This window comes from Pseudobacteroides sp. (genome assembly GCF_036567765.1).
Taxonomy (GTDB): domain Bacteria; phylum Bacillota; class Clostridia; order Acetivibrionales; family DSM-2933; genus Pseudobacteroides.
The window spans coordinates 1-57,671 of record NZ_DATCTU010000004.1 but is presented as its reverse complement, the minus strand read 5'-3'; the positions used below and the strand labels follow the sequence as shown (position 1 = coordinate 57,671).

At 35.7% G+C, this 57,671-nt stretch carries 47 protein-coding genes and 1 other annotated feature (1 of these 48 running past the window's edge); of the genes, 26 read left to right on the top strand and 21 right to left on the bottom strand.

Translation table 11 applies throughout. From position 1 onward, the window contains the following. Window positions 1–24: the start of a flavodoxin family protein gene (locus tag VIO64_RS00335; protein ID WP_331914041.1), read on the bottom strand. It extends 474 nt beyond the left edge of the window; 24 of the gene's 498 nt are visible here — the first part of the coding sequence; it begins with the start codon at window positions 22–24; its stop codon lies off the left edge, out of view. 166 nt (window positions 25–190) lie between these two features. Here VIO64_RS00335 and VIO64_RS00330 point away from each other — a divergent pair, with 166 nt between their 5' ends. Together VIO64_RS00330 and VIO64_RS00325 are read left to right on the top strand one after the other, a co-directional pair. Continuing rightward, a complete protein-coding gene (locus tag VIO64_RS00330) occupies window positions 191–1,036 on the top strand; it encodes a hypothetical protein (protein WP_331914039.1) in 846 nt (281 codons plus the stop codon). A 127-nt stretch (window positions 1,037–1,163) separates the two neighbouring features. Beyond that, a complete protein-coding gene (locus tag VIO64_RS00325) occupies window positions 1,164–1,889 on the top strand; it encodes a zinc dependent phospholipase C family protein (RefSeq protein WP_331914037.1) in 726 nt (241 codons plus the stop codon). Between the two features lie 28 nt (window positions 1,890–1,917). Here VIO64_RS00325 and VIO64_RS00320 read toward each other — a convergent pair whose 3' ends face one another. Next, the gene (locus VIO64_RS00320; protein ID WP_331914035.1) at window positions 1,918–2,238 is read right to left on the bottom strand and encodes a carbohydrate-binding protein; all 321 of its coding nucleotides are present in this window, start codon (window positions 2,236–2,238) and stop codon (window positions 1,918–1,920) included. Between the two features lie 231 nt (window positions 2,239–2,469). Here VIO64_RS00320 and VIO64_RS00315 point away from each other — a divergent pair, with 231 nt between their 5' ends. The 21 genes from VIO64_RS00315 (at window position 2,470) to metG (ending at window position 29,961) form a co-directional block, all read left to right on the top strand. Further along, window positions 2,470–4,932 carry a mannose-1-phosphate guanyltransferase gene (locus VIO64_RS00315; RefSeq protein ID WP_331914033.1) on the top strand — a complete coding sequence of 821 codons (2,463 nt, stop codon included), beginning with the start codon at window positions 2,470–2,472 and terminating at the stop codon, window positions 4,930–4,932. Window positions 4,933–5,165: 233 nt separating this feature from the next. Further along, window positions 5,166–5,903, top strand: a complete 738-nt coding sequence (locus VIO64_RS00310) for a DUF881 domain-containing protein (protein WP_331914031.1) — start codon at window positions 5,166–5,168, stop codon at window positions 5,901–5,903. Then, entirely contained in the window at window positions 5,887–6,591 is a 705-nt protein-coding gene (locus tag VIO64_RS00305; protein WP_331914029.1) for a DUF881 domain-containing protein, read from the top strand. Before VIO64_RS00310 ends, VIO64_RS00305 begins: the two co-directional genes overlap by 17 nt. 120 nt (window positions 6,592–6,711) lie before the next feature. After that, on the top strand, window positions 6,712–7,668 hold the full coding sequence (gene pdaA / locus VIO64_RS00300) for a delta-lactam-biosynthetic de-N-acetylase (RefSeq protein ID WP_414705221.1): 957 nt from the start codon (window positions 6,712–6,714) through the stop codon (window positions 7,666–7,668). A gap of 41 nt (window positions 7,669–7,709) precedes the next feature. Then, a complete protein-coding gene (gene yqfC, locus VIO64_RS00295; RefSeq protein ID WP_331914027.1) occupies window positions 7,710–8,021 on the top strand; it encodes a sporulation protein YqfC in 312 nt (103 codons plus the stop codon). Window positions 8,022–8,052: 31 nt separating this feature from the next. Further along, a complete protein-coding gene (gene yqfD, locus VIO64_RS00290; RefSeq protein ID WP_331914025.1) occupies window positions 8,053–9,252 on the top strand; it encodes a sporulation protein YqfD in 1,200 nt (399 codons plus the stop codon). Continuing rightward, window positions 9,253–10,257, top strand: coding sequence for a PhoH family protein (locus VIO64_RS00285; protein WP_331914023.1), 1,005 nt, complete (start codon window positions 9,253–9,255; stop codon window positions 10,255–10,257). A gap of 33 nt (window positions 10,258–10,290) precedes the next feature. Beyond that, complete coding sequence (locus VIO64_RS00280; protein ID WP_331914021.1) at window positions 10,291–12,474, top strand: HDIG domain-containing metalloprotein; 2,184 nt, start codon at window positions 10,291–10,293, stop codon at window positions 12,472–12,474. Beyond that, complete coding sequence (ybeY, locus tag VIO64_RS00275) at window positions 12,475–12,969, top strand: rRNA maturation RNase YbeY (RefSeq protein ID WP_331914019.1); 495 nt, start codon at window positions 12,475–12,477, stop codon at window positions 12,967–12,969. It abuts the gene before it with no gap. Continuing rightward, a complete protein-coding gene (locus tag VIO64_RS00270) occupies window positions 12,959–13,342 on the top strand; it encodes a diacylglycerol kinase (protein ID WP_331914017.1) in 384 nt (127 codons plus the stop codon). The genes ybeY and VIO64_RS00270 overlap by 11 nt, the downstream gene beginning before the upstream one ends. Before the next feature lie 16 nt (window positions 13,343–13,358). Next, complete coding sequence (gene cdd, locus VIO64_RS00265; protein ID WP_331914015.1) at window positions 13,359–13,769, top strand: cytidine deaminase; 411 nt, start codon at window positions 13,359–13,361, stop codon at window positions 13,767–13,769. 32 nt (window positions 13,770–13,801) lie between these two features. Continuing rightward, on the top strand, window positions 13,802–14,701 hold the full coding sequence (gene era / locus VIO64_RS00260) for a GTPase Era (RefSeq protein WP_331914013.1): 900 nt from the start codon (window positions 13,802–13,804) through the stop codon (window positions 14,699–14,701). Between the two features lie 173 nt (window positions 14,702–14,874). Further along, window positions 14,875–15,015, top strand: a complete 141-nt coding sequence (locus VIO64_RS00255) for a YqzL family protein (RefSeq protein WP_331914011.1) — start codon at window positions 14,875–14,877, stop codon at window positions 15,013–15,015. Window positions 15,016–15,075: 60 nt separating this feature from the next. After that, entirely contained in the window at window positions 15,076–15,816 is a 741-nt protein-coding gene (recO, locus tag VIO64_RS00250) for a DNA repair protein RecO (protein WP_331914009.1), read from the top strand. Between the two features lie 306 nt (window positions 15,817–16,122). Further along, window positions 16,123–17,352, top strand: a complete 1,230-nt coding sequence (locus VIO64_RS00245; protein ID WP_331914007.1) for an ABC transporter substrate-binding protein — start codon at window positions 16,123–16,125, stop codon at window positions 17,350–17,352. 51 nt (window positions 17,353–17,403) lie between these two features. After that, window positions 17,404–19,209 (top strand): sensor histidine kinase, encoded by a 1,806-nt coding sequence (locus tag VIO64_RS00240; RefSeq protein WP_331914005.1) that lies wholly within the window; start codon window positions 17,404–17,406, stop codon window positions 19,207–19,209. A gap of 58 nt (window positions 19,210–19,267) precedes the next feature. Then, a complete protein-coding gene (locus VIO64_RS00235; RefSeq protein WP_331914003.1) occupies window positions 19,268–20,911 on the top strand; it encodes a response regulator transcription factor in 1,644 nt (547 codons plus the stop codon). A 257-nt stretch (window positions 20,912–21,168) separates the two neighbouring features. Then, window positions 21,169–23,649, top strand: a complete 2,481-nt coding sequence (locus VIO64_RS00230; protein ID WP_331914001.1) for a glycoside hydrolase family 9 protein — start codon at window positions 21,169–21,171, stop codon at window positions 23,647–23,649. A gap of 70 nt (window positions 23,650–23,719) precedes the next feature. Beyond that, window positions 23,720–25,600: a cellulase family glycosylhydrolase gene (locus tag VIO64_RS00225; protein WP_331913999.1), complete on the top strand. Its 1,881-nt coding sequence runs from the start codon at window positions 23,720–23,722 to the stop codon at window positions 25,598–25,600. A gap of 868 nt (window positions 25,601–26,468) precedes the next feature. Further along, window positions 26,469–27,842, top strand: a complete 1,374-nt coding sequence (locus tag VIO64_RS00220) for an ABC transporter substrate-binding protein (protein ID WP_331913997.1) — start codon at window positions 26,469–26,471, stop codon at window positions 27,840–27,842. 91 nt (window positions 27,843–27,933) lie between these two features. Further along, window positions 27,934–28,200: a binding site (T-box leader), on the top strand. 135 nt (window positions 28,201–28,335) lie between these two features. Further along, window positions 28,336–29,961, top strand: a complete 1,626-nt coding sequence (metG, locus tag VIO64_RS00215) for a methionine--tRNA ligase (protein ID WP_331913995.1) — start codon at window positions 28,336–28,338, stop codon at window positions 29,959–29,961. Window positions 29,962–30,032: 71 nt separating this feature from the next. On the opposite strand, the gene VIO64_RS00210 is transcribed toward metG, so the two are convergent. Next, window positions 30,033–30,887, bottom strand: a complete 855-nt coding sequence (locus VIO64_RS00210; protein ID WP_331913993.1) for a hypothetical protein — start codon at window positions 30,885–30,887, stop codon at window positions 30,033–30,035. 449 nt (window positions 30,888–31,336) lie between these two features. Next, complete coding sequence (locus VIO64_RS00205) at window positions 31,337–32,020, bottom strand: sugar-binding protein (RefSeq protein ID WP_331913991.1); 684 nt, start codon at window positions 32,018–32,020, stop codon at window positions 31,337–31,339. Between the two features lie 471 nt (window positions 32,021–32,491). Between VIO64_RS00205 and VIO64_RS00200 the strand changes: the two genes are divergently transcribed. After that, window positions 32,492–33,463: a tyrosine recombinase XerC gene (locus VIO64_RS00200; protein ID WP_331913989.1), complete on the top strand. Its 972-nt coding sequence runs from the start codon at window positions 32,492–32,494 to the stop codon at window positions 33,461–33,463. A gap of 182 nt (window positions 33,464–33,645) precedes the next feature. Here VIO64_RS00200 and VIO64_RS00195 read toward each other — a convergent pair whose 3' ends face one another. From VIO64_RS00195 to VIO64_RS00185, 3 genes are all read right to left on the bottom strand, one after another. Beyond that, window positions 33,646–35,346 carry a glycoside hydrolase family 3 protein gene (locus VIO64_RS00195; protein WP_331913987.1) on the bottom strand — a complete coding sequence of 567 codons (1,701 nt, stop codon included), beginning with the start codon at window positions 35,344–35,346 and terminating at the stop codon, window positions 33,646–33,648. A 5-nt stretch (window positions 35,347–35,351) separates the two neighbouring features. Next, window positions 35,352–37,706 carry a GH36-type glycosyl hydrolase domain-containing protein gene (locus tag VIO64_RS00190; protein WP_331913985.1) on the bottom strand — a complete coding sequence of 785 codons (2,355 nt, stop codon included), beginning with the start codon at window positions 37,704–37,706 and terminating at the stop codon, window positions 35,352–35,354. 293 nt (window positions 37,707–37,999) lie between these two features. Continuing rightward, window positions 38,000–39,598: a hypothetical protein gene (locus VIO64_RS00185; protein WP_331913983.1), complete on the bottom strand. Its 1,599-nt coding sequence runs from the start codon at window positions 39,596–39,598 to the stop codon at window positions 38,000–38,002. A 352-nt stretch (window positions 39,599–39,950) separates the two neighbouring features. Between VIO64_RS00185 and VIO64_RS00180 the strand changes: the two genes are divergently transcribed. Continuing rightward, entirely contained in the window at window positions 39,951–41,336 is a 1,386-nt protein-coding gene (locus tag VIO64_RS00180; protein WP_331913981.1) for a copper amine oxidase N-terminal domain-containing protein, read from the top strand. Between the two features lie 259 nt (window positions 41,337–41,595). Here VIO64_RS00180 and VIO64_RS00175 read toward each other — a convergent pair whose 3' ends face one another. From VIO64_RS00175 to VIO64_RS00165, 3 genes are all read right to left on the bottom strand, one after another. Next, window positions 41,596–43,830, bottom strand: a complete 2,235-nt coding sequence (locus tag VIO64_RS00175; protein WP_331913979.1) for a fibronectin type III domain-containing protein — start codon at window positions 43,828–43,830, stop codon at window positions 41,596–41,598. 39 nt (window positions 43,831–43,869) lie between these two features. After that, entirely contained in the window at window positions 43,870–44,358 is a 489-nt protein-coding gene (ybaK, locus tag VIO64_RS00170; RefSeq protein WP_331913977.1) for a Cys-tRNA(Pro) deacylase, read from the bottom strand. A gap of 77 nt (window positions 44,359–44,435) precedes the next feature. Beyond that, window positions 44,436–44,672: a hypothetical protein gene (locus tag VIO64_RS00165; RefSeq protein ID WP_331913975.1), complete on the bottom strand. Its 237-nt coding sequence runs from the start codon at window positions 44,670–44,672 to the stop codon at window positions 44,436–44,438. 324 nt (window positions 44,673–44,996) lie between these two features. Here VIO64_RS00165 and VIO64_RS00160 point away from each other — a divergent pair, with 324 nt between their 5' ends. Then, the gene (locus VIO64_RS00160) at window positions 44,997–45,305 is read left to right on the top strand and encodes a hypothetical protein (protein ID WP_331913973.1); all 309 of its coding nucleotides are present in this window, start codon (window positions 44,997–44,999) and stop codon (window positions 45,303–45,305) included. 143 nt (window positions 45,306–45,448) lie between these two features. Here VIO64_RS00160 and VIO64_RS00155 read toward each other — a convergent pair whose 3' ends face one another. The 11 genes from VIO64_RS00155 to VIO64_RS00105 form a co-directional block, all read right to left on the bottom strand. Next, window positions 45,449–45,889 carry a hypothetical protein gene (locus tag VIO64_RS00155; RefSeq protein ID WP_331913971.1) on the bottom strand — a complete coding sequence of 147 codons (441 nt, stop codon included), beginning with the start codon at window positions 45,887–45,889 and terminating at the stop codon, window positions 45,449–45,451. Next, on the bottom strand, window positions 45,876–46,091 hold the full coding sequence (locus tag VIO64_RS00150) for a helix-turn-helix transcriptional regulator (RefSeq protein ID WP_331913969.1): 216 nt from the start codon (window positions 46,089–46,091) through the stop codon (window positions 45,876–45,878). Before VIO64_RS00150 ends, VIO64_RS00155 begins: the two co-directional genes overlap by 14 nt. A gap of 267 nt (window positions 46,092–46,358) precedes the next feature. Then, complete coding sequence (locus VIO64_RS00145; protein ID WP_331913967.1) at window positions 46,359–48,512, bottom strand: hypothetical protein; 2,154 nt, start codon at window positions 48,510–48,512, stop codon at window positions 46,359–46,361. 650 nt (window positions 48,513–49,162) lie between these two features. Next, the gene (locus VIO64_RS00140) at window positions 49,163–49,804 is read right to left on the bottom strand and encodes a bifunctional 2-keto-4-hydroxyglutarate aldolase/2-keto-3-deoxy-6-phosphogluconate aldolase (protein WP_331913965.1); all 642 of its coding nucleotides are present in this window, start codon (window positions 49,802–49,804) and stop codon (window positions 49,163–49,165) included. 41 nt (window positions 49,805–49,845) lie between these two features. Further along, on the bottom strand, window positions 49,846–51,144 hold the full coding sequence (locus VIO64_RS00135) for an aldo/keto reductase (RefSeq protein WP_331913963.1): 1,299 nt from the start codon (window positions 51,142–51,144) through the stop codon (window positions 49,846–49,848). 128 nt (window positions 51,145–51,272) lie between these two features. Continuing rightward, window positions 51,273–51,578, bottom strand: coding sequence for a hypothetical protein (locus VIO64_RS00130; protein WP_331913961.1), 306 nt, complete (start codon window positions 51,576–51,578; stop codon window positions 51,273–51,275). Between the two features lie 59 nt (window positions 51,579–51,637). Further along, on the bottom strand, window positions 51,638–52,861 hold the full coding sequence (locus VIO64_RS00125) for an IS110 family transposase (RefSeq protein WP_331913959.1): 1,224 nt from the start codon (window positions 52,859–52,861) through the stop codon (window positions 51,638–51,640). Window positions 52,862–53,127: 266 nt separating this feature from the next. After that, window positions 53,128–53,472 (bottom strand): SLOG family protein, encoded by a 345-nt coding sequence (locus VIO64_RS00120; RefSeq protein WP_331913956.1) that lies wholly within the window; start codon window positions 53,470–53,472, stop codon window positions 53,128–53,130. An 18-nt stretch (window positions 53,473–53,490) separates the two neighbouring features. Then, a complete protein-coding gene (locus VIO64_RS00115; protein ID WP_331913954.1) occupies window positions 53,491–53,655 on the bottom strand; it encodes a hypothetical protein in 165 nt (54 codons plus the stop codon). Between the two features lie 6 nt (window positions 53,656–53,661). Then, window positions 53,662–53,832, bottom strand: a complete 171-nt coding sequence (locus tag VIO64_RS00110) for a SymE family type I addiction module toxin (protein ID WP_331913952.1) — start codon at window positions 53,830–53,832, stop codon at window positions 53,662–53,664. A 586-nt stretch (window positions 53,833–54,418) separates the two neighbouring features. Continuing rightward, on the bottom strand, window positions 54,419–56,932 hold the full coding sequence (locus VIO64_RS00105; RefSeq protein ID WP_331913950.1) for a hypothetical protein: 2,514 nt from the start codon (window positions 56,930–56,932) through the stop codon (window positions 54,419–54,421). Between the last annotated feature and the right edge of the window lie 739 nt (window positions 56,933–57,671).

Genomic DNA, 57,671 nt, shown 5'->3' with positions numbered 1-57,671 from the left:
TCTGTTATTGGTGCTATTTGACATTTAGATACCTCCTAATAGTTGGATGTAATGTTATGTGTTAGTGTAAAGATTAATACTAAAAATTATTATATCAAAAACACATTAGTTTTAATAGTTCATTGTATGGTAAAATAATAAGTAATACTTCTATAAAAAGTGATTAATCAAATAGAAGGAAGGTGTAATTATGAATTTTAAGATAATTATTTTAAGCATTTTGTTTATAGTTGCATTAGGATGCAGCTCAAAAACGCCCCAAACGCCAAAGATGCCCCAAACACCTCAAACACTTCAAACGCTTCAAACGCCCCAAACCAGCCCAACACCTCTAATTCCGACACTATACAGGCCTTTGGATTTTGTTGACAAAGCAAAGCTTAAAACAGATGAAGCATATGGGGATAAAACATACTTTGATCTTATGTTTGCCCCGATTGGCTGGTCAAAAGACGGTAAATTTGCCTATATTACTGGTATATACGGCGGCGGGGCAGGAAATGATGAAACAGGTTATTTCAGATGGGTGATCCAGGACATGGTGACGGACAAATATTTATGGCAGTCTGAGCGAGGGCTGGAAGAAGGATTACCAATGGAGTTGAGGGATAGCAACAAGGATACCGAAATATTTAAATGGGTTTATAGTAACTTGAGAGTTAAGTACAAAGAATATCTGGATAAATACGGTATTATAATCCATACCGACCTTAAGGTATCAAGTTTTCCATTAGAATATAACAATAATAAATACACAGCATCAATAGCAGATATTTCATATGGTGATATGTATGGTACACCGAATATAATAACAAAATATAAAGTTTTGGTTAATAGGAACGGTATCAATAAGACCTTCAGTGAATATAAAAATCAAAACGATATGTTTCTTAATGTTCAGATAGGCGGATATATAAAGAGTCCCTATGAACCGCGGGTTGCGTTGGTTTTATCCAGTGTTACGAGAGGCTGGGAGGGTGCTCCGCATCCGGTTAAAAGCAGTTTTGTTGGGTGTCATTTGGAAATTGGCTATTGAGGTTACGTCATAATTTAAACTTTAAAAAATATTTAATTCGTGTTTACTAAGCAAGTTAAATGGAAAATATAAAAAGGACAAAAATTAAAAAACAGTGGACTAAAATCATTCTTTTTGAGGTAAAGTTATGGTATTGGAAAAAATTTACGGAAAAATGTTTTATTACTTTCTTTATTCAATTAACCCATTAAAGAAGCAGATAATAAATACTCCGTGCAGCATTCATAAGTTTATAAACCTACAGTCATTGGAGATTATAAAAAATGACAAATATGTAGATGCCTTTAATTTTTTCAGCGATAACCTGGTTTCAATTAATGAAGGAGTTGTTTGGGCAGATCAGGACTTTAAGAGCTCAGGTCACTTTTATAACCCATATATTGAAAGAGGATTATATGGGAACCGCAATGCTCTTTCATTGGCTCGAGAGTATTATAATAATACTTTAGAGAATTGGAAAAAGTCCAGCATTCAGGAATCTATGTTTTATCTTGGGGCAACCATGCATATTATCCAGGACATGACCATACCCCAGCATGCAAATATAAGGCTACTTGACAATCATAGGCAGTATGAAAACTTTGTAAGAAGAAATTATAATAACTATGATGACTTTTTAGCAATGGAGGGTGGATACTACCTTGATGATATTGATGAGTTTGTAATTTTTAACTCTAGAAATGCCATCAACATATATAACAAGCTTAAGAATATAGAGGATGAAAACGAGAGATTTTATAAGCTTACCAGGTATATACTTCCAATGGCTCAACGGACATCAGCAGGCTGCCTTATGAGGTTTTACAAAGACACAATGATCGGTGAAGAAAATAAATCAGGGCCAAAAGGATAATAGATGTCCTTAGGCCCTGATTTATATGTTACTGGCTTACATCAAAGCTATAATTCCTGCCTGAGTTATTGTCCCAATTGTTTGCACTGTCCTTAAAGCAAAGGTTCATCGTGTCTCCGTATTCCACAGGTAAAGAGGCTTCAAAACCTGTTAGAGACTTGTTCATCTTGAAAAATGCTGATTTTAGCCAATCGCTCCCATAACCTATATGAACATAAACATCGTTAGCACCGCTTTTTGAGAGAATACCATCATATTGCACTTTTACCTTTTCTCCAGAAGTTGGAACAGCTGGACTTACACTAATACCATTTTGCAGGTACTCATTATTTTTTGAAGTTCTAGGCATATTAATATCCTCCTTTATTTAGTCATACAGTTCGGCATCTATTTTATTATTCTCAAGCAGAATTAAAAAAATTCAATTGTTAAAATAATGCACATGGTAATTATGTGGGAATACTTTTTATATTTTTGAGCATAATAAAAAAGCTTCGCTCCACAAAAATATTAAAGAAAAAATTTATTAATAATATTTTTTAAGGCTTAACATATAATAACGAGAGGAAAGGATGATTAAATGAAAGCTGTTATAATGGCGGGGGGTGAAGGCACAAGATTAAGACCGCTAACATGTAATCGGCCAAAACCCATGGTTCCGATTATAAATAAGCCTGTGATGGAACATATTATTGAATTGTTAAGAAAATACAATTTAACTGATATTGCTGTAACTCTACAATACATGCCTGAACTGATTAAGGAATATTTTGGGGACGGTAGCGAATTTGGTGTTAATATAAGATACTATGTGGAACAGACACCTCTTGGCACTGCTGGAAGTGTGAAAAACGCGGAAGATTTTTTAGATGATGTATTTGTAGTAATAAGCGGAGATGCTTTGACGGATATTGATCTTAAAAAGGCGATTGATTTTCACTTCAGTAAGGGCTCCATTGCGACTATAGTATTAAAGAAAGTTGATGTTCCATTGGAGTACGGTGTTGTTGTTACTGATGAAGAATCAAGAATTTCAAGGTTCCTTGAAAAGCCAAGCTGGGGAGAAGTTTTTAGTGATACTGTAAATACAGGAATATATATTTTTTCCCCGGAAATACTTGGATACTTTAACAAAAATGAAATGTTTGATTTCAGCAAGGATCTGTTCCCCATTCTTTTAAAGGAGAAAAGGCCTTTATATGGGTTTGTTACAGATGACTACTGGTGTGACATCGGGGATTTAAAAGCTTATAGCCGTGTGCACATGGATATCCTTGAGAAAAAAGTTAAGGTGAATATACCGGGTAAAGAGGTTGAGCCTGGGATATGGTTGGATGAAGGGTGCGAAATTGAAGACGGTGCAAGGCTTGAAGCTCCATGCGTAATCGGCAGAAATACCAAGATAAAGAAAACAGCAAATATAGGAAGCTTTTCAATAATAGGTGACCACAATATAATAGATGAAAGAAGCGGAATTAAACGCAGCATTTTATGGAAAAACAATTTGGTAGAAAAGAATGTCCAGGTTAGAGGTAGCGTTATATGCAACAAGGTTCATTTAAGAAGCAACTCTTCAACCTTTGAGAACTCTGTAATAGGTGATGACACCATAATAATGAACAACGCACTTATAAAGCCTAATATTAAAATTTGGCCTAATAAGCTTATAGAGGAAGGTGCAGAAGTCAATTCAAACCTGGTATGGGGCTCAAAGTTCACTCGCTCCATATTCGGAAACAGAGGAGTCGCAGGCGAAATAAATGTTGATATTACTCCGGAATATGCTTCGAAGCTTGGTGCTGCTTATGGTGCTACTTTCAAGGGAAAGGCAAAAATAGGTGTTAGCTGTGATGACTCAACACCTGCACAGATGCTTAAGGTTTCATTCATTTCGGGACTTTTGTCTGCAGGTATTGAGGTATATGATTTTGGAAAAATGCTTTTGCCAATAACACGATCCGCAATAAGATTTTATAAAAACGATGGCGGTATTCATATAAGTACCTCTACAGAAGACGTAGCCAGGCTGTTTGTAGATTTTCTCGATAGGAATGGAAGCAATGTGGACAGGGGTACTGAGAGAAAAATTGAGAATGCATTTGTAAGGGAAGACTTCAGAAGGTGTGAGGGCGATTGTATAAAAGAAATAAAACAAATCCCCGATTACAGCAAGTTCTACCTTAGGAATATAATAAATAATGTTGTATCCAATAAAATGAAGTACAAGATTGCACTAAATTCAAGATCAAGCTTTATTTTATCCACGATGAATGAGCTGCTTACTGGACTAGGCTGTGAAGTTGAAGTTGTAAATGTGAAGCTTATGAACATAAAAACCATGAGCCAAAGCATGACATCAAATGATGTTAAATACTTTACAAGCCACATAAAAATGGGGAAATTTGACCTTGGAGTTTCAATCGAGGATACTTCAGAGAAAATGATGCTTGTAGACAACAAGGGCAGGATTATAACTGAAGATATGTTTATAGCCCTTATATCTCTCATATTCTTCAAGAATGTTCAGGGAGGCACTGTGGTTGTTCCTATCTCGGCAAGCCAGGTTGTAGACAGGATTGCAGATGAATGCAACGGCAAGGTTGTAAGGTCCAAAACATCAACTCAGGACATAATGGAGAAGATACTTGGCAATGAACTGAAGGAGGAGATGTTGGATCAGTTTACCATGCATTTTGATGCAATGGCAGGATTGGTCAAAATATTGGATTTCATGCAAAGAAATGATTACAAACTTTCAGATCTTGTAGACATGATTCCAAACTTCTATATTGATAAAAAAGAAGTTGAGTGCCCATGGGAAGCCAAGGGAAAGGTTATAAGGCATATTATGCAGGAGAACAGCGGAGACAGTATAGAGACCTTGGAGGGAGTAAAGATCTTCAAGGAGGGCGGATGGGTCTTAGTTCTTCCAGATGCTGAAAAGCCTGTATGCAATGTTATAAGCGAGAGCTATTCAGCCGAGTTTGCTGAGGAACTGACAAGCATATATATAAATAAAATCCGTGAAATAAGTCGTGGTTAGTTATGTAAGTTTCATTAAATCATATGAAATCATTAAAAAATATTACCTGATAAACGGTAATATTTTTTAATGCATAAATTTCAATATTCCAGTACAATAAGCAAATTAATAATAATATATTCTTGAATTAATACCGATTTAAAAGTAGAATATACTTACGGCAATTTTTATGTCCAGTGGATTATGGTGTATAAATAAGTGCAACAATTTCAATTATATAAGGAGCTGTTTCTATGCAGCAAAACAAAAAGCTGATACTTGTTGTTATTTTTGCTATTTTGGGTATTGTTATTTCTCTTCAGGTAAAGGGCATAATTTATGTAAATAAAAAAATGGAATCCCAATCTATAGATGATATAGAAAGATTGACGAAGGAAATTCAAAAGGAGCAGCAGATAGGCAAGGAGCTTACGAAAAAGGTTTTAGAAAATGAGAGAATTAAAGAAGAAAATTTAAAAAATTCAATTGCATTAGGAAAAGACAACAATTTAAAAAAGCTTAAGGAAGAGCTTGATGTTATAAAGTTCAAGTCAGGTTTGGTACCTGTAAAAGGTGAAGGAGTAATAGTTTCACTTGACGATGCAGAGGCCAGAATAAATGAAGATGAAAGCACCTTGATTCTTCATGACAGGGATATAGTAAGGGTAGTAAATGAGTTAAAAAAGGCCGGTGCACAGGCTATATCAATTAACGATGAGAGGGTTACGGGAGTAACCGAGTGCATATGTGCCGGTCCTACAATAATGATAAACGGAAGAAAGTACACCACTCCCTTTGAGATAAAAGCGATAGGTGATCCGAATGCATTGTACGATACTGTAAATAGCAGCAAGATAGTATTCTATTTAATAAGGGACAAGATCAGAGTAAATATTAGCAAAAGTAATGATATAACAATTCCAAAATACGATAACGCCAATATTGACAGTTTATTTTCCGGTCTGGAGGTCATAGATGATGAAATATGGTAGGAGTATTGCAATAACTGCTATATGTGTTCTTTTGGGAATGATAATGGCTTGGCAGTATAAGAGTATAGATTATAATGAAAGGGAGAAGAGCCTTGAAAGGAAGTCTCTGGAAGAGCTTAAAGACGAGCTGATAAGAGAGCAGCGAAATAATGAAAATCTTTCCATAAGAAATGCGGAGCTTGAAAAGGAGAATAAGGATTATGAGAATTCAAAGGGTGATGTGACAAAGGAAACTCAGATCCTAAAAAATGAGCTTGAGCGTGCCAGGATTATTGCGGGGCTTGTTGATGTAAAGGGCAAAGGAGTTGTTATTACCCTTGATAATGATTTGGCAGATGTTACTGAAAGCAACCTTTTAAATGTAGTCAATGAATTGAGGGCTTCTGATGCACAGGCCATATCAATAAATGATGAAAGGATTGTGGGCTCAAGTGAAATCAGAGAAGCCGGCAGGACATATATTATGATAAACGGAAAGCAAATGCGGGCACCTTTTGTGATAAAAGCCATTGCCAACCCTGATAAGTTAGAACGTGCATTAAAACTCCTAGGAGGAGTTTTAGACTCTTTAATAGATCTTCAAATAAAGGTGGATGTGAAAAAAGAAGATAATATAAGGATAAACAAAGTTAGAGATGACGGTTCTGTTATAAAGACAGATTTACTCACTCCAATGGTCAACCCGTAAAATATTTGTTATATTTAAAAACTATTAAAATATAATAATAATGCCCCAGGAAAAAGTACTAATGAATTATTAACTTGTACATTTTCTTGGGGCATTATTTTTATCGGAGGTGAATTTTTAGTGAACTATAATAATAAATATATGGGGCGATTAGTATACATAGTAATTTTAACAGTATTTCCAATGAGTTTTCTAGGAGGCTGCGGGAAGGCTCATGACAGCACAAGATTAAGCGATTTGGGCGGAGTATATTCCGAAGAAAGGGAGACTATAGATTTTGAGAATGAGATAACAGAGAGCCTTCCAGAGGACATAAGTGCTGAAAGTGTAGATGCATTAGCCAATAAATTGGCGGAAGAAGGCATTGGTACGCCTCTCGACAACAAAAAAATCCGGTGGGGACTGAAGAGAAATCCTGACAACAAGCCGCCGACCGCAGACCCGGGAACTCCAAAACTGTTGTCAAAATATGGAGGATTATATCTAGGGGATACAAATAAAAAAGAAATTTATCTAACCTTTGATGAGGGGTATGAAAACGGCTATACATCAAAGATTCTTGATGTATTAAGGGATAATAATGTAAAAGCGGTGTTCTTTGTTACCGGCCCTTACCTAAAAGAGAACGGGGACCTTATAAGAAGGATGGTTGAAGAAGGGCATGAAGTAGGAAATCACACTATAAATCATCCAAGCTTGCCCGAGATTGATGCTAATAGACTTGAGGAGGAGATTGTAGGCCTTGACAGGGTCTTTCATGAAAAGTATGGGAAACATATGACATATCTAAGGCCTCCTAAGGGAGAATTCAGTGAAAGATCATTATCAATAAGCAAAAAATTGGGGTATACAAATCTATTCTGGAGCTTTGCTTATGAGGATTGGTATACCGATAGGGTTAGAGGACCTGAGTATGCAAAAAATATAGTAATGAGAAATCTCCATAATGGAGCAATTATTTTGCTGCATGCCGTATCAAAGGATAACGCCTATGCTCTTGACAGCATTATAAAAGGTGCAAGGGAAAAGGGCTATGAGTTTGGGAATATCAATAATTTGGTAAAAAGTTCAAATTAATGTTAAAATATTAATCTAGAGTTTGGTAGAGGAGACATAACATGTCATCAAATAGAAGATCACGTAAAAAAAAGGAGGAGGTTCCAAAGCCCAGGCTTAAGGAAAAGGTAACAGAGGTGCTGGACCTTCCTAAAGAGGTTATATTAGACATACCAAAGTTGACGATGATCGGCAATTCAAACCTTGTTATTGAAAACTATAAAGGTGTTATTGAATATGACATTGAGAAAATAAGGCTCAACACGGGGATAGGCATTATAAGAATCAGCGGCAAGGAGCTTGTTATCAAGGAAATTACATCAGAGGACATAATGGTATATGGGAAAATCGAAAACCTTGAGTTTTGTACATAATTATTATTGATGGGTGGGTAAAGGTGGATTTATGTTAATCTTGAAACTGTGGAATTATTTCAGGGGATATGTTATTATAACTATTGAAGGTTATTTCCTTGAAAAGTTTATTAATATATGCATTCATAGGCAAATATTTTTATGGGATATTAAAAGGCACGGCTCAAGAAAAATGACCTTAAAGATAAGCATAAAGGGTTTTAAGATGCTAAGGCCCATTGCATTAAAAACAAAGTGCAGGGTCAGAATAACAAAAAGGGTGGGCCTGCCTTTTGTAAAAAGCAGATACAAAAAGAGAAAAACCTTTTTGGTTGGTGCAATTGCTTTTTTAGCTGCATTTTATATAATGACATCGTTTATATGGTCAATTGAGATAACTGGAAACAAAAAAATAAACAGTGAGTTCATACTGCAAAAACTTAGCGAATCAGGGATCAAGCAAGGAATTCTGAAGTATAATATTGACACAAAAAAGGTTGTAAGCGATTTGATGCTTAAAATCGACAAGCTTGGGTGGGTCGGCGTATCTATTAAAGGTACTAAGATAAAGGTTCAGGTTGATGAGAGGATAATGCCTCCCCAATTGGTTGAGAAAAACAAACCTTGTGATATTGTTGCAAAAAGGGATGGAATTATAAAATCTGTTATCTCAAAAGCGGGGTTTGATCTTGTTAAGTCTGGTGATACAGTGGTTGAGGGACAGATTCTTGTAACAGGTAATGTTCCTGGTAAAGAAGAGAATAGTGGTGTAACGCAGCTGCATGCTATAAGTACCATAAAAGCTAGAACATGGTATGAAGGAGTAAGTCCTGTTGAGCTGAAATCAAACGTTAAGGAAAGAACCGGTGCTAAAACCAACAAATACTCCCTTGTCTTATTTGGCAAAAGAATAAATTTTCCATGGGGAAAGGTTTCTTACAGTAATTATGATAAAATTGAAATAAAAAAGGTTTTTTCTTTAGGGGAAGACTTGGTATTTCCTTTCGAGTTTATTGACGATATATATTATGAAACACGCAAGGTGGAGAAGGAAATACCCTTTGATGAGGCAGAGGCAGTTGCAGCCCGTAAAGCGTATGAAACTGCCAGTGAAAATATTCCGCCTGATGCAGAAATTATTAAAAAAGATACTAAAATTATAGATAATGATGATGCAACTAAAACAGTTAAGGTTATAATAGAGTGTATAGAGAGTATAGGTTTAAGCAAAGAGATTGGAGGAGATAACTGATTGGACAGTTTAATAGAAAAAACCATAGAATTTGACAGAATAGAGCATGCAATTAACCTGTTCGGAAGCTACGATGAAAACGTGGGTGTTATTGAAGATGCTTTTAATGTAAAAATATTATCAAGGGATGATGAGATTAAAATAGTCGGCCATCAGGAAGGTGTCGAAAAGGCTGAGTCCATAATACGTCATTTAAAAGATATAGCAGTAAAGGGGGACGTAATAACCAAGCAAAATGTAAGGTATTATGTCCAGTTAGCTGCTGAAAATCAGTTGGACAAGGCAAAGGAGCTTGTGGATTATGTATGCCTCACTGCAAGAGGAAAGCAGATAAAGGCCAAAACCCTGGGGCAAAAATCCTATATTGATGCTATAAAAAATAACGATATTGTTTTCGGCATAGGCCCTGCAGGTACAGGTAAAACATTCCTTGCTGTAGCTATGGCTGTTACGGCTTTTAGAAACAAGGAGGTTAACAGGATAATCCTTACAAGGCCTGCTGTAGAGGCTGGTGAAAAGCTGGGGTTTCTGCCTGGAGATCTTCAGAACAAAGTCGATCCTTATTTAAGGCCCTTGTATGATTCCTTGTACGAGATAATGGGGGCGGAAACATATCAAAAGTTTCTGGAAAAGGGAATGATTGAGGTTGCACCCTTGGCATACATGAGAGGAAGAACCCTTGATGACTCCTTCATTATTCTGGACGAAGCTCAGAATACTACTCCTGAACAAATGAAAATGTTTCTTACAAGGATAGGCTTTGGCTCCAAATCTGTAATAACCGGTGATATAACTCAGATTGACCTTCCGGGAGATAAAAAGTCGGGCCTTCGGGAAGTAATGAAGGTTTTAAAGGGAATAAACGGAATAGAGTTTGTCCATCTTTCCGATAAGGACGTAGTGAGGCATGAGCTTGTACAAAGGATTATAAAAGCCTATGAAAAGTATGATAATGACAAGGATAAGAATAAGGAACAAGCAAATAAAAATATAAAGAAGAATTAATATACTAAAGAGTAAAGAGGGGGTAGGGCATTTTTGGTTAAGGATAAGGAGTTGCATACCCACGGATTATTTAAATTATATTTAAAAAGCACAAAGGTACACAGATATTTAATCGCTATTTTTACACTAATACTGTTTTTTATAGTCATTGTAGATGGAGCGTCTCCCAAAAAGTATAGTCTTTCATTAAATGATATTTCCAGTTATGATATTATTTCGCCTGGAAATATCGTTGATACTGTGAATACTGCTAAAAAGAGGGAAGCAGCAGAAGCTGCAATTGCTCCTGTAATGATTAAGGATATAAAGGCATCTTCCGAAGCTTTGAAAAAATGGGTTGATTTTGTACTTGCAGTTCAAAGATCAAGGGAAAATTCAAGAGAAAGTATAAAAGAAGCTGAGGTTTTTGAGCTGGAAAGCAATTTAAATGACATCATTACGGAAATAATGCAAAAGGAAGCCCTGGTATTGGATACAAAATTAAAAGACTTGGACATAAGCCTTACAAATGATCTTCTTTTATATATTGTATCTGAAAAAAACTGCAAAAATATTGACCTTGATAATTTCAAAGATATTATGGGGACGCAGATTGATAACGTTATAAGCAAAAGCATCAGTAAGGATAATCTTTCAATGGAGATTTCCAGCATTGAAAGAAGCATCAATGGTGAGGGGATACCACAGGAGCTTAAGTTTATCGGCTCTTCCATAATAAAAGCTATAATAAGACCTAACTGGGTCATAGATGAAATTGAGACAAATAAGCTTAAAAAAGATGCATATGATGACAGCAAAAATATTGTTACTATTGAGAAGGGTGCAAGGATACTTGCAATCGGAGAAAAGGTTAGTGAGGACAAGCTTAAAATACTTGAGGATTTGAACCTTCTCAGAACAAAAAGCAGATTTGATTTTGCTTTTGTGGGCGGTATCCTGGTATTAGTTCTTCTTTTGGCATTTTTCCTGGTGCTTTATATGAGACACTTTAGTAGAAAGTCACTATACAGCAGGAGAGATATTGCGGTAATATGCATTGTTATATCGGTAGTCATACTGATTGCAAGAGGACTTTATGAAATATCGCCCTCATACTCTCCAATGACTGTTCCGGTGTGCATCGCAGCCATGCTAATATCCATACTTTTGGAGCTTAAGCTGGCTATAGTAATAAACCTGGTTTTAACAATTGCAGTGGCCATAATTGTAAAAGGTGATATTTCTTTTATCTATATGTCCATAATAAGCGGTACTTTTGCTGCTTACTTTGTTTCCAATTCAACACAGAGAAGCAGACTGTCACTGGCAGGTGCGGTTATAGGTGCTGTCAATGTGATCATCATACTGTGCTTTGGGATTGTGTACAAGCATGACTGGAATATGATACTAAAGAACAGCATTATTGTATTTATGAATGGTCTTGGGTCCATGGTTCTTACGGTAGGAATTTTACCATTCTTAGAGAGCATATTTAATATTGTGACTCCATTAAAGCTTATAGAACTGGCAAATCCAAACCATCCTTTGATAAAGAGGCTTCTTTTGGAAGCACCGGGAACATACCACCACAGCCTTATGGTAGGAAACCTTGCAGAGGTAGCCACTGAAGCTATAGGCGGCAACCCTATTTTAGCAAGGGTAGGGGCTTACTTTCATGATGTGGGTAAGCTTAAGAGGCCCCACTTTTTTACAGAGAACCAAATGGGAGAAAATCCCCATGATAAGATTACTGCCAATCTGAGCACACTAATAATTACTTCACACATAAGCGACGGGATAGAGCTTGCGGATAAATATAAGCTCCCCAATATTATTAAGGATATAATAAGACAGCATCATGGAAATACTTTAGTTGCATACTTTTACCATAAGGCAAAAACCGTCGAAAAGGCGGAAGATGTTAAGACGGAAAACTTTAGATACCAGGGACCGAAACCAAAAACAAAGGAATCTGCAGTAGTGCTTCTTGCAGATTCGGTAGAGGCTGCGGTAAGGTCCATGACCGATAAGACAGAGGGTAAAATAGAAGGGTTCATACGCAAAATCATAAAGGATAAGCTGGATGATGGTCAATTAGATCAGTGTAATCTTACACTGAAGGATTTAGATACGATTGCAGTGGCTTTTATGAAGGTGTTAAGCGGTTTTTTTCATGCTAGGGAAAAATACCCCGAAATTAAACCTATTGAGAAAAAACAGTTGAAAGAGGCGAGGTAGATGCAAATATACATTGAAAACATGCAGGATAAAATAGAGGTACCCACTGATTTGGAAAAGATCATAACCGATGCAGTCAAAACCAGTATTCAATCGGAAGAGTTTGACACTCCTGCTGAAATCAGTGTTCTTCTTGTAGATGATAAAAAAATAAGGGAAATAAATAACGAGCACAGGAATATTGATAAGGCAACAGATGTCTTATCATTTCCGGTTGTGGAAATGCATGAAGGAGAAATAATTTCAAATGAAGGGGATTTTGATCTTGATGAGGAACTGCTCTTGCTTGGAGACATAATTATTTCTCTTGAAACAGCAAAGAAGCAGGCTCTAGAATATGGACACTCTTTTGAACGAGAGATAGCTTTCCTTACTACACATGGGGTTTTCCACCTTTTAGGATATGACCACATGGAAAAGGAAGAAGAGGAAAAAATGCTATTAAAGCAGGAATCGGTTTTAAGAAAGCTGGGACTTACAAGAGATGAAGAATAAGCACTTTTGGGATAACTTTATAAATGCCGCACGAGGAATCTTGACAGCAATAAAAAATGAAAGGCATATGAAGCTTCACATTTTTGCTACTGTTATTGTCATTTCCTTAAGTATATATTACAGGATAAGCCGATTGGAGTTAATTGCCATTATTATTACCATCTCAACTGTTATTACCGCTGAGATGATTAATACTGCAGTTGAGGCAGTTGTAGATCTTGCCACGCAGGATTACAACGAAAAGGCCAAGTTGGCAAAGGATGTTGCAGCGGGTGCTGTGTTGGTAGCGGCTTTGTTTTCTGTGGCAATAGGTTTTTTTGTATTTTATGACAGGATTAAAGCCGATGTTATAAAGCTGATTGAACTGATTTGAGGGAAGGGTGAATTCAATGGATATTAATGCTATGTCTGAAAAGGAAATTGAAAAAAAGCTTATTGAGCTATCAAGAAAAGCCATGGAAAATTCATATTCACCTTACTCAAAATTCAGGGTGGGAGCTGCAATTCTTACTCAAAATGGAAAGGTGTATACCGGTGTAAACGTTGAAAATGCATCATTTGGAGCAACCATTTGTGCAGAGAGGACTGCCGTAATAAAAGCTGTTTCAGAGGGGGATATTAGGTTTAAGGCTATTGCATTATCATCCGATGCGGACAGTTTTATATACCCATGCGGAGTATGTCGGCAAGTTTTTTCGGAATTTGACAAAGGTGAAATGAAGGTTATTTGCAGCAACAGCAAGGGTCAGTATAGGAGCTTCAGGTTAAGTGAAATGCTGCCAAATGTGTTTGAACTATAAATAAACAAAAGAAAAATTACGGAGGTACTTTAATGAAATTTAAATCAGGATTTGTTACCATTGTGGGAAGACCAAACGTTGGCAAATCGACTCTTTTAAACAGGCTTACAGGCGAAAAAATTGCCATCACATCGGACAAGCCTCAGACTACCAGAAACGCAATTAGAGCAATAATTACAGATGAAAACAGTCAGATCATATTTATTGATACCCCGGGTATTCACAAGCCTAAAAACAAGCTTGGTGAATTTATGGTCAATATTGCACAGGGGACGATAAGGACCGTTGAAGCTGTTATATTTATTGCTGAGGCAGGAAGTGATGATATAGGACCTGGGGACATGTACATAATGGAACAGCTTGGTGATATAAAAACCCCTGTATTCCTGGTGATCAATAAAATAGACCTTGTACCCAAAGAGAAACTACTTTCCATAATTGCATCGTATTCAGAGAAATTGGATTTTTATTCTGTAATTCCTGTTTCAGCTCTTAATAATGAGGGTACAGATATTGTATTAAAAGAGATAAAAAAGGTACTGCCGGAAGGTCCTATGTACTATCCGGACGACCAAATAACGGATCAGCCCGAAAAACAAATTTGTGCAGAAATTATAAGGGAAAAGATACTTTACCTTACAAAGGATGAGGTACCCCATGGAACAGGAGTTGATATTATCTCTTTTAAAGAAAGGGCAGGCAAGGATATAATAGATATACAGGCTAATATATATTGCGAAAAGGACTCTCATAAAGGTATACTTATTGGTAAGGAAGGAAAAATGCTAAAGAAAATCGGAATGCTGGCAAGAAAAGACATTGAAGATTTTCTTGGAACAAAGGTATTTCTTGAGGTTTGGGTTAAGGTAAAGGATGATTGGAGAAACAGCAACAATATGCTCAAAACATTGGGATATAAGGAAAATGATTAAATATAACAAAAGAATTACTATAGCAATTTTCCCTTTAAAGATAATTTTTCAAGTATACAAAAAAAAATATAGAGAAACATAATACTATAAACCGAATCGCAAAGTGATTTTGCAACCTTGGCGTTGTCATGAGAATTGTGGTAAAGAATACACCATAAGGGGGATTGGATATTATGTTAAGGGATCTAATTTGGAAGGCCTTTGAAAAGACCGGAGAGATAGATAAGTATATATTTTATAAAGAAGTAAGTGAAAAAAGCTATGCTAAAAACGAAATTGTTGCAACCAAGGAAGAGGTGGCGATAAGCAAGTAGGTGGGCAGATCGGGAATTAAGTGCTTATATTGCTTCTTGGTATATGGATAAAGGATTAAAATGGGTTATATTAAGGCTGATGGGATAGTTATAAAGGAAGTTAATACAGGTGAAGCCGACAAGATTGTTACTATATTGACGAAAAACAGGGGTAAAATATCGGCTTATGCGAAAAATTCCAGACGTCCGAGAAGCAACCTTGTTGCTGGAACTCAAATAATGTGTTACAGCAACTTTGTGTTGTTTAAGGGAAGGGATATGTATACTATAAGTTCCTGTGATGTATTGGAGCCTTTTTATGGTCTGCGGTGTGATGTAGTAAAGCTCACCTATTCAGCCCATATTCTCGAGCTTGTAAATGACATCATACAAGAGGAACAACCAGCCGTAAAAACCCTTCAGTTGCTTTTAAACACTCTCCATTTTATTGATAAGTCAGACAGAAGTATTGAACTGGTTACAAGAATCTTTGAGTTAAGGTTCCTATCTATTTTGGGCTATGCTCCTTATGTAAAAGGGTGTATCAATTGTGGAAACTTGGAAACAGATAAAATCAGCTTCAGCTTTAAGAAATGCGGTTTCTTGTGCAATTCGTGCAGTCTGGAGGATATAAATGCACAAGCATTGTCTATCGGAGCGGTTAAGGCTATTTACTACATAATACATAGCAATATAAAAGATGTTTTTAGTTTTGAAGTATCTGGTAGTGTTCTTGAAGAGTTAGCTAGCGTAACCAAACGATTTATAAGAGATAGGTTTGATAAAGACTATAGGAAACTGGATTTTCTAAAATCACTTTAGAAAGTCCTTTTTTAAATATGACAAATTATTTAACAATATCAGCAAAATATGACAACAAATTAAACACCTTCCTTATTTCATTTTAAGAATAGATTATATATAATTATACTATATATTAAAAGTGCTAATAATCTTACAATTGGCGGAGCAAATTTCTTATAATTAAATAGTTTTACATGGTATAATATTAAATCATAGGGGAGGCGGTTTAATATTTATAAATATATAAGATGTGGACTTTTCTATATAGCGATATTATCATTTATGTTGCTTTCTACTTCGTGTGCTCTCAATTCAACGGATGGTGTGAGAATTATTAAGGACTCTGATGAAGAAAAAATAAAATTAAGGTTTATAAGCAGTTGGGGCGGAATTGATCCACAAGCAAAGCCATTAAATGATATTCTTAATGAGTTTATGGAAAACAACAAATATGTTGAAATAATTAATGAATCTGTTTCTGGAGATGACTTTCTGACAAAAATCAAAGTTGATTTTGCGTCGGGCTACGCCCCTGATGTATTCGGGTTGTGGCCTGGCTCGGACATAAATGCAATGATCAAAGCCGGTAAGGTAGCAGATCTGACCGAACTTTTAGAAAGTGATCCTGATTGGAAAAATAGTTTTAAAGAAGATGCTTGGAGTTATACAACGTATGATGGACTAATTTATGGATTACCTTTTGAGAGAATATTCGAGGGACTTTTTATAAATAAGGATTTATTTGAAAAATACAACATAAAAATACCGGAGGATTATGAGGAATTAAAAATTGCAGTAATTAAATTCAGAGCAGTTGGAATAACGCCAATTGCACTTAATTATCGCTCTGAGGGAACCTATTTGTACCAGAATATTCTGGCAGCTTTAGGAGGAATACAAGTCAAAAACCCTATAAACGAAGGAATGGTAAAAGATTGCTATGTTGAAGCAATGAAATATATGAAAGAGCTTAACAGTTTAAGTGCTTTTCCTTCTTATGATCAGGCCGTTGAAATGGATAATGATGCACGGGACAATTTGTTCCTTACTAAAAAAGCAGCAATGATTGCACAGGGGTCCTGGTTTGTAGGAAAGATAAAAGAAAATGACAAGACTGTTGACATCATACCCTTTCCTAAAATAAACGATGGAGTTTCAAAAAGCCCGACAGTTATTCATGGGCTTGGATGCGGTACTTTCTATGTTAGTCAGAATGCATGGACTAATAGTGATAAGAATGAAGCATCAATAAGGCTTTTAAAAGCACTGACTTCCAAGAAAGCGGCAGAAACATTTTCATACAAGTCAGGTATGATAAACAATTTAAATATCGATACAATTGGCTTAAAATATAATGACCTGACTAAAAAGGGATTGGATTTGATAGAAAATGCCAATGAATTGGTGGGTCCGCCGGACAGTTATGTTGACAGAACTGCATGGGAAAATATTATAGTAAAGAAGTTTCCTTATGTCTTGGAAGATAAGGAAAGGGCTGTTGATGTATGGAACGAATATTTGGAAAATGTGAGAATGCGTGACCTTATTGAATAGATATATAGATATACATACATAGAAACTAATGTGCAGTACGGGGGCAAATAAATGAAAAATCCTTTTAGAAGGCTTATGCAAGTTTATAAGGACCTTCCTATAAAGCTAAAAATGTTATTAATATCGTATTTCCAGATGCTGATACCGGTTATTATAATTGGCTTTTCAACCTATATTGTTACTGAAAAACTTATTCAGAATAAGTCTATTGATTACTCTATAGATATAATGAGGACCATGGAACTAAGGCTTTCAGACTGTGTAAACAACCTTACAAGGGCATCCCAGGAGCTGCTGTATTATGATGAAATTTATTACCGAATAAAGGATACAGTCAATATAGGACCTGAAAGTCTTGCAGCCTTTGAAAGAAACAAGCAGTGTGCTAACACATTAACCAAATTTATAAACTCCAGAAGCGAGATCCAGGGCATATACTTTGAATCAATTGACAGGGAAGCATTTTCCAATGAAAACAGTAGAATTGCAAAGCTTATAAGATTTGACGAAATGGCTGCAAAGGCAAGACTTGGCAAAGGTAAAGTGAAATGGTTTTTTACCAAGAACAGCACAAAGGCTGAAGAAATATTTTTGGTAAGGACTATTTATGACAGGGACAACTATAAAGAGATAGGCCTCATGGTCATTCATGTAAAAAAGGAGTTTTTTGAGTCAATATACAAGGGGCTTCTAAACGATGATATGCAGGAAATTGCCGTAGTTTCATCCGATAATGAGTTCATAGTAAGCAAAAACAACGATTTTCCCTTGTATGTTGATGAAAAAATCTTAAATGAGACAAAATACTTAGGGGGGTCTTTCATTCATGATGAAAAGAGAGCACTCATTACCTATGTTATAGCCAAGGAACCCAGTTGGAAAATAATATCATATATTCCTCTTAGCCGTCTTTACAAAGACATATACAACTTCAGAACAATAATTATTTCACTGTGTCTAGTTACTGCATTATTATTTACCTTATTAAACAGAAAAATATCAAACGATTTCGTAACTCCAATTAAAAGACTTGTTAGCGGAATGAAAGAAATTCAAAAGGGTACCCATGTTGATGTAGAGGTGGATAGGAATGACGAACTGGGATTCATAACCAAGACCTTTAATGAGATGTCAATGGAAATTAACCATCTCATAACATGGATTTACAGAGAGCAGATTACAAGGAAGGAAGCCCAGCTAAAGGCACTTCAGTCACAGATTAATCCTCATTTTCTGTTTAATACTCTAGAATCAATTAACTGGATGGCGATGCTTAAAAACGTTCCAGAAATAAGCGAGACAGTCACAGCCCTGTCATCATTGATGGAAGCAAGTATAGGCAGAGATGACAAACTTATACCCTTAAGGGATGAATTTAAATATATAGATCATTATATTTCCATACTGAAAAACAGGTTTGAAGACAGGATACAGCTAAATGTCTATGTTGAAAACGATGATATACTTGAGATCAATATACCCAAGCTGCTAATCCAGCCCATTATAGAGAATGCTGTTTATCATGGTATTGGGAATATAAGTGATGTTGGAATAATAAGGCTTAATACCTTTATAAGATACGGTATCCTGGAAATTGAGGTTATTGACAATGGTATAGGGATGGATAAGGAAAGCCTTAAAGCACTTAACGAAACATTGGCACTTGACAATGACACTTATTTCAGGCTAAGGTCAAACGAAGAAAGAAAAAGTATCGGGCTTGAGAATGTAAATCGCCGCATAAAGCTTTTTTATGGAGAAAAATATGGTCTTACAATTACCAGCGAAAAAGATAAATTTACAAAGGTAACTGTTTCAATACCGATTAATGAGGCTTTAAAAGATAAAGAGAAATAGAGATAGAAAAAGCCATTAATATTATAGATTTATAGATATTTGAATTGGGGTGGGGAATTTGTTCAAAGTAATAATTATCGATGATGAACCGATAATCAGAAGAGGTTTAAAAAATGTTATTGATTGGAACAAGTACGACTGTGAGGTGTGTGCGGAAGCTGGAGACGGCTTGTCTGCCATAGAGATTATTAAGGAAATAAAGCCTGATATAATTTTTACAGATATTAAGATGCCCGGTATGGACGGTATTTCCATGATAAGTGAAATTATTGATCTTGTGCCCAACAGTAAAATAATAATTCTAACAGGCCACAGAGACTTCGAATTTGCGAGGGATGCTATTAAATACGGAGTTTTTGAGTTTTTGCTTAAGCCATCCAAGATTGAGGTGTTAAACGATGTCGTTGAGAAAGCAGTTTCACAGCTTAAAAGCGATATTGAGAAATATGAAGAAATAAACAAGTTAAAAGTGCTGTTTGAGCAGAATATTCCTATTTTGAGAGAAAAGTTTCTGTATGACATAATATACGCCATAAATAAAGATCCTAAGGATATCAAGGCAAAGATGGAGCTGTTCGGTCTTGAAATAAACAACTTCTTTTTGATTTTAGTTGAAAATGAAGTTAAGGAAGGAAACGAAAGCAGCTTTGACAGGTATAAGCCTCTTCATCAGCTTGGTATTATAAATACATTCAAAGATTTGTTCAAGGACAGCTTTGATGTAATTAGCATATCTTTGGAAAGTAAGTGGACAGCTTTCATACTTCACATGAGAGATTATAATGATGGCTATGTGAAGCTGGTGGAAGAAAAGTGTTTGAGTCTCCAGCAAATTATTCAAAATTATTATGACTTTAATATATCGGTTTCTGTAAGCTCAGAGGGGGTAGGTGCATTAGAATTGCCTGCCAAACTTAGGGAATGCCATGAAGCACTGAGGTTTAAATACTATTTGGGTAATAACCTTGTTATATTCTATAAGGATCTCAATTCCTTCTTCAAGTACGAAAACTACTCATTACTTGAGATTTACAGCAATGAGCTTTTGGCAGGCATAAAATCCGGTGACCTTAACGAGGTGAGGACCAAGCTCCAACATATAAGAGAATTCATATCCTCGTTGGAAGAGAATGAGCGGAATATGGCATATTTAAAAATATTCTTTGTTAATGTGACTTCTTCCATAAACAATATAAGGCTATCTATAAATGCAGTAGAGGACGATAAAGGGCTTTCTGGGTCAAGCAAAATAAGCAGCTTCTACATATATGCTGAAAACTGTGAAAACATAAAGGATTTAAACTCCCTCCTTGAAGAGGTGGCCATTGATGTAGCCTCAAAAATCAATAATTTTAACAATAAAAGAATTAAATTAATGGTTCAGAAGGCGGTGGATTATCTCCATAATCATTACAACGAGCCTATAACCCTTGGAAGGGTGGCGGAAAATATCTATGTTAGCTCTTTTTACTTAAGCAGGATGTTCAAAAAGGAGCTCGGAAAAAACTTTATTGACTTTCTAAATGAGATAAGGGTTGAAAAATCAAAGGAGCTTCTAAAGGACGGTAAATTTAAAACATATGAAATAGCACAGCTTGTCGGTTTTTCAGACTCCCAATATTTCTCCAAGACATTTAAAAAGTATGCAAATATGACTCCTACCGAATACAGAGAGTCCAACAACAGAGTAAATGAAAAGTAAATAAATGTATACTTGCTGTATCAGTAAATGCCAAGCAAATATGTTTATTATATGCCAAGCTCAGCAATTGAAGCCTTTTAGGGCAAAATGCTATACTTATGGTGAGTAAATATGCCAACCAAGGTATTACATATTACTTAGCAAAATCACAAAGTGGTTTTGTTAATATTAATGTTGTCGTGAGAAATTGAGTTGTTAAATACACCTCAATTTCCTAGATATTAAAAATATAGAAAAATAGGAGGTATATGTGTACTATGAAAAGAAATTTTCTAAAAAGAGTTGCTGTAATTGCAGCTGTTTTTGTGCTCTCAACGGTATTTACCGTTCCAGGGCCGGCGGTAAATGCTGCTCCTGATTACAATTACGGCGAAGCATTGCAAAAGGCAATTATGTTTTATGAGTTCCAGCGTGCAGGAAAGATTCCTGAAAATTCACGCAACAACTGGCGCGGTGACTCAGGTATGACGGACGGTGCAGACCATAATATCGATCTGACTGGCGGGTGGTATGATGCCGGAGACCATGTGAAGTTCAATTTGCCGATGGCCTACACATCAACAATGCTTGCTTGGAGTGTCTATGAAAGCAGGGATGCTTACGTTAAAAGCGGTCAGCTTGAATACATATTGGATAATATAAAGTGGGCAACAGACTACTTTATTAAGTGCCATCCTTCTCCAAATGTTTATTATTATCAAGTTGGTGATGGGCAGGCAGACCATTCCTGGTGGGGACCTGCCGAGGTAGTACTTGAGGTTATGAAGAGGCCATCTTATGTGCTCAGCACAGCTAATCCTGGATCGGCTGTTGTTGCCGAGACTGCTGCTGCATTGGCTTCAGCTGCTATCATATTCAAGCCCACCAACCCCGCTTATGCTGCAGAATGCTTAAGACATGCAAAAGAGCTTTACGCATTTGCCGACAGCACAAGAAGCGATAAAGGTTATACTGCTGCGGAAGGATTCTACGCTTCATGGAGCGGTTTTTATGATGAACTTACCTGGGCTGCCATGTGGATTTACTTAGCTACCGGTGATAAAACATATCTTAGTAAAGCGGAAGCATTCGAGCCAAATTGGGAAAGGGAAGGAATAACTACCAATATTAAGTATAAATGGGCACACTGCTGGGATCAAAAGTTGTTTGGTGCTTTATTGCTCCTTGCAAGAGAAACAGACAAGCCCCTTTATAAAGAAGCTATAGAAAGGCATTTGGATTGGTGGGCAGGTACTGGCCCTGAAAAGATTACATACTCCCCAAAAGGCCTTGCATGGCTTGATAGATGGGGATCTTTGAGATATGCTACCACAGAGGCTTTCCTAGCTGATGTTTATGCTGATTGGCAGGGATGTGCAGCAAGTAAAGCGACCTCATATAAAGCATTTGCAAAGAGCCAGATAGATTATGCGTTAGGAAGTACAGGAAGAAGCTTTGTATGCGGATATGGCGTGAACCCGCCAAAGAGACCGCACCACAGAACTGCACACGGTTCTTGGATGGGATACCTTGACTGTGATATTCCCAACTTCCACAGACACGTGCTGTATGGTGCACTTGTTGGTGGACCTAGCAGCTCAGACGGATATACAGATGATGTTAAAAACTATGAGAACAACGAAGTAGCTTGCGACTATAATGCAGGGTTTGTAGGAATTCTGGCAAAAATGTACGGCAAATATGGCGGAAATCCAATTCCTGGCTTTAAAGCCATAGAAGAGCCTGTAGACGAATACCTGACTATGTCGGCTGTAAGCATTCAAGGTGATGCAGCAATGATAACCATTACACTTGGAAACCAGACCGGCTGGCCTGCAAGAGTCACTGATAAGCTTTCATGCAGATATTTTGTAGATATTTCAGAAGGATTAACAGCAGGACTTAAGCCTGAGGACTATAAGATTGCTGTAAGCGGTACAAGTGCAGCCAAGATTACAGGATTGATTCCCTGGGATGTATCGAAGAATATCTACTATATAGATATTGATTTTACAGGATTTAGAATGTATCCGGGCGGAATCAATAATTATAAAAAGACAGTCAGCTTTAATGTAAAATTCCCTTATGGTTCCAATGCTTGGGACACTAAGAATGATTTCTCGGCACAGGATTTGGCGGCTGCAACAAGTTGGGAAGGATCATTGACCAAATATATACCTGTTTATGAAGCCGGTGTCAAAGTATTTGGTCCGGAGCCGGGAGGAAACCCAAATCCAACACCAACAAAGCCTTCAAGCACACCAACACCAACAAGCTCGCAAACCGGTAGAACTGTTTCAGGTTATGTAAAGCCTGATTTTAACTCAACAGCCGCAGGAATATTATCCGGGTTTACAGTTACATTAGATGGTGCAGGACTCTCAGCTACTACTGATGAAAAGGGCTTCTTCAAGTTTGAAAATGTATCGCCTGTTGTTCAGGGATATGGTCTTACTATCAAAAAGGCCGGCTTGCTCACAAGAACAATAAATAACATAGCTGTATCAAACCGTGATGTTCAATTATCAACTCAAAATGCTCCAATACTCATATGGGGTGGAGACAGCAATCAGGACGGAACTATCAATATGTCGGATATTATGGTTGTTGCCAAAGCATTCAACAGCACATCCGGTGCAGTAAATTACACTACAAGTGCGGATTTCAACTTGGACGGATCAGTTAACATGAACGATGTAGTTATTGCTGCTATGCGTTTTAACAAGACTACAGCGGATTATCCGGCAGTAGTGTATTAATAATAAAATATAGAGAAAAAGCTTAGGGAAATAATTGTTTCCCCAAGCAAAAATTAGGAGGTATAAGTAAATGATAAAAGTCTTGTGTACAAAAAGAATTATTACATTCATCATGATGGTCTCAGTGTTGTTAACCCTATTACCAGTTTCATATACCGTACAAGCTGCAGATCCCCTAAGTGCACCTGGTAACGATGACTGGCTTCATGTAGAAGGAAACAAGATTGTTGATAAGGACGGTAAGGAAGTATGGCTGACAGGTACAAACTGGTTTGGGTTTAATACCGGTTCGGGAGTTTTTGATGGAGTTTGGAGCTGCAACATGAAAACTGCCTTCAAAAACATGGCTGACAGAGGTATTAACTTTTTAAGAATTCCAATGTCTGTTCAAATAATAAATGAATGGGCAGCAGGTATCTATCCAAAAGCTCAGGTTAACGACTTTGTGAATCCGGAGCTCAAAGGCAAAAACAGTTTGCAATTATTTGATATAGCTATGTCAAACTGCAAAGAATATGGCATTAAGGTAATGATAGATATTCATAGTGCTCCATCAGCAGCTATGGGACATACTATACCTTTGTGGTATGACGGATCCTTCACAACTGAAGATTTTTACAAAGCATTAGAATGGATTACCAATCGCTATAAGAATGATGATACAATACTTGCTATTGACCTGAAAAACGAACCTCACGGTAACCCCAATCAGTCTGCAGAGTTTGCCAAGTGGGACAATTCTAAAGATAAAACCAATTGGAAGTATGTTGCAGAAGAAGCAGGTAAAAAAGTTTTGGCAATAAACCCCAACCTGTTAATAATGGTTGAAGGTGTTGAAGCTTATCCGAAGCCTGGGTATGATTATACAGCCAAGGATGCATGGGGAGCGGAAAGTAAATATTACTTCACCTGGTGGGGAGGCAGCCTCAGAGGTGTAAAAGATTATCCTGTTAATCTAGGAACCGGCAACAAGCAATTGGTTTATTCTCCGCACGATTATGGACCTTTGGTTTATAAGCAGAGTTGGTTCTATGACGGATTTACAAAAGAAACCTTATATAATGACTGCTGGAAAGACAACTGGGCTTTTATACATGAACAGAATATCGCTCCGCTTCTTATGGGGGAATGGGGCGGATTTATGGACGGCGGACCTAATGAAAAATGGATGGTGGCTTTAAGAGACTACATGATTGAAAACAAAATCCACCATACATTCTGGTGTTATAATGCCAACTCAGGAGATACAGGCGGTCTTGTTACCCATGACTTTATAACATGGGAAGAAGACAAGTATGCACTGCTTAAGCCTGCACTCTGGCAAAATAAAGCAGGCAAATTTATAGGTTTAGACCATCAGGTTCCCCTTGGTTCAAACGGTATAAGCTTGTCAGAGTATAGTGACGGACCGGTGGTTTCAACTTCACCGTCAACTTCCAAGCCTACACCTACCAGCACAAAACAAAGCAGTACTCCAACTCCAACAGCTACTACAGGTACAACAGGATACAAGGTTTCGGGTTATGTTAAGGCTGATTTTACCGATACATTAAAAAATGGATTTAAGGTTGAAGTGGTAGGGCAATCCTTAAATAAATTAACCGATTCAAACGGATATTTTGAAATAGGCAACATATCGACTGCAATTGCCTCTTATAACATAAAAATAAGTAAGGCCGGGTATGTTTCGAGAACTATTAATAATATCAGCAATTCAAGTAATGCAAGCATCAGCTCACAGTCAGGGCCATTAGCACTTTTTGCAGGTGACCTGAACGGAGATGACAGCGTTAACATGTCAGACATACTCCTATTGGCAAAGTCATTTAATTCAACTAAGGACAGTTCGAATTACAATGAAGTTTGTGACTTGAACGCAGACTCAAGCATTAATATGAATGATGTTATGATAGTGGCAAAAAACTTTAATAAAACTGCTACTAATTATTAACATTTAGAATATATATTAAAACCGTTAAAATTAAATATTAATTAAATTGATACTTATATTGGCGAAACTATAAAATGTTAGTTCGCCACTTTTGTTGTGGTGAGAAATTATGGTATATTTTTAATCACAATTTTTAACCACATTGTCAAATTTAACAAAATCATTTTATGATATTATAGCCGGATATAATTTGCGTTTTGTAATATTACAATTTTGATAAAAATAATATTTTTTTTAAAATAATATTGGAATTCTAATTAAACTGTGCTATAATACTATTGTAATAGATAAGGAAACATTGTTTGTAATGTTACAAAATGCGTTACAAGATCAGAGAGGTTAAAGATAAGTGTACAAGTTACATAACATTCGCTCCTTAGAATAAATAATCTATTAAATCAGGTATTTCTGAAAAGAGATACCTCTTTTTTTTGCTGTATTAAAAAGTGTTATTGATCCTAGAAATTAAAATTGTAATATTACTTTTGTTTTTTGTATAGAAAATACCTACTAAAAAGAATATATATCCGAATAGTTAAAATGATTTGAATTTAGAAAGTTGATTAATAGGGAATAGTGTAATTTATATATGGAATGCTCGGTATTTCTTTAAATTTTAAAAAATTTTAAAAAATATACGAAAAAATATAAAAATTATGTGGTTTTCATCAAAATTGTTTGATATAATATATAAGAAAGCATAAAACAGGGTTGAGTTCAGTTTATTTGATAAATATAGAATACATATCATGTTACGGTAAATTTCTTAATTAAAAAGATCAAAGCACTCTATATCCTTATTGTAGGTATTACTCCATATATTTATATGGAATGATATAAATATAAAAAAATACAAGGAGGAAAATTAATGAAAAGGTTCAAAAAACTATTGGCAGTGGTAGCTTGTGTTTCTATGATGTCCACCTTATTTGCTGGCTGTGGTGATAAAGAAGATCCAGCGGCATCAACAGAACCTTCCCCTTCAGCTGTAGCTTCAGATGCAGTACCAAGTGCTGAGCCATCAAAAGATCCAGCTCAGGACAGAGCAAATCTTGAAGGCGAAGTTTCATTCTGGTACTTTAACAAGGACGAAGCTCCAAACATTGTTAAAGAATTCAATGCAGCTTTCCCAAAAGTTAAAGTTAACTTATCAGTTATTCCTGATAAGGATCAACAGTACCAGAACAAACTTACTTCAGCTATAAGAGCTGGTTCAGGTGCTCCTGATGTATTCGGTGTTGAATCTGCATTTGTTAAGAGATTCATCGACATGCCAGATGCATTTGCAGACTTGACTGACAGAGCAAAGGATTATGTTAGCAACATGGTTCCATATACTGTTGATATAGGAACTGACAAGGAAGGCAAACTTAGAGCCGTAGCTCATCAGGCTGCTGCTGGTGCTTTGACTTTCAAAAAGCCTTTAGCTAAGAAATATCTTGGAACTGATGATCCTACTGCTATTGCAGAAATGATGTCAACTCCAGAAAAGATGTTGGATACAGCTAAGAAATTAAAAGATGCAAGCGGTGGAAAAGTTTCATTGTTCCCAACTTTCGAAGAGCCACAGAAGTTATACCTCGGTGGACGTAGTCAGGGATGGGTTGTTGACAACAAACTTAATATAGACCAGAAGATGATAGACTTTATCGACTTCGCTAAAACTTTAAGAGACAACAAATATGAAGCATCACTCGATCAGTGGTCACCAGGATGGTCCGCTGCTATAGCTGATGATGAAAAAGCTCTCGTATGGGTATGCCCAACTTGGGGTATTCCATGGATAATCGGTTCAAACGACAAGAAGGCTGCTGATGGCGGTAGATGGGGCTTAGCTAAGCCACCGTTCCCATTCTTCTGGGGTGGAACTTGGTTCGGTATGTACAGCAAATCAACTAAACAAGACGTTGCTTGGGAGTTGGTTAAGTACTTTACTACTGACAAAGAATTTATGAAGAAGTGGGCAACTAACAATCAGGACTTCCCGAACAACTTACAGGCTATATCTGAAGGTTCAGCTGAAGACAGCAAGATCATGGGTACAAACGTATTCAAGTTCTATGAGCCATTCGTAAAAGATATCAATGGTAAGATCCTTACTAAGTATGATGATACAATTGAAAATGCATTTATTGATTGTATGAGATCATTCCTTGCTGGTAAGATTAAGTCTAAGGAAGATATGCTCAAGACATTCAAAGATAAAGTTAAGACTAACTTAAAAGATATTACTGTTGAGTAATACTTATAAAGTGAGGGCGTTGTCATAAAGACAACGCCCTTATTTTGTTGTTGTAAAATCATATAAAAAGGCATATAATAAATATAATATTGAAACTGCGATGAAGAGAAGAGTAAGCTTTTGATGTCTTTTACAGAGAACTCCTGAAGGCTGAGAAGGAGTAAAGAATGGAAAGCTGAACATGGTCTTGGAGCTATTGCACCGAAAACCTGACGGTTTTAGGCTGCAACGGATGCACCCGTTATAGTGCCGGAGTATAATCAGGATAAATACTTTCTGACGTACTTGTTGAGGCTGATGTCGTGAGTCATTAGTGAACCGGGGTGGTAACACGAAGTATTATGCTCTCGTCCCCAGGATAAAACCTGGGGGTGAGGGCTTTTTTGATGTCGTTAGAAATTATGGTGCATGCTGCACCACAATTTCTAACGACAACGATCAAATCTATATCACAAGCAAGACTGGTTTTTAAATATGTAGGAGGTGTTGAAAAATGAAAGTATTTATTGGGGGAGCATGGCCTTATGCGAATGGGTCACTTCATATCGGGCATATTGCTGCTTTGCTTCCGGGAGATGTTTTGGCGAGGTACTTTAGATTGAAGGGCTTTGAAGTTTGTTATGCTGCTGGAAGTGATTGTCATGGCACACCGATTGAAATCAGAGCAGGCAGAGAAGGTGTGTTGCCGGAAGAAATAGCAAATCGATATCATGATGAATTTATGGATTGTTTTAATAAGCTGGGATTTACTTATGACATATATGCTAAAACCAATGATTCACATCATATTTATTTTGTTCAGCAATTCTTTAAAGAGCTTTTAAAGAGTGGTTATATTTATTCAAAAAGCATCGAGCAGGTATTTTGCACTGTATGTAATAAGTTTCTCCCTGACAGATTTGTTGCAGGGAAGTGTCCGAACTGTGGAAATAGTGCAAAGGGGGATCAATGTGATTCATGTGGAAGTCTTTTAGACTCATCGTACTTGAATGAGAAATTATGTGGTATATGTGGTGAAACTCCAATTTATAAGGAGTCTGAGCATTTATTTTTAGCATTATCCAAGCTTGAGCATTTTATCAAAGAATATGTAGATGGTTGTTCTAGTGGATGGAGAAATAATGCTGTTGGTCTTTCAAGAAGATATATTGATGAGGGTTTTCCAGATAGGGCTGTGACAAGAGACCTTGAGTGGGGGATATCGGTTCCTGTAGAGGGGTTTGAAAACAAAAAGATATATGTGTGGGTTGATGCGGTTTTAGGGTATCTATCAGCAAGTAAGAATTGGGCAGAGACTTCAGGTGTAAGTTGGGAAGCTTTGTGGGGAGAAAGCTCGGTACATTATTATGTACACGGTAAAGATAATATTCCTTTCCATACCATTATATTGCCGGCATTACTTAAGGCAAACGGTGATTTGCATCTGCCGGACAGAATAGTATCAAGTGAGTATCTAACCCTAGAGGGAAAAAAGATATCAACAAGCCAGGAATGGGCAATTTGGATTCCGGATATTATCCAGCGTTATAATCCAGATACAGTAAGATACTTCTTAATTGCAAACGGACCGGAAAAGAGAGACACTGATTTTTCCTGGAGGGAATTTATAAACAGCCATAATGGTGAGCTGCTAGGTACCTATGGAAATTTTGTAAATAGAAGTCTTGTATTCATACAAAAATCATATGATGGGGAAGTACCAGAAGGGCAGTGTGATCTTAAAATTAAGGGTTCATTGCATGATCTTTATAAAATAGTTGGAGATCTAATAGAGCAGGGGAATTTTAAGGATGCACTTGAATCAATATTTTCATTCATACGGTCAGCAAACAAGTATTTTGATGAAGAAAGACCGTGGATTACAGTTAAGGAGGATCTTGAGAAATGCCGAAATACTTTATATACATGCGTTCAAATTATTGCCAATATTTCTGTATTATTAAGTCCATTTTTGCCAAATACCTCATCGCAAGTATATCTTATACTCAAAATAGAAAGTGTAGACTGGAGTTATAAGCATATACCACCGGGAGTAAAATTAGGGCCAGTTAAAATATTGTTTGAACGTATTGAAAAAGAAAGGATTGATGAGGAGATGAAAAAATTACTAAATAAATAGGGCGTTTGAATTAAAATGGATAGATGTCGTAGTGCTATTATGGTCTATCCATTTTAATTTATATAAATCTTCTAATTGAGTTTGGAACTCTTGCATATTCCTATGGATAAGAATTTTTTCCATAGAACCCATGAATCTGTATAGATGATTTTTTGTTTTAATAATTGGAAGTCCTGAACTTCACCGTCAATTTGATTCATAATATCTGCACTATTACCATAAAAATCAAGATGATTGTAAATCGGGTGTTTCTTATAATTTATTTTTCTCATAATGATTTTTATATATAGGTGTAAATTAATAATAAAAAATATTAAAATTAATACAGTCCATATGTATACAAATATTTCAATGCTTCTTGTTGTATCGAAAATAAAGGGCAAAACTTTTTGCTTATCAATATCAAGATCAGATTCACTCATTATGCTTGAAGGGGAATCTTCACTAGTCTTTACGAGAAGACCTTTAAATGATTTTATATTTTCGTCATACTCTTTAACTTTTATTACCAAATATTTATCACCAATACTTGTCATAATATACTGACCAGTACTTTCGGCTGCAGGTTTTAAAGGATTAACGAACAATTTATAGTTGACATCATAGCTGTAAACTTGCTCAACACCAGAGTGGAATGTATATAGATCTTCAAATTTGAAGTAATATTTTTTTCCGAAGCTATATCTAACTAAAGATTCTTTTCCGTTCAAATAGACTTTTTCTGATGATAAGCCAGTATTTTTATTACTGTCAGCTTTAGTAACAATAATTTCTTTGTCCACGACAAATGGACCAAGTAGCATATTATAATAGTCCGTTAAGAAACCTTTTAATATAGTAAAAATAAGTAATGTAAATAGAATATTTAATATTAGCAAGTTTCTGTTGCATCTAGAGATGTTTGTTTTTATAAAACTGAATTCCATTGTAAAATCACCCCATATAGTATTAAGATAGCATTATCTTTGATATAATGCAAGTAGAGGTGGCAAGAATTAGTCATACCTAATATGAAATGGAATGGCCCAGGATAAATATCGGAGAGAGGTAAAAAGATTTACACCTGATTAAACGAAATAAAAATTTCGTTTAATCAGGAGGAGGATTTTATGATAAAACGTATTTTCTCTTTATGGTGCTAATTCAGTCATTTGTTAGTAAAAAGTAAAAAACTGTAATATATTAAAGCAAAAACTCACACATAAATAGATCCTATAATGTGTGAGTTTTCCTAATAGATGTTTTCTTACAGTTGCTGTAGGAATTAATTAATGAAAAGGTGGTTCAAACCTTTCTATTATTTTTGCATTTTATTACATAAATTATTCAAAATATTATATTAAATGTTAAATAGATTCCATTAGTCGAAGATATATTAATTATGGATTTGAACTTCTTTTAATTCCGGGTTCCAGTTTACTTTAAGGCCAAGGCACTCGCTGACAAACCTTAGCGGGAGATATGTTCTGCCTTTAGATATAAATGGAGCTGATTCCTTGTTTGTTGGGTCGATTAATACAATGCTGTTGTCTATGAGTGCTGAATTTTTTCCAACCCAAAGCTCCACTTTTTTGCCTTCAATTTTGTTTAAATCAACAGCATTAAAGTCTTTCACCGAAATATGGTATGCAAATGCATTATGGCTATATCTGTGATCACCGCCTGAACCATCTTCATCAATAAATATTTCTAATGTATCGTCCTTATAGTAGTCTGTAAGCGGATCGTTGTGGGTATCTGAAATCAAATCATCTACAATTTCAATTAAAAAATACAATCTTTCCTTAGTCCACAAAATTTTGTATCTCCCGCTTAAGTCGGATTTTGACGGTTGCTGACCCAGCCACAGGCTTTCAATAGGTGCCCAATCTCCCATATCCCAGCAACTGTCACCTCCAACACCATCTACTACTGGTATGATGGTGGTAAATTTGGCATTGTATTGTCCCCCATTGGGCCCATCTCCATATGTTAAAAAAAACGAATTTGTTATCATGGTAGTAATAAATGAAATGTATATAATCAATTTTAAAATTAATCTCAGCATATCATTCTTCATGGCTCCCCCTTGTCATTTGTAAAATTAGTTGGCTGTGAGCATAATATATTCTATCAGTATTTCTTCTAAAAATAAAGAAGGATCTATTCAACTAAGCTAATTCAATAGAGTAAATAAAATATCTCGGATTGACAAAAAGACCATATATCAAATCAGCAGATTTTTATATGTCCAACATAGAATATAATGAAAATTTATACGTAACGGGTTTAATTTATCCCAGCAATTCCATCGTAAAAATACCGACCAGTGGCTGGAATATGAGTAACTCTTGCGTATTACATTAAGTTGTTGTTTAAATGTCTTGAATTTGACTTAAATATAAGCATATTTTTGTTTATATTTAATAACAATAGAGCCTCTAAAGTTTGTGCTTTAAAGGCTTTTATATTGAAAACGCTAGATAATTATTATAATATTATTGTAGTGGATTAATAATTGCAGTAAATTCTTATATTCCGAGGTATACAAATGAAAAATATAAATGATTATGAAATGCCTTTAATCCTTAGGGACTTCTTAAATTATATGCAGACAATTAAGGGAAAATCTATAAATACTATTCAGGTATACTTTTATGACCTGAGAGTTTTTTTCCGTTTTTTAAAAATACATAGAAATATAGAAAAAAACAAGGATGAATTTGATAAAATCACAATAACCGACATTGATATTGATCTTATCAAAACAGTTAATTTAAGCGATCTTTATTCGTTTATGTCTTTTGTTAGCAATAGCCGTGATAATTCAGCCCATGCAAGGGCTAGAAAGGTTGCAAGCCTCAAGTCCTTTTTCAATTACATAACTAATAAGGCAAAATTATTAGAGGTGAATCCTGCAAGTGAGCTGGAATCGCCCAAAATAGTAAAGCGTCTCCCCCGCTACCTGAACGTTCAGGAAAGCAAGCAGCTTCTAGACTCTGTCAGCGGCGAATATTCAGAACGTGATTTTGCAATAATAACACTATTTTTAAACTGTGGTTTGAGACTATCGGAGCTTGTAGGCATAAATTTAAATAACATAAAAAATGACACCCTCACTGTCATCGGTAAGGGCGACAAAGAACGTATGATTCCTTTAAATAAGGCATGTCTTGATGCTATCGAGTCATATAAGTATGTTCGTAAGGTAGACGGCGTAAAGGACAAAAATGCACTGTTTTTAAGTGAAAGAAAACAGCGTATCAGTAAGGTTACTGTGCAGCATATTGTTAAAAAGTTTATAAAGATGTCAGGCCTTGATCCCAACAGATACTCTACCCACAAGCTAAGACACACTGCAGCCACCCTTATGTATAAGTACGGAAAGGTTGACATTAGGGCTCTTCAGGAGCTCTTGGGGCATGAAAGCATTGCTACAACGGAGATTTATACCCACCTTGACAAGCAGCAGCTTAAGGACGCTGTGGACAATAATCCACTGTCTAATTTTTCGAGAAAGTAGTAGTTAAAAAAGGCAAAAAAAGAAGGCTTAGATTAAAGCCTCAAAAATTATAACTTAGGGAATTAGTCTTGCATGCTATAATAAACAAATATAAAATTAGTTTTTGGTCGCATTTCTAATAATATTTTTAAATTTGTAATAATATTTATAAATTTGTAATAATATTTTTGGATTTTGATAATCTAATCCAATAAAATTCCGTCGCCTCTTTCAAAAATACTCTTTAGTCTTACCGGTGTCCTTCCTTTGACTTTCTCCTCACCAAGCCATGCCTTAACAGCTGCCAGCTGTGCAGGAGGTGTTTCGTCATATGTGCACATATATACCTTGGCACTTGGGCAATAGTAAATCACATAGGGATCTCCGAAAGCTGTTATTATTACAGGCGTATCTATGTTTAAAAGACCGAACATAAAAAATCTAAGTGAGCTCTTGTTGGGGATCAGGGTACCGATTCCCCAACTGGGTGCTATGAAGAAATTGAAGAACACATAATCAGCCTCTTTTGCCTTGCCTATAATGTCGTATATATCCCCCACAGTCATATGAAGGGGTATAACAAACTCTTCAACTTCTGCTCCCCTTTGCTTTAGAAGCTCAGGAGTCTTATCTCGCATGACTATAAGCTCCTGGCCCTGTATTGTCAAGGTCTCCTCATCAGGATTGAAGGTGGATAATACTATTACCTTCTTGCCTTTTATATCCTTAATTGGCAGGATATTATCTTTGTTTCTTAATACGGTTATTCCCCTGGAAATAGCCTCAATGCTTAATTTGTCGTATTTTCCGGGAGTAAAAAGTTCATCAATAACAGTATTCTCAAATGGAAGTCCCATATCAACATGAAGACCTGCCTTAACCTTGGCATTAAGGATATTGGAAACAGCATCGTCTATTCGCTCAATTGGAATTATTCCTTCTTTTGCTGCGTTTAATATTGCATCGTACTCCAGGTTGAAGTTGCCTTCATTGAACACCAGAAGCATATCTATTCCTGCAAGGATGGACTTGACTGCAACCTCCTGCCTTGAATAATGGGTGGTAATACCGCCCATGTTTAAGGCGTCGGATATTGCAACACCCTTAAAGCCTAATTCCTTCTTCAGTATATCTGTAACGATTTCTTTTGAAACCGATGCAGGAACAATTCTTCCGTTTTTAGGATTGATTTCTGTTGCTAGTGATGGCACTTCAAGATGTGCAATCATAACAAAAGCAGGGTCTGCTTCCCTGAAGGTTCTCCTGTAGGCTTCAAGGAAGTTGTCATACATCTCTTCCCTGCTGCAGTCTATAATAGCTGTGCAGATATGCTGATCCATATCTGTGGCACCGTTTCCGGGAAAATGCTTGACACAAGCCAGCATTCCGTTTTCCTGAATCCCTTTTATGTAAGGGACTGCCAGTTTGCAAACGGTATCAACATCTTCACCATAAGCCCTTATGTTTACATCAGGGTTCATCCTGTCGGTGTTTAAATCAATAACAGGACTGAAGGTCACTGATGACCCTATTGCCCTTCCCTGCTGTGCTATGAGCTTTCCAATGTTGTATTCAAGCTCAGTGTCCCCTGCATTTCCCCTGGTCATGGGACGGGAAACCCTTAGGCCGCCGTCTACAACCCAGCCTGGACCGCACTCATAATCACCTGCTATAAGGACTGGTATCTTCGAGGCAGCTTGAACTTCCTTTGAAAAGCTTACAAGGCTTTCTTTAGTAAGGGAGGAGTGAAACACTCCGCCCAAATTGTATTTTAAGACTTCATTAACTATCTTCTGGTGGCTTTCGGGAGTTGCTATGCTATGGAAAAAAACCATCAGAAGCTGCCCTACTTTTTCTTCAAGGCTCATCTTGCCCAGGGTTTTATTTATCCATTCTTTACTCATTACATTTACCCCATTATAACCTGTACAGTATGTGTTGTTCCTTTAGGGAATACAGGTATCTTATCCACTGTATTTCCATTTACAATTATCTTCTTGACCCCTTTATTAACCTTATCAGGGTTTTGAACTTCAATCATGTATGTTGCACCACGGAATATCCTCTTAACTTTATAGGTTTCCCATGAAGCAGGTATGCATGGGTCAACTATGAGACAGTCATAGCCTGCTCTTACACCAAGTATGAACTGGCTTGCTGCAACAAGGTTCCAGGCAGCTGTACCGCTGAGCCATGAGTTTCTTCCTATACCGAACTGAGGATGCTCTTTACCAAGTATATTCTGTGGGTATACGTACGGCTCAACCTCAAGGTGATCAGCTTCGTTGTTGCGTGCAGCGGGCATTATCTGCTTGTAATACTGATATGCCTTTTCTCCGTTGCCCATCATGATTTCCGCAATCATTACCCATGGGTTTGTATGGAGGAATATGCCTCCGTTTTCCTTTGCTCCTGGAGGATATGTTGTTATTCCACCCTTTGTTTCGTCAAATTCGTTATATGCAGGATACATTGCAACAATTCCGTATTTTGTGTTAAGGTGAGTTTCAACGGAATCAAGGCATTTTCTTGCATATTCCCCTTCCGCTACTCCGCCTAAAACAGCCCATGACTGTGAATTTATAAATATTTTACCGAATGCGGCATCCTTGGTTCCAAGTGCATTCCCGTAATCGTCGAAAGCTCTCTTGTACCATTCTCCGTCCCAACAGGTTTCGTTAATGGCATTTTTCATAGTTTTGAACAATTTTACATAGCTTGCTGCATCTTCCTTCTTGCCGAGGAATTCTGCAATTTCTTTCATTTCCAATGCGGCTCTGCAATATAGCATTGATGTAAATACGCTTTCTGCAACTCCCAAACCTACATCGAGGTTTAAGGTGTCGTTCCAGTCTGCACGTCCTGCCAGAGCTATTTTGTGAGGCCCTAAATTGTTAGCAGTAAAGTCAAGTGCCTTATTTAGGTGCTCAAGCACAGTTGCTTCTGTTTTCTTGTCGTTATATAGAACCTTTTCATCAAGGAATGCGTAATCCCCTGTTTCCTTGATATATGCGTTAACAGCAAGTATAAGCCACAAGTGGTCGTCTGAGTACCAGTCGAATTTCTTAACAGGAGCATCACCCGATCCGCCTTCCCCTGTAAGCGGGAAGAATAAATGGTAAGCCCTACCGTCAGTGTACTGGCATTTTAAGAGCTTTATGATAAGGCCTTTTGCTTCTTCAGGAATTGTGTGCATAACGCCCAATGTATCCTGAGCACTGTCCCTTATACCCATTCCCCTTGCAAGACCAAGCTGATACAATGAAACAAATCTTGACCAGTTGAAGGTTGTCTTACACTGGTACTGGTTCCATGTATTAAGGAATAAATTCATTTCTTCATCAGGAGTTTCGACAAACAGCTTGGAAGTGTATTCATTCCAGTAATTGTTGAGCCTTTCAAGTGCGGCATGGGCACCCTTTGGATCAAGGTATTCTTTTAATTCGTCTTTTAATAAAGTTTTGTCTTCAGCATATCCAAGAACAAAGACTATTTCCTTTTCTTCACCTTTATTGAGCTCAACATCGATGCAGAAGGCACCTACACCGTTCTGACGAAGTGAAATTGAATTGGAGCACGCTCCCTGCTCAACGGCTATTGGGTTTGCTTCAGATCTATATTTTCCAATGAATGATTCGAGATTGGTATCAAAGCTGGAAACCTTTTCACCTGTAGCTATAAATGCAGCACTTTTTGCTACATGGTGAGGATGCCATGTAATTATTCCGTCATTGTAACGTCCCTGGTTTATCTGCTGAACCCAGTCAACGTTTTGCTGGTCTGCAATTGCATCCCAGAAACAGAATTCGGCATATGTGAAGATCTGCATTTTCTTTGCAATGTTAAGATTGTTTTTAACCTTCACAATCCATATTTCAAAGTCCCTGTCATCGGGTACAAAGTATGTAACATCTGCATTTATACCATTATACTCACCTTCAATAGTGGTATAGCCCATACCATGTCTGCAGCAGTATGAATCAAGCTTTTTCATTGTAGGCTGGAATCCCGGGTTCCAATATTCTCCGGTAACCGAATCCCTGACATATATGTACCTTCCAGGCCTATCCATAGGTATATTGTTGTATCTATACCTTAAAACCCTTCTGTTTTGAGGGTCCTTATGAAAGCTGTACCCTCCTGCAGTATTTGAAACAATACCGCCGTACTTACCGCTTCCGATATAGTTTATCCAAGGTGTTGGTGTGTCAGGCCTTACTATAACATATTCGCGTGCCTGACGATCAAAATAGCCGTACTTCATAGTTTTACCTCCTGAGAAATTTATTTGATTAAATATTTTCAAATATAAGGTTAGATCATATTATACTTTAAAGTTGTTTATTTATGTTATTAAATACTATTGGAATGTTGAGATTATTACATCTAATTAATAATAAGTTAATTAGGTGGTTTTGTCAAGCTATAAATAACCCCCAAACCGCTGTGCTACAATACTTTCGATATATGATGAAGTTTGCTGTGGAAATTTCCCAAACATATAAAAAGCCGAATTTTAACATGAAGATTCGGCAAAGTGATAAATCTATTACATTTTTATATAGACTCGCTGAAGTCAAAGTTTTCGGAATACTCATCAATTTCATTCAAATGATTGTAATAGCTGTACAGTTCAAAAAAGAGCTTGAGGTTTTCCTTCTCTTTTGCTGTGAGGACATGCTTTCTAAGCTTTTTGCCTTCAAATATCATTGTTACGTTTTTGGCGTTTGCAATTTTTTTCACCGTATCAAGCATTTCTATATTGTGAAAACCAAATAACAAGCACCACTCCGCCACCTGGCCATAACCTGTCTGAGACTTTTTATTCTTTGCATCTATTTTCCACTCGATGATTTGTCCGTCCACATCAAAGTTTACCTTATTAAAATTAATATGGGTGTTTTGAACAAAGCCTGCATACAAAATCAAAATGGCGTAATCATTTACATCGGTAAAAAGCCTTGGTTCTATGTTTATGGTCTCATTTATATTGACACTATTGGTGCTGTATCCCTTAGGCGAATATATATTAAGGTCGAATTCACGGTAATAGCCCTTGGAAAGTTTTGATAGGATCTCTTTTTTCCTTTTTTCTTTTCTTTCCTGCTCGGCAACTTTGGCATCTATTTTGTTTTTTCTGTATGCATTTACCTTTTTAGTGATTGTAGCGTTGTTGGGAAAATAATTACTAATCTTTTCTAACTCACTTATAGCTTCATCAAACTTCTTTTTAGAGTTTAATGCATCAGCTTTTTTTACAGTGGCGTCTAAAAGATTTTTTAAATAGTCGTCTTCTTTAGATTTTAGTTTTTTATCTTCTTTATAGTAGCTTTCTATAGCATGCACAGTTTTGTATGCATCCTCATATTTGCCGTCACTGCTCATTTTTTCAGCTTCATCGATATAATAATCATACATATCCTTTATGCAAGAATCTATATTGCTTTTGGACTTTTTAAAATTGCTGCTGTCCTCCTTTATAACAAGCTTGTATTTATTTATGGCCTCAAGGTAATCCTTATCTTTAAAGGCTTTGTTAGCAGCTGCCATGTTATCCTTTGAGTCTTTAATTTTTGCAAGGGTTTTTTCCTTTTCACCTATACTGCTTTTTAAAAAATCCAACTGTGAAAGGCCTTTAAACCATTTGTCAATCTCAGCATAGCTCAGTTTATCATCTATAAAGTTTTTTGACAGCACCTCTACCCTATCCTTTAAATCCTTTTCAACAGCAGATAGGACCTTGGTTTGAATGCCATAAGGCTTGCTTTTCTTTATTTTGTCATAGGTTGTCTTTGCTCCGTTAAAGTTCTTGACTTCAACTTTGTCTATTACTGAAGAAACCTGTTTGTTGTAAAGGTAGACATTGTTGTACAGATAAAAGGAAAGCGGTATCGTAATCAAAAATACAATAATAACAGCCACAAGGGGTATTATGATTTTTTTAGATACCCTTGACTGTTTATCTACCTGCTGTGAACTTGTAATATAAGTGGAAAAATAAGATTCATTTAGAACATCATGGTTTTGGTCGTTAGTGTTGGTGTAATTGTCATTGTTGACATAGTCATTTTTATGATCATTGCTAAAACTATAACCGCAATAATTGCATTTACTGTAATTATTGTTAACTTCTGAATTGCAATTAGGACAAAACATAGTTAATTCCTTTCGGAGATTATTATACTAAGGCATGAATGAAAAATTACTCCCGCTTTTGAGCGGGTGTTGACGAGTTAAGTCAACACATGAGCGAAATTTATAGCGGAAGTTATTTAATGATCATGACTGATCATTAAATTGTAGCATTTATGGATATTTACGTCAATAAGTCCAAATTCCTATTTTTTCTTACCCGGCAGTTTCGGAATATCGCAAAATCGTAAGCGATTTTGTTCTTGAACTGGAGAATAAAAGAAGTTATACTATTTATGGATTGAATGGGTCATGTATGCCGCATATTTCTTTTATTATTTTTGCCGCTAGCGGCTGCGGTAGAATAGGGGTTTATATGAGAAAATTTATTTTATTTTTACTGTTATTCACTATTTTACTACAAATGTTTCCACAAGTAAGCTTTGCTGATTCACCTGTCACTAATACGCAGTTTTATGAAGCATACCTTGACATTAATATAGTTAAAAAGGCAGCAGAGTTAAGATTTGTAAGTGATGAAATTGCCCGTTACTTATCGAACAAGAATAATCCAATTGATATTAAGGCTGCTGTGATTAATGCTCTTGGTTGGAATTATTATGGCAAAAACATAGCCAATGAGTATACAAAACTTACATACAATAAATCTGTTAATGAACTTGATTTAGATAGCTTAAGCGGAAGTGAGCTATTATGTATTGGGTATCTGATTTGCATGGGGGACTATTTTAATCCACAAAACGCAATACCTTTATTGGAAAAAGCAACGCAAAAAATTAATAACAGTCTTACGGTTTCTATAGTTACATCTATCGTTAAGGCACAGGATTATTTGAGCTATGATTGGTATAAGGTATGGAAAGTATATGAAGATGTATTAAATGACAAAACATTGAAACAGGACATGCGGCCTGAAGCTATAGAAATAATTAATGAGTATATGTCTTTATACAGTGATTCAATTGGGATAGAGCCCCCTGTTATAACTTTAAAGGCTAGTGAGACAGTAACGGCCTCAATTTATGGAGGAAAAGGGGAATTTAAAGTACTTGAAGCTAAGGTTATGGAAAAAGATGAGTTTTTGCTATATGGGGGTGCACAAATACCGGAGAATGCTTTTTATGCACAAGATGCTAAAGCCGACATAAAAATAACAGGTAATACTTTGACTTTAACAGCAATAAATCCAGGAACTATATTACTTACGATAATAGACAGTAATGATGAAACAGTGAATACTCCAGTTGTAATTTATCCTGATCATCAGCAGATTAACAAAGAAACAACAAAAGAAGATGAAATGCCTACGCCTTCAAATACCCCAATTCCTGAGGATATACAGTTAGATGGCTTGAATACGGATGAGCAGCAAACATATGACTGGTATATGGCAAGAAATAAAATTACAATCAACGGGAAGCTACTAATAGATGAAGTACCGCCTGTCATGGAAAATAACAGGATATTAGTACCTGTTCGAGCTATTTTTGAAGCCTTAGACGGAAAGGTTGAATGGAATGAGAAAACAAAAACCATATTGGGGCAAAAAGGCTTAACAAAAGTTGAGCTGCATATTAACAGCACTAATGCCAAAATTAATGGCAAATCTGTAAAACTGGATGTACCGGCCAAAATTTATAATAATAGAACCTTTGTACCGTTAAGGTTTATTTCTGAAAGTCTTGGAGCTAAGGTGAATTGGAATGCTAACACAAATACTGCAGAAATAGACACTTTTTAATTAAGTATATAAACATAGTGAAATAAGTTGAAATGGGTAAGCTACTTGCTCATTTCCTTACCTTCTTTTTTAAAGGTTACTTGCTTTTTGACTCGCATTAGCACGTTTCTTTGAATTGTGGATTAAATTTACTCTTAAGCTTTTTATTTATAGTGTAAAAATAATTGGTTTCCTTCTTTAATACCAATAATTCTATCATTCAAAAGATTGACATGTCAATTATCAGCAAAAACCACTAAGCAGGAACTAATGCCTTGATTCAATAATCACTTGAGCTACAATTAAAATGTTTTGCCACAATAACAATATCAAGCATATTTATTACATCATCACTATTAAAATCATATTCCAATTTATAGCTGATGTCCCCAATTGAGCTGTTAAATACTTTAGCCATCTCAATAATGTCCATTATATTTATAACATTATCTTGCACGCCTTCTTTAGCTATGTCTCCAGCCCATATATCAATTGGTCCGTCCAAGTTGCTAATCTGCAAATCATTTTCTATAGCCACATTTTTTATCTCTCTATGTAGATAATTGGGTTTACTTATTTTCAAAGTGTAATCACACCCTGATGGTATATCAATTATTTCAAAGTACCCATTTTCATCGCTTACTGCATTTAAACCGATGCCTTCTAACTCTACCTTGAAGCCTGACTTTATATTTGAAGTGTTGCTTTTGATATTTATAAAATCAGGTGAAATATATCCAGAAATCTTATATGAATCCTGTACTGTTGTAAATGAGTATAATTCGCTTCTTACTATATATTTGTGACTATTTGATAAATAGGTTTTTTCTGCTTGAATAGCAAAATAATATTTTTTTCCAGGCTGCAATTTATTTATTGTTGCTTTATGTTCTTTACCTTCTGAAGTATAAATGCAATCGCCCAACTGCATGGGACTTCTACCACATGCTAATATTGAATCTGCCCCGTCCGTTGTTGTCCAGCTTATTTCCGTACTTGTGTATCCTATATTTTTAACAGCAATATCTGTTATTTTATACCAACCTGCTGTTGTAAATGAATATAAATCACTTACAACAAATATATTTGACTCTGGATTACGTGTATATATCTGATAATAATATTTAGTCTTAGGTATAAGATCTCTTATTGTTACTGTGTGTTCTTTACCTCCTGTAATTTCTATTTCAGCATTCATCTGGTCTGGGCTTATTCCATATCGTATTATTGAATTAGCTTCATCCGTTGTTGTCCAGCTTATTTTAGCACTTACGCTATCTATATCTTTTACACTCAAGTCTATTAATTTGTAATCCTCAGTTTTGAATGAATATATATCGCTTGTTGCAGTTGCTTGCAAAGTGGGGTCATATATACTTATCTGGTAATAATATTCTGTATTTGCCACTAAATCGGATAATAAAGCTTTGTTATCATTTCCATCTGCAATTTCAATACTTTCATACATCTGATCAGGACTTGTTCCATATCTTAATGTTAAATCTGCTTCATCCAATAAGGTCCATCTTATTCCTGCACTTCTATATCCTATATTTTCTGCCTTGATATTTGTTACTTTATCATCAATATTCATAAACGGATAGGTATCAGTACCTGGTGTTGTAAATGAATATGTATCACTTTCTACATGTATATATAAGTCAGGCTTTTCAGTATATATTTTGTAATAATATTTCTTTCCTGGTAATATATAAGGCAATGACACTGTATGTTCCTTACTCTCTATAGTTTGGATACTATTAATAATTTCACCTTGACTTGACCAATACAGTATTGTTGATTTGGCTTTATCTGTTGTATTCCAACTTATTTCCGCAGTATTATCTCCTATATTATTTTCAGTTATATTGGTTATTTTAATAGATTCCCTTGTATTAAACGAGAAAACTTCACTGCTAATGTTTGTATATAAATCCAAATTATCCGAATATATTTGGTAATAATATTTAGTATCCGGCATCAGATAATGCAATGACACTGTATGAGCCTTGCTTTCGCCGGTAACAATTTTATCTACCATATCTCCCTTGCTTGACCAATATAGAATTGTTGACTTGTCTTCATACGTTGTGTTCCAACTTATATCTGCACTTGTATAGCCTATGTTTTGTACTTTTACATCAGATATTTTATACTCTGCTGTTGTAAAAGAGTATATCTCACTATTAACATCCAATTCTATATCAGCTTTATCAGGGTAAATCTGATAATAATATTTTGTGTCAGGCCTCAGTCTATTTAATGATACTTTGTGTTCTCTTCCTTTTTTAGTTCCTATCATATCAGGACTAAAATTCTGACTTTCCCAATACAATAGTGTTGATTCAGCTTCATCTGTTGTATTCCAGATTAATTCAGCACTATAATAACTTATATTCTCTATCTTCATGTCTGTTATCTCAAGCTGCGAAATGTTATTGTCAGCATAGATATTTAGTTGAAATAAGCAAGAAGTAAAGATGAACAAGCTAATAATTATTAATTTCAGTTTCATATTAGTAACCTTCCCTATTCAAAATATAAAACAAACAATTTATATGTCCTTTTCTGCTGCTATTCTTTCTGTCTTACACCCTATTAGATTTGTCAGATCCTTAGGTGCTATCTCAATCTGATGGCCTATCTTTCCTGCACTTACAATGATAGCATCCAGCTTCTCGCAAGAGCTGTCAATTACAGTTTTGTATTCCTTTTTCATTCCAACAGGAGAACATCCTCCTCTAATATAACCGGTAACCTTGTTAATATCCGACACCTTAATCATCTCAACCGATTTTTGTCCCACAGCCTTGGCAGCCGCTTTTAAATCAAGCTCTTCAGCTACGGGGATTATAAAAACAAAGTATTCCCTGTTTGCTCCCTGCGTCACAAGAGTCTTATATACCCGCTCAACAGGCTGCCCCATTTTACTTGCCACCGAAACTCCGTCAATCATGCCATCACTATGATCATATGCATATGTATTATATTTGATTTTTGCCCTATCAAGAATCCTCATGACATTTGTCTTTATCTTTTCCAATGTAATCTCACTTCCTGTTATTCCTCTTTAAGTTTTAGTTTTCATCAACAATTATATTGATATTCAAGATGCTTTCTTCAGACTTTTCTAGATTTATATAAAAAGAATATCCATAACAGAAACAATCCTATCGCAACAATCAAGCCTAAAAATGAACGCATTATTTCTTTAGAGAATAAAGATACGATACTTCCTATTAGAAGTAAAATAATTACTGGCAGAAGCAAACAAGTTCCTATTAATAATTTAAGCCATTTAGGCACTTTTTTATTATTTAAAACAATTTCTATTATACCACCTAGAAATTCTAACATTTGACTCCTCCTTAAGAAATATAAAAACAAAGTATTCCTTGTTTACCCATTGCGTAACAATAGTTTTATATTAATAATTATATTGATTTATTGTGATAATATCAAGCCATTGTCAGTATTAAGGCATAATCAAAAAATTGCTTACGCTATAAATTTTGTTCATGATTTGAGTATGGGGGGCAAACCTACCTTCCCATAAATATATTCTTTTAAATCTTTGATTCATATGATAAAATGACAATGTTTAGATTTCCAATTAATAGATTGATACTAAACTTCTGTAAATTATAGATATTTATATAAATCACAGGGAGGCTTATATCTATGAATGATAGGGCTACTATCAAGGGATTTAGGGTTTTTACTCATTTATTGACTATAAGTGTAATAGATAAATACATCCGGAAAGAATTGTCATACCGAAAAAAGTTTGATGAAAATAGATATAAGGTAATGCTGGACAGCAGATATAAAGGTATAAGAGCTTATCTTGACAAAATAAGCTTTTTGGTCTTGTCAGACAAATTGGATATCCATCTTTTGCTGGACGATGTAGATGAACCAGGTTCATTTAGAGACTTTAACTTTTACATCCCATACTCTGTTTTTGAGGCAGATAAGCTTATACTTTAGTATATAGGAAGGCTATGTGGATTGCTGATTTTGAAACGAACTTGCATGGAGAATTAGTACTTATTGTAAGGCGTTTTTTATTATTCTTTTGCCTGGAATTTATTTAAATTTTTGATATGATATTAATACAAAAAAGATCATGTCTATTCTTCTTTTTTTGCCTTTATCAGAATAATAGATTTGATGATAAAGCCAACAAATATACTAAATAACAGCACAGACACTATAAATGTTCCGCCTTCGTGCGTAAGCTGATTCCTTGCTATAAACTTATCTCCTACAACGAAGAAATCAATTAAAGAGAGAATAATTAGTGCTCCAGATAAAATTCCAATTAGAATAACACTAATCTTTTGTGCACTATTTTTTTGGATATATGCCTCTTTGAAAATCATCTCAATTGAACCGAAAGCCACAGAAATGAGTAAAATAATGAAATTGGAATGTATTGCGTCAGCCCATATTATGCCGTTATCCATCAAGAAGGCATTCAGAATAAGCAGTGCTGCCATAATAATTGTCACGTGTTTGAAAATATTACCCCGAATAAATAATTGACGCTCATCAAAATTACATTTTTTCATTGCCTATCTCCTCCCAAAATAAATCGTTTAGTGTTTTGTCCAGTGCTTTGCATATAGCAATGCATAGTTTAATTGATGGATTATATTCGCCCATCTCAATCGCATTTATGGTTTGGCGTGTGACATCAACCATATCTGCTAATGCCTTCTGAGATAAATCCTTTGCGGCTCGAGCAGATTTTAACCGCAAGTTTTTAGCCATTCTCATCACCTCTAGACATATAATAACATATATCATGCTATATGTCAAATATATAAGACATTATTGGGTGCATAAAATGTATCTGACATAGGTTAATACTTATTTATAACATAATTGTAAGCGTCAAAATATCGTGTATTGACATAAAAAATAGAGCCATATATTATTTAAGGCTCTATTTCAGTGTTGAGAGAAGCTTGTTGTGCTCTTCATTAATCATACTAATTTTGGCGTGTTTGTAATCTGCGTCAAATATTTACCAGCCGTTTATTCCTTATTGCCAATCTTGTCATACTTTTGCAATTCCTTCCTTAGTTCTTCAGCCACCCCTGATTTATCCAGGCTGGAATATGGACTTGCATTGTCCTTTGGTGTCAATTGAACAAACCAGCCTAGAATTTGTGGCCCGGGAATTCTGATATAGTAGTGATCGGCATGATAACCGTGATAAGAAGTTTGATTTGAGCTTTTACTTGAAGAGGAATTGGAGCAGCTGAAACATAAGAACCCTCCGCCTGAAGAACTGCTGCTATCCATATATTGGCTCATAACTTTGCTTTTATCTTCTGTCATTGATATTTTAATAGTAATATCCTTGGCTATTACAAACCCTATAGGATAACCAGGCAGAGCATAGTTATACGAGATATTATCATCTGAAGTATATTTTAGAAGGCTGGCTAGTTTGTTATTTGTAGGTGTAGACGTATTTACAGCATTTTGAATATCTTCTTTTGTCAATCCGGCACCTGCTCTTAATTCCGCAAGTCTCTGAAAGGCATGGGCAATTTTAAAAATATTAGGGTTAAACCAACCGCCTCTATCGATAGAGACCTTAGTAACCCTGAAACCGATTTCAAATTTACTGTCTGTTGCCAGAGATTCCTGATTTGAGCTAGCATAAGAACTGCTTGAACTGCCGCCGGCGGAAAAGAACCAGCCGCTTACATTCCAACTGCTATGGGATGCGGTTGAATAGGAGTCTGATTTGGATGCCTGTTCAGCATCTTCAGTCGTAATAATTATGTCGGTAAACTCGGAATCGGATAATTCCTGCTGCTTTTCTGGGATTAACGGCAGGTCTTCCTTATCTCCAGCAATATTTTCTTTCGATAATACACCTCCAACCAATGGCTTCAAAAAATTTATATCTGCATTTATATCAGCTATCTGATCTTTTATCCTGAGCATTTGAGACCTATAGTCGTGAGCATTGGCTTCTGCATATTTTGCCTGAAGCTGAGTTAGGCTTTCAGCCTTATCGATAAAGTCCGACTGTGCCTTATAAGTTCCCAGCATGGCTTCTACTACATCCTGTGCCAATCCCAATGCATCTGCTGTTTTTTTATCAAAATCCTCACTCTTTATGTTTTTTAAACCAGACAGTGCTCCTCCTGTTTGAGCATTCAAATATACCTTAAATGCAGTTACTACACCATCACCATATTTTTTTATTAACTGAGCTTCCGCTTGCCTGAAAGCTACTTTTCCAGCCTCCACTTCCTTTTCAAGGTTTTGGATCTCGGCCTGGTCAATATTAAAAAGTTCCAATTGAGCTAAGTCTGATTTAAGCTTTTCCAACTGCTTTTGTTTTGATTTGAATTCTGAAAGAAGAATCTCTGTCGACATGGTTAAATCTTTAGGGCTAAAGTTGGGTTTTAAGGATTTAAACCAGTTATTCGGCTGGAACTGCACCGGGTATACTTTCATTGATGCATCCAAGGACTTCCTGACCGAATTGCGCATATTTTGTTTTGTAGATTCCAGGGACTCAGCTGGAGAAGAAACATTCAGAAAGCCTAGAAAAGTAAGGACTTCGTGATAGTTTCCCCTGACTACCACATCATTAAAGAAATTGTTAAGTTGCTCATCCCTAACTAAACCTTCGGATGATACCCATTTTGCAAATCCGTCCAAATCATCCTTTACCCTATACGAATCAAACTTTGCATCCTTTTCCTGTGTCCATTTGTTTTTTAGATCCAAATATTTTGCAAAGAGTCTTTGGCAGAACTCTATTCTTGAACATACTACCTTTTGGCCGTCTATCTCATCCTCTATTTGTCCTAACAGCCACTTCCTGATTTCTGCCTTATCTGCAACAAAATCTTTTAAATTGTCCAACCTCGGAACATAATTGTTCAGTAAAGTCTCATATACAACAGACAGTTTTTCGCCGTTGGCACCTTGAACAATCGGTGAAATGTTGTAAAGGTCGTCCGATAATCTGAATTCTGCCTCTGAAATTGTGTAAGGCTTTGTCAACACACTGTTCCTATCATCCGTTGAGTATTCGTACATACGTCCGTTTAGCGGTCTTGCCGGAAATTCCATTACAAATAATTGATCCCCTGCACCTAAAAACTCATTGATCTTTTGGTAGATACTGTTCATAATACCGTTGGACATTTCTTTACCCATATTCGGATTCCTCCTTTATTTTTGGTGGTGGCTAAAAGCTGAAATTGGTCCATATCCATAACAGGCAATCCTCTTGAACCTGCAGGCTGGACTTTTGACAGATAATCGCGATATACTTCGAGTTGTGACCAAATTTGTAATAAAATTCAATATAAGTATATAAATTCTGTATTAAAGCCTAAATTCCTGCTAAAAATTGATAATATTTGCATAATTATATAAATTTATGGGGATTATGGAATAAAAAGCGAGTGTGAGGTATCCAGGTAATGAGTGGCATGAAGAGTTTGCAAATGCCATAAAAGCATATACATATTCAAGCTTTTTAGTTATTTCAATTTGACCTAAACTTTTAAGAAAATTGACGACATCGTATAAAAAGAGGTAACCACTATCTTTCTGGTAGATCATCGTCATCATTATCAATTAAATTCTGGGAGGAAGAACTTGATAGTTCAAGCATTAATGGTACAAATATACTCTCAAATCTGAGTCGTCTTGAGTCAACTCCTGATCCGCTAGTAAGCCTTCTAAATGAATATCTCCACACTCGGATGACAATAATCATAATACTTATCCCTTACTATCTCTTGTAATTGTGAGTATGCTAGAACACAGGCTTAAGGGTAAGCGTTCTGTAACTACGGCAATTATATCCCCGTGATCTTATTCACATACCTTCGAGCCAGCTCCGTAACTGCCTGATAATCACAAGAATCCGCACTGGCATACAGGTTCCTTCCCACTCCTACAGCCATAGCTCCTGCTTCAAACCATGTATCGATATTGTCGATGCTGACACCACCTGTAGGCATTAGAGGTGCCTGTGGCAGCGGGCCTTTCAGGGCTTTAATGATGGCAAGACCGAATAATTCTGAAGGAAATATCTTTACAATATCCGCACCTGCCTCCATGCAGTCCACCGTTTCCTTTACCGTCATTGCTCCGGGAATGTATGGAATTTGATAGCGGAGGCACATTTTGGCGGTTTCAACATTAAGGCATGGACTGATAATAAACTGTGAACCCATAGACATAGCAATTTTACAAGTCTCAGTATCAAGTACCGTGCCTGCCCCTATCAAGACATCGGTATCTTTGTATTTATTGGAGAGTTCTTTAATAAGCTCTCCTGCAAAGCTCATAGTGCAGGAAAACTCCAAAACCTTAATACCTCCATCAATTATAGCAACGGCTGATTTGTAAGCTTTATCGAAGCTATCGGTTCTAATAATTGAAATGATCCTGTTCTTTTTTATAATATCCAGTATCTCAAGCTTATCTCTATTCATGAACTCTCTCCTCATATGTTTTGCAATAATCATGATGTCAATTAAATAATTGAATTTCTGATATGAATTTCTACCAACCGCTTTATCATCTGCACAGTTTCCGGTATATTTATACCATGAGGACACTTTTTCATACATGACATTTCCAAACACTTTTTACAATTAGCAGCACTTTGGTTTATGCCAAGATCCAGTTTTCTAAGTGCCCAGTAATCCTTACCGAGAAAATAATAATTGTATTGCCTGAAGATTATATGTATTTCAGTGCCGTATATGCATCTGCACCTCTGGCACCTGTCGCACGGAATTGGTTTAAAGCTTTTTTCAAGAAGCTGCATTACCTGTGAAAACGTGGGGCGGATATAGCCTTGAGTCTTATCGGACTTAGGCTCGTTGTTATACTCAGGGTCATAACTCATTGCCGGATCTATCTGTTCTAGTGTGCCCAAGCCTATCAAAGCACTTGATACTGGGTATGAAAGCACACCTGATATAAGGGTTTTAATAGGAAAGAAGGACGGTAGTATTCCTGCAGCATATACTTTGTTTATAATGATACCCTTTTGTATAAAAAGCGGTTCGTTTTCCATACGGTCAAGCATGCCCCTTTCAAGAATATTGCCGCTGCCTTGGAGGACATCTACCCTCTTGTCCTTTGCACCTCTTAATAGGATATCATAATAATGGGAAGCAATACCTGCAAATTTGATTTTACCTTCCGCTTTAAGCTCTTTCATGGCTTCTACAGCACCGTATTTACCAAATGTAACATCCTCATTTCCTTCGTCCACCTGATGTACAAAATAAATATCCGCATGGGTGCCAAGGTTTTTATAAGACTCGTGCACAGCTTTATACATATCATCTCCATAAAAGAACCTGGCCTTATCCGATATTATTATCTTTTCCCTTCCCACAAAAGCAGCAAATTTGCCAAGCTTAATCTCCGCATCCCCATATTCGGGCACGATAGCGGTATCAAAAAGGTTACAACCAAGCTTAAAAGCATACTCCATTATACCCATCGCAGTATCTTCATCCGGGCTGTAATAATCAGGAAGCACAGGGCAATCTCCGCTTAATATGGGAATTGTTCCAAAGGATATTTCAGATACCTTAATCCCTGTACTGCCTAAATCCCTGTATCTCATAACGAATGCAAACTCTATTTTAAGTGTACTCCTGGTTTCTTCTATCTCTAAATTTTTTCTCAATTCTATAACTTCATTACTAGGATTATCTGAATACAATAGTATTTCTAATTCTTTAATTGATTCAACCTTTAATTTCTCAATATTATAACTTTTATTAAATTCAGTTTCAAAATCATACAAATCCATACCTTACCCCTTATAGCTGTATTTTACTAGTAATATTTTTAGCAAACTCTTTATTACTCCATTATACCAAAAATATTTGAAATGCTTTCTGCACCTCTGATATTCCTTAATGGCTTTCCATATATATATTAAAGTGAATCTATATCCACGTCATGCGATTCTAACGTACTAATATTTAATGAATCTTTCCACTCATAAAAGCACTTGCAACAAATCGGTTTAAAAATGCTCAGAAACTTGTTAATAAATTCTTCAGTTTGAGTATTCTTTTTATAAAACTCAAGGCAGTTTGTACATAGCCAATGTGTTCCCCAAAATTCGTCAGTTATAGTATTAAGATCGATCCTAATATTTTTGAAAAAAGCCTCTGATATATGGAAGCAAACAAGTGATATTCCGCTTGCACCATGTTTTATACAAGTTACTCTTCCCATGATTTAATCCTCCTATCACCAGCACCTGATTTCAGATTCTATCTATTATACCATTTCTATTATCCTATTGGAATTACTGGTTCCCGGTATTCTGTTTTATCCCGCATCATCTTATAAATGATATTTACCAGTTTTCTCATGATACATTTGATTGACTGTTTTTTCGTTTTACCACATGAGAGTTTCTTTTTATAATATTCATAAAAGTAAGCATTTGTAGGCTTTCCCATGGGATTACTCAACACAGATACAGCTATTTGGAAAAATATTTGATATAGATTCCTGTTACCAAGTTTGTTGCTGAAATTCTTGTTTGTCTGGCCTGTGGAATACCTCATAGGAGCAATCCCACAGTAAGCAGCAAGAGCATCAGCATTTGGAAACCTTGATATATCACCGACTTCAGCAATTATTCCGGCTGCCGTGACAGCATTAATTCCCTTCATGCTTTCAAGCTTGTATCCAAATTGGGGGATTAGTTTTTTCATATTTTCCTCAATACTCGCTATAATAGTCAGATTATCATTGATTTGCTTTATTGATGATATGACAATAAAATCCCTTAACTCCTGAAATTCATTTTCCGTATCTCCGTCTTTCTCTACATACTCAAGTATTTGACGTGCTTTTTTCTCAGAACAGTTATGATGGCTTTTTTCACTTAGAAAGGCTGTAAGTTCTTGAAGGGTAATTCCCTTTAATTTTGATGGGGACGGAAACACTTTGAAAAATTCCAGTGCCGTTTTGCTATCTAGTGAGAAGAAAAAATTCTTATAATTTGGATAGTGATGGCTAAGATATGTATGGATTTGATTCTTTAAAACCACATTATTTTTTACCAAGGTATTTCTTTTTGTTACAAGCTCATTTAATGCCCAATGTAAGTCGTTTGGTGCTGCATCCGGCAAGGAATCAAGCTTATTTAAAAGAACGTTTGCCACACATTGACTGTCTATGCTGTCGGATTTATTTATATTGGCTTGGTTTTTTCTCTCCGATTGTGACAATGAAGGGTTTACATATTTGACTTTATAATTCTTTTCCAATAGAAATATTGCCAATTCCCTTCCATTTCCCAGCACATCTTCAAGAGCAAAAACAGGTGTAATTCCTTGTGGTGTAAGCTTTTTAACAAAACTTATCAACTTTGAAAAGTCCTGCTTTTTATTTGGAAATGTAATTTCACCAAGTTTTTCACTAAAACAATCAATTAAAACTGCTGTGTGTTGGTGTTTATGCACGTCGCAACCAATGTAGACATGCCGCATCTTTGGGTGTAACATTAAATCATCCTCCCAGTTATTCATATTTCAAGGTACATAATTGACCTTAAGCATCCCTAACTCAGCGTTAGACCTTATTAAAAAAGTCCCGCATCAACTTCTAAGCAAAGGTTTTAAAACTTTTATAAAAGCCGTATCAAAAAATACAGCCTTTAGAAAAACTTCAAAACCAGGAATAAAGGCATTCTCTGCAAAGCGTTAGAGTCTGACAAAGCCAGAAACCCGCACAAATATCAACAGCCCTTATTCATGGTATAAAGCATGCTTTAAGAAAAAATCCTGTATGGAATATCTGCCTTGATGGCTCTATGAAGCATATCACGAGTCCCTTTACTTCTTGCCAAGTCCTCATGAAATACCAAAAGTAAATCTGGATTTTCCATATCCAGCATCTGCTGATTACGCCGAGGCCCAGCACTTTTGCCAAATCTCTGCCAGTCCGCCGGATACTCAACAAACCTTATACCGCACTGATGAGCAGCACGAACGGCAAGAGTATCAGCCCCACGGCATCCTCCGGCAATAAGCAAATCAATATCCAGGCTTTTGACAACGACTAAAATCTTCTGGTAATCCCTATAAAAACGGCTTCCAGATACTAAAACCTTCATATACAAAACCCTCCAGATTTACTGAAAAAGCCTGTAAAAAATACAAGCCTTTGCACTAAAGCTTGAATAACTAAAAGCAGCTAAATCAATGCTTCTTAAAGATATACAGGATGTAAAAAAAGAACCTGAATTGGAAGACTGAGCTGCCATAATCCTTGGCAGCCCTATGTAAAAACTTCTCAAACCCCCTCATATCTCATCCTCACTATCCACTTTCTTTATAGTAATGACGCCCTGTGAAACCTCAATAACTACCTTGCATCCTACCTCAAACCCAAAATCCTTTAGCCACTCTGCTGATACTGTGACAGCTGGAGCATCGTCCAGCCAATGTGATCTGATAGATGATAAAGCTACCATAAAAATGTACCTCCATAAAATACTTGCTAGCCTATGAATCTGTATATCCTGCATAAGCTGAAGCAAAAAATACCGCTATATCATGCTATTGTCAAGGGATTCAAAGAGAAAAAGTTTTGTACTGTATAGAATTGACCAAAACTACCTAAAGGTGTACTTTGGAGTCCCTCTGGAGCTGCTGAAGGAGTAAGCCTATAGAAAAACCGCCCTTTTTTGTAATTCTTACAGGGCTATACTTATATGAATCGTCGTTGTGTCTTTGTAGGCCTAAAAAGCATCTACAATGTGGGTTTTCAGAGTCAGATAAGAAAAGGTATACAGTAAAGTTTTTACCGTATACCTTTTCTTATCCTGTATGTGATTTATAACAGCAATATGTTTCATATAAAATATTTTATTCTTTATCAACGATCATTAACTATGTATATTTTGATATTTACACAGTGCAAATCAAATCCTCATTAACAATACAAAAAGGATGATTTTCTTAATAAAAGCACTTTTTATACTTACAATGAGTATATATTAGCATGCCCTATAATTTATAAAACCGAGTATTTTAAATTAAGCTTAGGCTTGATTTATTCTACATACCTTGAAATTTCGCGTTTTTTGCACTGATGTTAAATTTATTTTTTGGTGCAATGAGATAGCTCTGTATCTGTGTAACATTTGTATCTTCTACTAATGATACATTTAAAAAATAGTTATATCCACTATTCAAAAATAACCTAAATGTAAATACCTTGCCTTGTATCTTCTTAAACCATAATTGTATTAGCGTACTGTTTTCCCTGCTAAAATCACCATCAATTGATACGGTTCTATTATTCGTAAACTTATAAATATTATTTATAAGATGCAAGGTTGTGTAATTGGAGGGAAACCAGAAATGTCTCTCAAAATACTCAGGCTCACCATCGTTATTAAAGTCTATTTCATAATAATCATGGTCTCTGCCCACAGATTTTAGTCTTAATTTCTTATCAGCGTCAATTTTGTTTTTTTCATCGCCCAAATAAACCTGTATATTATCATCTATAGGCGATTTAGACATTAAATCGTCTTTAATGCTGGCGACATAAGAAGTAATATTCTTTTCATATGGCTGATGGTTATTAAATACCTCTTCCCATTCAAATTTATTTGGTTTAAACTCAATCGCTACAAAATCCTTTATTTTATCAGGGACAAGTCTATAAATATAGATTGTATCAGTATATTTGGAATAGTAATTATAAGAGCTTTCTATGAAATATAATTTACCGTTATATTTGATAACTCTGGCATTTAAATCTAAAGATGTCCAGTCATCCAAGACTTTCAGTTCACCATCTGTCTCCTTATATAAGTGTATATAAACAAACCTTGCCGAACCGCCAGAATTGGCAACCATTAAGTAGTAAGTGTTTTTATCTAAACTATATTTATAAATATGAATTTCATATCTGTCAAAGTCCTTTTTACTATCGTAGTAGGTATATCGCCCAAATTTGTTATAAAAGTCATCTTTGTTTATTTCAAAAGAAGACGTGCCCAAATTCAGTTTATCAAAGTTTTTATTAAACAACGCTTTCTCCAGCAGTATAATTAAGCTGTTAGGAATATTTTTGTCTTTGTAATTTACCGCAGCAAAACCACCTTGTACTTTTGCAGCAAGGCGTTTTGTTCTTTTGTCAATATCTTCTGGGAAGGCTTTTTCATTATCCGAATCTTTATAATCAATTTTCACGAAATTTGTATCATCATAATCCCAATAATCGGAAAGCTCGATGTTAGTCTTCATGTTGATCATGTAATCCAGTAGTATAGTTGTCTGACCGTTTTCGTTGATCCTAGCATCCAGTAGATATATTTCTTCGAAATTTTTGTGGTATAATGAAAAAATTATTGTTTTTCCACCAATTCTTTTAAACCACTGTTGGGTCAAAAAATATTGATTAGGCCTCCATACGGTAAACGGGGCAGGGTATAGCGTTTTAGTATTGGGATTATACCAATTGACCCTGGTTTCCGTAACATCGACGCCACCGTTATATAGTATCTTCCTGTCAAAAAAATCGTCTTTTCCGTCATTGTTTACATCAACCGAATTTATATTCCAAAAGATTAATTGAGGATTGTTATCCCTTGCTTCATCAAGCAAATCGTATCTCTCTGTTTCATTGCCATAAAATGTTTTATGAGTCCTGTCAGTATAGATTAAATCAGTGCCTATTTCATTAACATATGTTTGTACATCACTAACAAGAGGAGCGTTTATGTTTTTATATAATAAATTATATTGGTAACCATCACTTATTTTTCGGATGTAAGTATGTTGATTTTTAAGAAGCCACATAAAGTCGCTATTATCGCCGTTTAAAGAAAATATTCCTACAGCTTTTGTTGTCTTTGTATTATAATCATCGTAATTTGCAATCAAATAGAACTTGCCATTATTCTTAAAGATTGCAAAACAGCGATAATAACCAAGAAAATCATAGCCAGCATAAACATATTTATCTCCCAATTTTTTAAGTATATAAGCTATGTTTGAAGATGAATAATCATACTTTAAGTTCTGAATCATAATGATTTCATCAGTTCCATCTCCATTAGTATCGCATTTATATATAAGAAAATTTGAAGCTCCGTTTTGTATTGCATCATTTAAATCTTTTTCTGAAATGTCAATATCACTACTCTGATTCGGCTTGAAAGTAAAATCTTTAGCTGTTATCATCAGACTATTATCATTTAACTCATGTATCAATGAATCTGAATTATCCTTATATACAGCTTTTTTAAGTTTATTTATAAGTTCAATAGGTAGTCCTGGGCATTCTTCATTAAAGTTTAAATTGTCAATGGATATTGGAGGAAAGACAAAGCTTTTCACTAGATTATCTAGATCTATTTTATTCTCGGACGATACTTTGCTGTCCGAAGGAGTATTAATATGGCTAAAAGAAATGTTTGTTGGAACAGTAGTGTTAGAAATTTTATTGCTACTTAGGCTATTGCTATTTTGAATTGAATTGATTTTATTAACCAAACACGCAGTAACTAAAATACATAACGCAAACACAAGAAGTACAATCTTAATTTTGGGATTCACATATATCTCTCCTCTTTAAAATAATAATCATCATAAATTAATACTTTTTAGAAAGCATTAATAAAGCTTACAAAGTCAAACTCATAATTGTTACACAACGGTATGTTGTAGTTATTGTACTATTAGTATTATTAAAATGCTTTAAAAATCAGTTACAAATAGTTACAAAATGCTTACAAAAAACTATTAGGTAAGAAATTAAATTTATAAATTTATTTAAAATACATAATTAAAATAAACATCATTGATAAAATGAATTGCACTAAGATAGCCTGCAAGGCTCCAGCGGCCACTCCTTGTACAGAGTATTTCATCCAACTTTGAATTTTCACTCAATGTCGATTATACTACATTGAGTGAAAATCATTGATTGCTTGTCTAATATACTTTATAATCTTTTTTTCAATAATTTGTCTTTAAATGTTTAACTTTCAAACATAATAACTGCTTAAATATTACGTATAAAAATCACCTTCAAGGGCAGATAGCACATACTGTATAAACAGATAGTAGTATGTGCTTCTGCCCTGATTCTTTAAGTGTTCTTCATAGTCAAGTACAGGATACTGGGGGACTCTTTTAAGAACTACGTTGTAAGGAAAACAAAAAAGGGCGGTTTTTCTATAGGCTTACTCCTTCAGCAGCTCCAGAGGGACTCCAAAGTACACCTTTAGGTAGTTTTGGTCAATTCTATACAGTACAAAACTTTTTCTCTTTGAATCCCTTGACAATAGCATGA

Bases quoted from the DNA above. Each gene is read 5' to 3' on its own strand.
- VIO64_RS00160 (WP_331913973.1), top strand. From the start codon at position 44,997: ATGAATGATAGGGCTACTATCAAGGGATTTAGGGTTTTTACTCATTTA.
- era (WP_331914013.1), top strand. From the start codon at position 13,802: ATGAAATTTAAATCAGGATTTGTTACCATTGTGGGAAGACCAAACGTT.
- ybeY (WP_331914019.1), top strand. From the start codon at position 12,475: ATGCAAATATACATTGAAAACATGCAGGATAAAATAGAGGTACCCACT.
- recO (WP_331914009.1), top strand. From the start codon at position 15,076: ATGGGTTATATTAAGGCTGATGGGATAGTTATAAAGGAAGTTAATACA.
- VIO64_RS00155 (WP_331913971.1), bottom strand. From the start codon at position 45,889: ATGAAAAAATGTAATTTTGATGAGCGTCAATTATTTATTCGGGGTAAT.
- VIO64_RS00320 (WP_331914035.1), bottom strand. From the start codon at position 2,238: ATGCCTAGAACTTCAAAAAATAATGAGTACCTGCAAAATGGTATTAGT.
- VIO64_RS00185 (WP_331913983.1), bottom strand. From the start codon at position 39,598: ATGTTTTGTCCTAATTGCAATTCAGAAGTTAACAATAATTACAGTAAA.
- VIO64_RS00310 (WP_331914031.1), top strand. From the start codon at position 5,166: ATGCAGCAAAACAAAAAGCTGATACTTGTTGTTATTTTTGCTATTTTG.
- VIO64_RS00225 (WP_331913999.1), top strand. From the start codon at position 23,720: ATGATAAAAGTCTTGTGTACAAAAAGAATTATTACATTCATCATGATG.
- VIO64_RS00315 (WP_331914033.1), top strand. From the start codon at position 2,470: ATGAAAGCTGTTATAATGGCGGGGGGTGAAGGCACAAGATTAAGACCG.
- metG (WP_331913995.1), top strand. From the start codon at position 28,336: ATGAAAGTATTTATTGGGGGAGCATGGCCTTATGCGAATGGGTCACTT.
- VIO64_RS00145 (WP_331913967.1), bottom strand. From the start codon at position 48,512: ATGGGTAAAGAAATGTCCAACGGTATTATGAACAGTATCTACCAAAAG.
- VIO64_RS00220 (WP_331913997.1), top strand. From the start codon at position 26,469: ATGAAAAGGTTCAAAAAACTATTGGCAGTGGTAGCTTGTGTTTCTATG.
- VIO64_RS00120 (WP_331913956.1), bottom strand. From the start codon at position 53,472: ATGAAGGTTTTAGTATCTGGAAGCCGTTTTTATAGGGATTACCAGAAG.
- VIO64_RS00240 (WP_331914005.1), top strand. From the start codon at position 17,404: ATGAAAAATCCTTTTAGAAGGCTTATGCAAGTTTATAAGGACCTTCCT.
- VIO64_RS00175 (WP_331913979.1), bottom strand. From the start codon at position 43,830: ATGAAACTGAAATTAATAATTATTAGCTTGTTCATCTTTACTTCTTGC.
- VIO64_RS00195 (WP_331913987.1), bottom strand. From the start codon at position 35,346: ATGAGTAAAGAATGGATAAATAAAACCCTGGGCAAGATGAGCCTTGAA.
- VIO64_RS00125 (WP_331913959.1), bottom strand. From the start codon at position 52,861: ATGTTACACCCAAAGATGCGGCATGTCTACATTGGTTGCGACGTGCAT.
- VIO64_RS00330 (WP_331914039.1), top strand. From the start codon at position 191: ATGAATTTTAAGATAATTATTTTAAGCATTTTGTTTATAGTTGCATTA.
- VIO64_RS00110 (WP_331913952.1), bottom strand. From the start codon at position 53,832: ATGGTAGCTTTATCATCTATCAGATCACATTGGCTGGACGATGCTCCA.
- yqfD (WP_331914025.1), top strand. From the start codon at position 8,053: ATGTTAATCTTGAAACTGTGGAATTATTTCAGGGGATATGTTATTATA.
- VIO64_RS00140 (WP_331913965.1), bottom strand. From the start codon at position 49,804: ATGAATAGAGATAAGCTTGAGATACTGGATATTATAAAAAAGAACAGG.
- cdd (WP_331914015.1), top strand. From the start codon at position 13,359: ATGGATATTAATGCTATGTCTGAAAAGGAAATTGAAAAAAAGCTTATT.
- VIO64_RS00180 (WP_331913981.1), top strand. From the start codon at position 39,951: ATGAGAAAATTTATTTTATTTTTACTGTTATTCACTATTTTACTACAA.
- VIO64_RS00150 (WP_331913969.1), bottom strand. From the start codon at position 46,091: ATGGCTAAAAACTTGCGGTTAAAATCTGCTCGAGCCGCAAAGGATTTA.
- VIO64_RS00210 (WP_331913993.1), bottom strand. From the start codon at position 30,887: ATGGAATTCAGTTTTATAAAAACAAACATCTCTAGATGCAACAGAAAC.
- VIO64_RS00200 (WP_331913989.1), top strand. From the start codon at position 32,492: ATGAAAAATATAAATGATTATGAAATGCCTTTAATCCTTAGGGACTTC.
- VIO64_RS00165 (WP_331913975.1), bottom strand. From the start codon at position 44,672: ATGTTAGAATTTCTAGGTGGTATAATAGAAATTGTTTTAAATAATAAA.
- VIO64_RS00270 (WP_331914017.1), top strand. From the start codon at position 12,959: ATGAAGAATAAGCACTTTTGGGATAACTTTATAAATGCCGCACGAGGA.
- VIO64_RS00205 (WP_331913991.1), bottom strand. From the start codon at position 32,020: ATGAAGAATGATATGCTGAGATTAATTTTAAAATTGATTATATACATT.
- yqfC (WP_331914027.1), top strand. From the start codon at position 7,710: ATGTCATCAAATAGAAGATCACGTAAAAAAAAGGAGGAGGTTCCAAAG.
- VIO64_RS00130 (WP_331913961.1), bottom strand. From the start codon at position 51,578: ATGGGAAGAGTAACTTGTATAAAACATGGTGCAAGCGGAATATCACTT.
- VIO64_RS00325 (WP_331914037.1), top strand. From the start codon at position 1,164: ATGGTATTGGAAAAAATTTACGGAAAAATGTTTTATTACTTTCTTTAT.
- VIO64_RS00255 (WP_331914011.1), top strand. From the start codon at position 14,875: ATGTTAAGGGATCTAATTTGGAAGGCCTTTGAAAAGACCGGAGAGATA.
- VIO64_RS00135 (WP_331913963.1), bottom strand. From the start codon at position 51,144: ATGGATTTGTATGATTTTGAAACTGAATTTAATAAAAGTTATAATATT.
- VIO64_RS00190 (WP_331913985.1), bottom strand. From the start codon at position 37,706: ATGAAGTACGGCTATTTTGATCGTCAGGCACGCGAATATGTTATAGTA.
- VIO64_RS00230 (WP_331914001.1), top strand. From the start codon at position 21,169: ATGAAAAGAAATTTTCTAAAAAGAGTTGCTGTAATTGCAGCTGTTTTT.
- VIO64_RS00305 (WP_331914029.1), top strand. From the start codon at position 5,887: ATGATGAAATATGGTAGGAGTATTGCAATAACTGCTATATGTGTTCTT.